The organism is Bacillus gaemokensis (genome assembly GCF_001590835.1).
GTDB classification, from domain to species: domain Bacteria; phylum Bacillota; class Bacilli; order Bacillales; family Bacillaceae_G; genus Bacillus_A; species Bacillus_A gaemokensis.
Genome location: NZ_LTAQ01000070.1, coordinates 153,674 through 199,562 on the forward strand (window position 1 = coordinate 153,674; position 45,889 = coordinate 199,562).

Sequence of the window (45,889 nt, forward strand, 5' to 3'; positions counted from 1 at the left end):
GAAGCTGGAAAAGCAGAACAATGGCTACCAAAATGGGTTAAAGAAGGCTGGCATCCAGATGTAATCGTTGTTGATCCACCACGCACAGGTTGTGATGATAAGTTACTTGAAACGATTTTAAAAGTAAAGCCGAAACAAGTCGTTTACGTTTCTTGCAATCCTTCATCATTAGCACGTGATGTGAAAACATTAATGAGGAGTTACGAAGTAGAGTATGTACAACCAGTTGATATGTTCCCGCATACGGCGCATGTGGAGAATGTAGTTAAGCTTGTGAGAAAGTAGACTAGCTGGACTTAAGTAATAATAAGATACGTTTCCCTCATGCAAAAAGAGTTGTGTGAGGGATTGTATTTTATTGAGATACTTAAAAATAAGGAGAAGAAAATGAACAATTATAAATTGATAATTCAATATGATGGGGCACGCTATAAGGGCTGGCAGCGTCTTGGTAATAACGATAATACTATTCAAGGAAAAATCGAAAGTATATTATCAGAAATGGTCGGAAAAGAAATCGAAATTATCGGTTGCAGCAGAACAGATGCTGGTGTACACGCTCTTAACCAGGTAGCTAATTTTAAAGTTGATGAGAAATTATCTGAACCAAAAGTTAAAAAGTATTTAAATCAATACCTACCAAACGATATTAGTATTACTGATGTGGAACTAGTTCCAGATCGTTTTCATGCCCGCTATAACTCAAAAGCGAAAACGTATTTATATAAGATTTGGAATGAGGAACATATAAATCCATTCATGCGCAAATACAGCATGCATGTTGGAAAAAAGTTAAATATTGAAAGCATGAAAAAAGCAGCTCAATATTTAATCGGTTCACATGATTTTACTGCTTTTTCAAATGCTAAATCTAAGAAAAAGTCTATGGTTCGTGAAGTATATATGCTCGATATCGTGGAAAACGAAGGTTTCATCCAAATTAGAGTAAGCGGAAACGGATTTCTTCACAATATGGTAAGAAAGATTGTTGGAGCGTTAATCGAAGTTGGATTAGGTCAGTTAGATGCTGAAGCAGTGCCGCAAATTTTAGAGGAAAAACAACGAAACCAAATCAATTGCCTTGCGGATGCAAGTGGATTGTATTTGGAGAAGGTTGATTTTTAGACAAACAGATGTAATGTATTTTGTAAATTTACTAGTACCCCATATGTTCTTACATACACTTTAGACATGTGGAGATTGTTGTGTAGTTGATATAGGTAGAATGTAAATCAAAAAAGAAAGAGTTATTCACTCTTTCTTTTTTGATTGTATTTATAGAAACTGCAAAGAAATTAAGAGGATGTATAGGGCTTTTTAGCTATTTAAATTATATTTTTTTAGTCGATATTGTAGGTTTTGCCTACTCAATCCTAAAAATTTTGCAGCTTGTGAAATATTACCTTTATTTTCTTTAAGAATTTGATTAATGTATTCTTTTTCTATTTCTTTTATTGTATGCTTTAAAGTTTTAGGCGTATCGTTTGCATTTTGATGAGTTAGTGTTGGATGGATGTCGAATTCTCTTTTTGTTAGTTCATAAAAGCGTGTTGGCATATGGAACGTTGTAATGATTTCCTCGTTTTCTATTAAGTTCATAGAGCCTTCAATCATATGTTCCAATTCTCTTACATTACCTGGCCAATCGTAGTCATAAAAAAAGTTTCTTACGTTAGAATCCACCCCTTTTACTTTTAAGCCAAATTGGATATTATATTTTTCGATAAAATGATGAAGGAGAATTAAGATATCTTCTTTTCTCTCTCTTAAAGGTGGAAGAAATAAAGTGACCACGCTTAATCGATAATATAGGTCTTTCCTTAATCGATTGTGTGTTATAGCTTCAATAGGATCTTCATTAATGGTTGCTATGATTCGGACATCTACTTCTTTTTCTTGTAAGCCTCCGACTCTTCGTATTGTTTTATCTTGTATAGCACGCAGTAATTTAGCTTGAAGAGCTGGGCTTAATGAGTTAATTTCATCTAATAATAAAGTTCCTCCATTAGCTTCTTCAAATAAACCTGGTTTATCTATTGCACCTGTAAAAGCGCCTTTGTTCGTTCCAAATAATAGGCTCTCCATTAGGGTTTCTGGTATAGCAGCGCAGTTTTGTGAGATAAAAGGCTTTGCTGAACGATGACTTTCATTATGAATGCTTTGTGCAAACAGTTCTTTCCCAGTTCCCGTTTCTCCTACGATAAGTATGGAGGAGGATGTGCGTGTTACTTTTTTTGCTTCTGTGATGATAGATTGAGTTGCCATAGAATTACCTATTATATGATTAAAGGTAAACTTAGTATTTTGTTTTCGAGGAAGACTTGTCTTAATCGTTTGCTTTAATTGGGTAATGTCTTTTGAAACCTCAATAGCGCCTTTGATTTTTCCATTTTCTATTATGGGGAAAGTATCATTAATTGTTGTAATCTCTTTTCCTTTATTATTAAAATAGGTTTGTTTTATGTTTCTTTTTGTTTTTCCGAGTCTTAGTGCTTCTATGAGTGTACTACTTTGGTTTTCCTCAAATACGAATACCTCTAAAGGATTTTTATGTAATACATCTTTACGATCCATTGATTCAATTTCCATCATTTTGCGATTATAGATTATCGTTTTACTGTCCTCATTGATAATGTGAATTCCAATATCAAGTTCATTCAGCAAAGTTTCATATAGCGTATTCATCTCAATTAACTTTTTAAAATTGATTTCTTCTGTATGCATGTATCATCTTCTCCTCGTTATACCCTATGAAGACTGACTTTTTTTAATTTTATTAAAATTCTTGTAAAATCGCAAAATTTTTTTGCGATTTATGATTGGAAATTTTTAAATAATAGAAAAATTTTGCACTTATTAAGATTTTTTTTCGCACGGAATCCTAATTTCAGACAGGAATTGAGGTTGGTATGTATCTTGCATGAATAGTAGTTGAATTCTCTACATTTCAAGATTAGGGATAAGTTGAAACTTTTATCTCGCTATATGTGGGCAGCAATATCCCTATCTTTAGATTCTAAGGAAATCAAAGAAGATAGGTAGGGGATAAACTACCCGTAAATGCCCAGTTGGTGAGGGCAAATGCTCAGTAGAGGGTGAAGAAAGCCCCTACGGAGCAAAGTTTCATGTTATAAGGTATGTAACTTTTCAGCAGTACTTAATAAGAAAAAGGAGGTTGAAAAATGAAGGCGGTTATAGAAAACGTGTACAGTCCTTGTTATGGAAAAGTAGAGAAATTATTTATTACTGAAAGTTCATATGTATATGAATGGGAAAAATTAGCGTTAATTGAAACGATAGATAAACAGAAAGTAGAAATTAAAGTAGGAATCAGTGGCTATATCGAATTGCTAGAAGTGGAAGAGGGACAAACTATCACGAATAAAACACGATTAATAACAGTAAGGGATGACATGTTAATAACAGGTAGTGATTAATAGAAACTGTATGGATTATGTACTGTTTTCTAGTGCTCTTTTAAATAATTACTTTCACTTATTCTAATACCGAGTGAATCATAAGAAAGTTTAAGGATTGATTATTACGTTACGGTTTGTTTTTTTGATAGGGGGATTTGCTTTCAAAAAATCCCTCTCCTATTGTGAATCCGTAATAAAAATGTACACCATTATCTTTTTTATGTTTTAACTTTCTTTTTTTAGATTATTTTTTTAAAGCGTTTACATTCATAGTGTTTGCAAAACTAAAAGGGGGATTTATATGGCAAATCAAAACCAGGAATTAAAACGGGAGTTGAAAAGTCGACATTTATTTATGATCGCACTGGGAGGGGTTATTGGCACCGGACTTTTCTTAGGATCCGGTTATACAATCCATGAAGCTGGGCCTGGAGGAGCAATTGTAGCCTATCTTGTCGGGGGATTTGTTATGTATTTAACGATGCTCTGCCTTGGGGAATTGGCAGTTGCTCTGCCTGATGCAGGGTCTTATCAAACGTATGCTACAAAACATATTTCGCCTGCAGTAGGTTATGTAGTGGGATGGATGTCGTGGTTAAACTGGTCCGCTACGATAGGCATTGAACTGATTGCAGTTAGTATTTTAATGAAACGTTGGTTTCCGGATGTATCATCGTGGATTTGGTGCGTAGTGTTTGCAGTTCTGCTTTTTACTATTAATGCATTATCCTCAAGAAGTTTTGCAGAGGTTGAGTTCTGGTTTGCAAGTATTAAAGTAATTACAATTATCGCGTTTATTATTTTAGGCGGGGCAGCTATGTTTGGTTTCCTAGATATGAAAGGAAATGAACCAGCACCAATGCTTTCTAGTTTTACTGATTACGGGGGACTGTTTCCAAATGGATTAACAGCTATTTTAATTACAATGATTGCAGTCAACTTTTCCTTTCAAGGAACAGAACTAGTTGGTATTGCGGCTGGAGAGAGCGAAAACCCGGAGAAAACAATACCAAAAGCAATTAATAATACAGTTTGGCGTATACTAGTTTTCTTTGTACTTTCTATTTTTATCCTTGCTGGATTATTTCCTTGGCAGCAAGCAGGAGTGATAGAAAGTCCATTCGTAGTTGTATTTGATAAAATTGGTATTCCTTATGCGGCAGATATTATAAATTTCGTTATTATTACAGCGGTACTATCCGTGGCGAACTCAGGGTTATATGCAACTTCTCGTATGCTATGGTCTATGTCTAATCAAGGGATGATTAATCCGATTTTTGGTAAGTTATCTAAAAATGGTGTTCCAATTTATGCATTGGTTGTAAGTACTGTTGTAGGTTGTCTCTCGTTACTATCAGGTATTTATGCGGAGGGTACAGTTTATTTATGGCTTCTTTCTATTGCTGGATTCGGTGCAATATTAGTCTGGGCGTCTATCGCTTTATCTAACCTTTTGGCTAGAAGAACATACTTAAAGCAAGGAGGAGATATTAAGGACTTGAAATTTAAAACCCCATTGTATCCGCTTGTTCCAATTCTTGCTTTAGTATTAAATTTAACGGTAATCATTAGTATGGCTTTTATTCCGGAACAACGAATGGCATTGTACTGTGGTATTCCATTTGTGATTGTTTGTTTACTGCTTTACCTTGTTACAAGAAATAAGAAAAACAAAATGACGCATATTGAAAAGACGAATACAACAGAAGCGCAAAGTCTATGATAAGATTTTAGATGTGATTTTCATGCAGTCGAGGAATAGTCGTTATACAAAATCAACTGTAGAAATGGAAATGAAAATCAAAAAGAAAAACGAGCTAATCTACTAGATAGCTCGTTTTTTTCTATACAATACATCCAAACTAAGAGGATTACCCTCTTTTTATTTTTAGTTTAGCAGTCCAAAACGCAGCAAGCATAATCGCTGCGATACAACCGCTAATTGTCCCAATTAGCTTTGCATAAGGAAGGCTATTCATGTCGTTATTGAGAAAAAACATCATGCATAGGATTGCAGGGAAAAGGTATAGATAATATAGGCGCTTTAGTCGTTTATCTTTTATCATATGATTAGTCCCTTTCTATTATTTTATAAATTTATTATATCACAAAAAAATCCAATTAATTGTAAAATATTGGTTCGTATAGGAGTGAGAAGAGGGTATGGATCATTAGAGGCTATAAAATTGTATACAGTCTCTTTTTTTGTGAAAATAAAACTGGAAACATACTATGTATGCAAAGGGGAATTAGTCATGAATCAGATCATTTCACAGCTAGTAAAACAAATTGATTTGAGAAAAGAGGAACTACTAGAGCTTACCAAAACATTAATCCGTTTTGAAACACCAGCACCGCCAGCGCGGAATACAAATGAAGCACAGCAATTTGTTGCTGATTTTTTGAAAAAACGTGATTTTACAATCGATAAATGGGATGTATATCCGAATGATCCAAATGTTGTTGGGGTGAAAAAAGGGACAGCGGGTAATTCTCATAAAAGTCTTATCATTAATGGGCATATGGATGTAGCTGAAGTATCAGCAGATGAGGACTGGGAAACTGAGCCATTTAAACCATTTATAAAAGATGGATGGCTAGTTGGTCGCGGCGCAGCTGATATGAAGGGTGGATTAGCAGGAGCTTTGTTTGCAATTCAGCTGTTACAAGAAGCAGGAATTGAATTACCTGGGGATTTAATCTTTCAATCGGTGATTGGAGAAGAAGTGGGAGAAGCAGGAACACTTCAATGTTGTAAACGTGGCTACAATGCTGATGTTGCGGTAGTGGTTGATACAAGTAATTTACATATGCAAGGGCAAGGCGGCGTTATTACAGGGTGGATTACCGTAAAAAGTCTACAAACATTTCATGATGCGACGCGTAGACAGATGATTCATGCTGGTGGCCGTTTGTTTGGAGCGAGTGCGATTGAAAAGATGATGAAAATTGTCCAAGGTTTACAGGAACTAGAACGTCATTGGGCGGTAATGAAAACATATGAAGGCTATCCATCAGGAACAACGACAATTAACCCAGCTGTCATTGAAGGAGGGCGCCATGCAGCTTTTGTTGCAGACGAGTGCCGCTTATGGATTACGGTACATTTCTATCCGAATGAAACGCATGATCAGGTGGCAAAGGAAATTGAAGAGTATATTGGTAGAGTGGCAGCGGCTGATCCATGGCTTCGCGAAAATCCACCACAGTTTGAGTGGGGGGGAGAATCGATGATTGTTGACCGAGGTGAAATATTCCCCTCATTAGAAGTTGATGGTGAACATCCAGCTGTACAGAAACTTGGATCTGTACATGAATCCATATTAAAAAGAGAGGTAACTGTAGATATGTCAGCAACGGTAACAGATGGTGGATGGTTTAGTCATTTTAATATTCCAGCGGTCATTTACGGTCCAGGTACGTTAGAAGAAGCGCATTCTGTAAATGAAAAAGTCGAAGTCCAGCAGTTGATCGAGTTTACAAAAGTTATTACTGCTTTCATATATGAATGGTGTCATACGGAAAAATAAGGGGAATTTAAGGTGTTTCTAATAAAAATATAAGGTTTATTCTGTAATATGAGAGGTACCTGTCGTGGAATCGTACAAGCTTTGATGTTTGTACGATTTTTTTATTGATTTTAATGGAATAAGAAACAATTTCTTTATAGTATAATGGGAATGTTTTTTGCTTTAGTCTCCCTAATAAATTCATGAATGGTAAGATAATACCAAATGAAATAAAGGAGAATGTAAGTGAATATAAATCAAAAGGCAATTGAGTTACTCGAAAAAAATAAATATGAAGAGTCATTAAAACTTTTTAGAAGAGCCGTACAAGTATCAAGAGATGTTCAATCGTTAAACAATCTTGCTTGGATATATAACTATGAAGAAGATGATATTGAAAATGCCTTGATGCTTATTAGAGAAGTTATAGATATGAAGCCAGCGTCTTATTTTCCATATAATCTTTTAGGAGAAATTTATATAAAGAAAAAATTCTGGAAAGATGCTTCTAACATTTTGCTTCAGTCTATTGCAATCCAGCCATCTATTGAAGCATACAAAAATTTAGGTGTAGCTAAGTATCACCTTGGAGAATTAAAAGAGGCTGCAGAGTATTTTCTTATGGGTTCAAGTAACTCTGATAACTCTGATTATTATCTATATAGTTATGTCAAATGTTTGATTGAGCTTGGCAAAGCAACTGAAGAAAGAATAAATTAGATTCGTTTTCGGAGGAGGATAACGATTTTGTAGGAGCAATCGAAGTTGCAGAATTATATGTGGAACTCGGGTGTTTTAAAGAAGCTATAATGTGGTTTGAAAAAGGATGGAAAGATTACTGGAAAGAACCTGTTTGGATTAGTAGGTATATATATTCCCTATTTAAAATCAACTATATAACTCGTGCGGAAGAAATTATCAGTCAGGTAATTCAGCAAACCAATGAACAAATCCGAGATATATTAGATGAGGTGTGTGACGAAGGATGGACAGAAAATGATAAAGAAGAGTGTATCCAACAGTTAAGTAATTATAAGGAAGACTATGAACATATGGTGGAGAAGGTTGTATCTGGATACATTCCTAAAATGAAATTTAAAACATCGATATACACAGGCTGTTATCTGTTTGGATGTCAACGGCATCATCATCCAGAATACCAAGGGTAAACAGCTACGATAAACTCAGAAGAAAAAGAACTATTTCAAATACTAGTGAAACTAGAAATTTTGGAATAGTTCTTTTGTCTTCAATAAGGCCCCTAAGTTTTCTTCTTTATTTCAGCTAACTTCTCTTTTGCTAGTTCCACCGCAATAGCATCATCTAAATAGCCAATTGGAAATATATAATCTGGGATAATGTCTGTTGATAAAACAAAATACAATAAGGCGCTGCCAATGATAGCGCGCTCTTGAATTGAAATAGATTCCTTGCAAAATTGCTGATACATATCTGTTAATTGCTCAATAAAAGGGCCTGTGCTGTCAATCTGCTCGAGTTTTGGTGAGAAGCTTTCGTGAATACGTTTTTGTCCTTCGGTTGTTTGCGCATAGCTTTCGTAATTTTCGAGCTCCTGTTTAACACGAGTTGTTGTGTAATCGTAATCAAATAAGTTAGAGGATTGTAATGTTTGTTGAATAGCATCGATGGATGTGTACATATCCGTTCTGTCTTTTTTTTCATGAGGAGAATCAGTATACATTGCATCATATAGCACTTGTGGTGGAACTTGTAGACATTCTGCGAAATTTTGCAGATGTTTTTGTTTCGCTTGTTGCTTACCATTTATAATCCTTGAAATTGTTGAGGGATCAATGTTTGTAAGTGTTCCTAATTGACGCATAGATAAGGCACGTTCTTTTAATAATTTCTTTAATAGTGTACCAAGCTGAACATTTGGATTTTGAGTGGACATAGTTTAGGCACTCCTTCTCGTTTCTAAAGTGTTGAAAAAATGTTGAGCTTTTATTACAAGTATATGAAGCTGACAGGCACAGTTGCTCAACATTTGCATAAGATGCATGGGAAAGTGAAAAAAAGGAGTGACTGTTGATGAGTACGGCAGGTTTATTTTCAATTCTTCTAATTGGAATTGCTTCTAATTTAGATAATGCAGGTGTAGGAATTGCGTATGGGATTCGTCGAATTCAAATATCTTGGTTTAATAATTTTATCATTGCTTTTTTCGGTTTCCTCTTCACCTTATTGGCCGGATTTTTTGGTAATTGGATTTCATTGTTTATTTCAGATTTTATGGCTAATCTAATTGGCGCGATTGTTCTTGGGGTAATTGGAGTATTTGTTTTATGTCAGCCATTACTTAGCAAGTCGGAGGAGGTACTTGAGAAAAAGGGGAATATGGTTATGGGGATTTTGCATAATCCAGAAAACGCTGACTTCGATGGTTCTAAAACAATAAGCTTTTCTGAAGCACTTGTATTAGGTGTTGCACTATCCATTAATAATATTGCTGGGGGGTTTGATGCGGGGGTAACCAATTTAAATCTTTGGTGGACTGCAATTGTTTCTGGTGTATTTAGTTTTATTTGTATTAGTGGTTTTTCGTATATAGGGAAGAAGTTTTTAGCGGAATACTTAGGAAAGTGGGCAACAATTATTGCGGGTGTTTTACTGATTCTTATTGGAATCGATCAATTGATGTAATATGGGAAACAGCATCCGAGTATTTCCTTGGAAATATAACAAGGTATTGCATATATCGACGAACTTTTATTCATACTAACATTGATTTCTTTTAAAGAAAGGGGGATGAATATGGGGCGTGGTAAAGCGTTTGATCATAAGAAAAAAGGTCATGATCATCAGCCTCCTAAAGGAGCGCATGTTCATAAAGATGTAAATGAGCATACGTTAGAAGAGGAAGAACTACCTGTTAATATTGAAACGTATAAGAATAGTTTGAAAAAACATTAAAATTAAAGCACCTGCATAGGTGCTTTTCTAACGGATGTCTTCGATTAACTGTTGTGATTCTTCATACATGCCGTACTCACCTAAAACTTGAATACAGCGCCATTTTAGTTCCTCAATACTTGGTTCTAATTCTTCGGGGAGGACATGGTGAATATCTTCAAGCCCCATGCCAAAATGAATAAGTTCTAATACTTGATCATCAATGTTTCGATCCATTAATAATTCCAATACTTCTAAATTAAATATGTATCGATAAGCTTCATCGGGCGAAACTACTTTTAGTTTCAAGCTTTCCACAATACTAAGTATAAAAAGAAGAATAGTTTTTTCGAGGACGGGCTTTTCTGCCATTTGGAATATGAGCTTCATTTCTTTTACACCTCCACCATATAGCGTTAGGTTGTACTATATTATTCAGGAGGGTGGGACAAATATGCATAATAAAAAAAGTTATCCTGTCTGAATAGACGAGGATAACTTTTTACTTGTTAGAATTTGAAATCCTTATTTCTCTGCAATCCATACAGATAGCAGAGAAATAAGTAATGCAAATACAACATAATCAGGATTCTCAAAATTAGAGAAAATATTTTTCAAGGAGTTTGCACTGTTAATAAAGACACCAAAGAATAGTTGATAGAGTGTTAAATAAATGGTTTTCCATTGAATGAAATATTCAGCAACCTCAAATAAATCAGTTGATAGGTCTACGAAACGGTCGAATAGGTGAATGAAATAGAATTACAATAGCTGTTAGTAAAATTGCAATAAAGGAAAGGTAAACAACTGAATCAACTTCTATTTTACCGAAATTTAATTTGATAAAAAATGATAAGCCAATACCTATAATAAGGAGGAGTGGGGCTAAACAGAGAAAAAAGGGATATAATGTATGTTTTTGCTTTATGTAAATGTAGTTTGTTATAAGTGAGGTAACCGATTAATAAGAGTAAGATTCCAATAATGATTAAATAAAAGAAAGTATGCATATATGACTCCGTTCTAATTATTACGTGTAAGGAAGAAAAGCGCTTGTAAGTCGCTTTTCTTTAAAAAATACTCCAGCCTTCTTGAGCTGAAAGGAGTTCGAGAATTTTAAAACCAGCGATACTATTTCCGTTTGCATCTAAAGCAGGTCCAAAAATACCGATTCCCATTTCCCCTTTTACGCAGCCAAAAATCCCGCCAGCTACACCACTTTTTGCAGGAATGCCAACACGAATAGCAAATTCACCAGATTCGTTGTACATACCACAAGTTACCATGAATGTTTTACAAATCTTTGTAATATGCTTCGGAATGATTTGTTTTTTCTTATATGGGTCATAACCGTCCATTGCAAAAATTAAACCAATGCGTGCTAAATCAATGCAGTTTACTTCAATTGCACATTGGCGTGTATATAAATCCATTAGTTCCTCAATATTTCCATCTATGATTCCGTTTTGCTTCATGTAGTAGCAAAGTGAGCGATTTAAGTAAGCTGTTTCTAGTTCAGAGATCGCAACCTTGGACGAATAATTAATAGAAGGATTGTCTGTAATATCGCGCACGAAGCGGAGAATTCGTTCCATTTTCTCTTCATTACTATCTCCTGTGAGCATACTTGTAATAGCTAATGCACCGGCGTTAATCATTGGATTAAGCGGTTTAGAAGGGCTAGTAGTTTCTAACTTAATAATAGAATTAAACGGATCACCAGTTGGTTCCATCCCAACTTTAGAGAATACATATTCTTCACCACGGTCTAGAAGAGCAAGTGCAAGTGTAATCACTTTTGAAATACTTTGAAGGGTAAATAGTGTTTGTGAGTTACCAGCATGGATATATTCTGTTTCTTTATGGTAGATAGCAATTCCTAAATCGTCTGGATTTGCATTTCCTAGTTCGGGGATATAAGTAGCAAGTTTCCCTTTTTTTGTATAAGGTTTTACTTGTTCTAACAACTGTTGTAAGTTGTTTGTTTCGATGCACTGCATAGTACCAACGCTCCTATTTCTTTTTAACTAAGTTTACTGTTCCCAAGTACACTCGGAAATAAATAATAACATGAAAAAGTGGAATGATAAAATGAAACTTCTATATGAATACAAATTGACTAAAAGATATAAACCCTTTTTAAGGTGGGAGAGAGGATCCGGCCATGCATAGAAGCGGCCAGAGCCTTTTCCTGCCCCATACCAAGTAAAACAAAGAGGGCAAATGAATGAAGGTCACCTTTTGTTCTTCATAGCCGCGACTTATGTGCCAGCAGCAAATGAAAATGGAAATATAGACGTTTATATGAATACAAATTGATTAAAAGATATAAACCCTTTTTAAGGTGGAAGAGAGGATCCGGCCATGCATAGAAGCGGTCAGAGCCTTTTCCTGCCCCATACCAAGTAAAACAAAGAGGGCAAATGAATGAAGGTCACCTTTTGTTCTTCATAGCCGCGACTTATGTGCCAGCAAATGAAAAATGAAACTGGATGTATATATGTCCCATTATCCCGCTATTTGCGGGCAGTAAGACCCTCACCTCAAGATTCAGAGAGAAACAAGGAAGGTAGGTGGGGAATCAACTGCCCGTAAAAGCCCGATTGGTGAAGGAAGTTTCCCTTTATCTTGTTTTTAACTTTAGTCGCTAATAAAAGGAGAAATTTCCTTTTATATAACAGTTTGGAAATAGAAAAGATATCTATAAAAAGTTCATAAATTAAAACTACACATCTATACAACTATATGTTATCATGGTTATGTAATAGAAAGCGTTTTCTAAAGCGTACTTATAATGATAACGATTTCATAAATTTGAATAGGGGGAATTAAAATGTTGCAGTTTTTACAACGTATTGGTAAAGCATTAATGCTTCCAATCGCAGTGTTACCAGCAGCAGGATTATTGCTTCGTTTAGGTCAAGATGACGTATTTAATATTCCTGTTATGGCACAGGCCGGTGCAGCAATTTTTGATAATTTAGCACTTATTTTTGCAATTGGTGTTGCAATCGGTTTATCTGTTGATGGCAGTGGTGCAGCAGGTCTTGCAGGTGCAATTGGTTATCTGGTTCTACAAAATACAACGAATGCGCTAAGTAAAGCATATTCAGCAGCAGAGTTAAACGATAAATTAAAAAGTGTTCAAGACTTACTTGGCTCAGTAGATCCAAGTAAGTTATCTGATACAATGACAAAAGTTTCAAAAGCAGCAGCACTAACGCCGAAGATAAATATGGCCATACTTGGTGGGATTATTGCCGGGGTTGTTGCTGGATTACTATATAACAAATTCCATAAAATTAAATTACCAGAATGGTTAGGATTCTTTGCAGGAAAACGTTTTGTTCCAATCATTACTTCTATTGTAATGCTTCTTTTAGGATTAGTATTTGGACAAATTTGGCCAACAATTCAAAGTGGTATCGATACAGTAGCTCACGGTATTGTTAACTTAGGGTCAATTGGTTCCGGGATATTCGGTTTATTAAACCGTCTATTAATTCCAATCGGTTTACACCATGTAATGAACACATATTTCTGGTTTGTACTTGGTGACTTTACAAATGCAGCTGGTGATATTGTTCATGGTGATATCGCTCGTTTCTTTGCAAAAGATCCATCAGCAGGTATGTTTATGACTGGTTTCTTCCCAGTTATGATGTTCGGTTTACCAGCAGCATGTTTCGCAATGATTGCAGCTGCTAAGCCAGAAAAACGTAAAGCAATTGCAGGTATGTTAGGTGGACTTGCATTGACTTCATTCTTAACTGGTATTACAGAACCAATTGAATTTTCATTCATGTTCTTATCACCAGTACTATATGGTATCCATGCTGTGTTAACAGGTATTTCTTTATTTGTAACAACATCACTTGGCATTCACGATGGTTTCTCATTTAGTGCTGGGGCAATTGATTACTTCTTAAACTTTGGTATCGCAACAAAGCCTTTATTACTAGCGGGTATCGGTTTAATATACGCAGCAATTTACTTCTTCGTGTTCTATTTCTTAATTAAGAAATTCAACCTAAAAACTCCAGGTCGTGAAGATGACGATGAGTTAATCGAAGAAGGAGATGCACCGGTTGCAGGATCTATCGGTGAAACCTACGTAGCAGCATTAGGCGGAAAAGACAATTTAACAGTTATTGATAACTGTGCAACGCGCTTACGTTTACAAGTAAAAGATGCAAACTTAGTAAATGAGCCAGCATTAAAACGTGCTGGTGCAAAAGGTGTTATGAAATTAAGCAACACAAGTGTACAGGTTATTGTAGGTACAAATGTTGAATCTGTTGCCGATGATATGAAAAAGCATGTATAAATAATTAGATAAGAGGATATCTGGAAAGATTGATGAAATTGATCTTTTAGAGGATATCCTCTTTTTTTGTGAAAATTTCAATGGGAATCTTACTTTGGGAAATTTTCTTTTTCTTTTTTGTACGTATTGGTTGGTAATAAGTTCGTCACATGATAAAGTAAGGATGATATAAAATGGAATTTCCATTAGTTAGGAAAAATAGAGAGCATATTTTTTTATGAAGTGATTAAATTATTGGTAAATAAGGGGAAAAAAAGAACCATGAATGAAGAAAAGAATAGTGTCGGTATGAAAGCTCATCGAACGGCTATATACATAAAAAGAGCGGTTATTCTCATTGTACTATTTTCACTTGTATATTTTGGATATACAAAAATTACTTCCCATAATAAAAAAGAGAATACATTAAAAGCAGCAACAGAAATAAAAAAGAAGGAAGAAATTAACAAGAAATCAGAAGAAAAACAAACAGAGCAGCATCAAGAGCCAGTGCAACCCACTAAAGTAACAGAACCACCTGCTGAAGGACCACCGCAAGAAATTAATGAAAATGCTGAGTTAGATCAGTATTTGCAGAGTAAAAATTTTAGCGGAACAGCAGTTGTTGTGAAAAATGGAAAAGTACTTTTGAATAAAGGGTACGGTCTTGCAAATAGAGAGAAAAATATACAAAACAATTCGGCAACAACATTTTATATTGGATCGATTTCAAAGGCATTTGTAGCAACAGCAGTTATGCAATTAAAAGATCAAAATAAGATTCAAACAGAAGATACAATTGCGAAATATATTCCAGATTTCCCGCAAGGTGGTGGAATTAAGTTAGTGCATCTACTAACCCACACATCAGGAATTCCAGAATATGAAGCTGGATCAGATGATATTTCTCATGAGGAATTGTTGAAGCGAATTGGACAGCAAAAACGTTTATTTAATCCAGGTGAAAAATGGAAGTATTCAGATTCGAATTACTCAATACTTGGTTACATCGTTGAGAAAGTTAGTGGGCAACCGTTAGAAGAATATATTAAACAACATATTTTTGATGTTGTAGGCATGAAAAATTCAGGTTTTGGCACTGAATTAGAGAAAACAAAGTATCCTTCTACTGGTTACAAGATTGTAAATAATGATATGACAGTACCTGCTATTCCGAGTATGTCACAATTATATGGAAATGGAGATATATATACGAGTGCAAATGATTTATATCTATTTAATGAAGCGCTATTTTCTGGGAAGCTAATATCCAAAGAAAGCTACGATCAAATGTTTACGGCATTTAAAAAGGATTATGGATTCGGTTGGTATGTGAATCCAGGAAGTTATTCTAATCATGGTGTAATGCCAGGTTGGAATTGCTTGAACGGCTTCAGTAGAAGTGGAAATGTATACGTTGTTTTATTATCTAACATTCAAAATAACATTAAATCATTTGGTTCGGTAAATAATGATATTTATACAATGTTACAGCATATTGAGGTGTGAAAGACTATCTTTTGAGATAGTCTTTTTTCTATGTGTAAGTTGAGGAAGGGGATATTTATTGAGATAATGAAAAAAATGGAAACGGAGGATTGTTATGAGCATTCATAAGCATCATGTATGCAATGCAAAGCGGACATTATTTTTAGCTATTATTGTCTTGATTATTGTTACGATTGGATTTGCAGTGGAATATCGGAAAGGAACAGTTTTTAGTTCGGAAAAGGATATTTTAAAGTTAATAAGTATCATGTTACCGGCATGTATTCTATTGATTTATAGTTTAGTAGAAAGAAGCAGAGCTAAATGGATGGAACAGATAACTCAAGATAGAGAAATATCCGTATTGTTGGAACAGCGAAGATTCGTTGTTCGTAGAGAAATAGGTTTATTTAAGACAGTTACATACTTTGGATTAGATGGAAATACAATGGGTGCTCTCAAAGAAAACTATGATTCCCATATTCAAAAGATATGGAAAGGTATTCTATCCTTTTTATTCAAAGGAATGCATGAGCAACAATTGTATTTATACAATGAATTAGGAGAAGAGCTGCTAGCGGTCAAGAAGAAGTGGGGGAGACGGAAAGCGTATTTATTTTATGACGCAATGGGAGAGAAAATTGGTGAATTAAATCAATTGTTGAGTTTTACAAAATGGGAATGGCATTTTGTATTAGTGAACGGGCAGGAAATTGGGAAAGTTACAGGAGACTTATCGGCAACTATGCAAAAAGGAAACTGGCAAGATGGAACTTATATTGATGTAAAAGAAGATGGGATTCCATTAGAAGCGGTTCAATATTTCTCCGCAAGTGGTGGGTCACTGGTTACGATATCTGTATCTGAAAATGCAGAGCTACAAAAGGCAGTATATTATACAGTGGCTGCAATTATAACATTTAAGAATTAGAAAACACGCTAAGGGCTATCTCTTTTGTTGGAAAATAGAATGGATATTAAGAATAAAAAAAGTAGATGAGAAATCATCTGCTTTTTGCAACAATATGAAAAGAAGTGTACCGAACAGGTACACTTCTTTCTATTCTGTCATAAAAAATATATAACAGAATAGGAGGTAAGGGTATTACAGTTTAAAATGGGTATGACTCTTTATACCACAGAATAGGATTCGTTTATAAGGATACCAAAAAAATACAATTTAGGGAAGAGTTAATTTAAAGGAGTTTTAGGTGAAGTTAATACTATGGTTATAGTTGTTTGCTCAACGTTTCACAAATGTGTCACAACTATCACGTTCGCTTTTTAAAAAAAGTAGTATTCTAAATGTGTAAGCTGTTATATAAAAAATCTTAGTCCTGTACTAATCAAAAATGGAGGAGATTAGGATGACTCAAGTATTAGAAACCGTAAAAAACGCATGGACAAACTTTAAAGGTGAAAAGTGGAAAGCAGAAATTGATGTTCGCGATTTCATTTTAAATAATGTAAACGTTTACGAAGGTGATGAAACCTTCCTAGCTGGAGCAACAGAAGCAACGAAAAAACTTTGGGGTCAAGTAATGGAGTTAACAAAACAAGAACGTGATAATGGTGGTGTCCTTGATATGGATACAAGCATTGTTTCTTCTATTACATCTCATGGTCCTGGATATTTAAATAAAGATATTGAAAAAGTAGTTGGTTTCCAAACTGAAAAGCCGTTTAAACGTTCGTTGCAACCATATGGTGGTATTCGTATGGCAGAGCAAGCTTGTGAAGCTTATGGATACGAGATGGATAAAGAACTTAGTCGTATTTTCAGAGACTGGCGTAAAACGCATAATCAAGGGGTATTCGATGCTTATACTCCAGAAATGAGATTGGCTCGTAAATCAGGTGTTATTACTGGTCTTCCAGATGCATATGGCCGCGGACGTATTATTGGCGATTATCGCCGCGTGGCATTATACGGTGTAGATCGTTTAATCGAAGTGAAAAAAGAAGATTTAAATTTAACTGGCGGTGTAATGAGCGAAGATACAATGCGTTTACGTGAAGAATTATCTGAGCAAATGCGTGCACTTCAAGAATTAAAACAAATGGCAGCTTCTCACGACTTTGATATTTCAAAACCAGCAACAAATGCACAAGAAGCATTCCAATGGTTATACTTTGCTTATCTTGCAGCGATTAAAGAACAAAATGGGGCAGCGATGAGCCTTGGACGTACTTCTACATTCTTAGATATCTTCATTGAAAGAGATATTGAAAATGGTACATTAACAGAAGAAGCAGCACAAGAAATTGTAGATCACTTTATCATGAAATTACGTCTTGTGAAATTTGCAAGAACACCTGATTACAATGAATTATTCTCTGGTGATCCAACTTGGGTAACTGAATCTATTGGTGGTATGGCACTTGACGGTCGTCCATTAGTAACGAAAAACTCATTCCGTTTCTTGCATACATTAGATAACTTAGGGCCAGCACCAGAGCCAAATTTAACAGTTCTTTGGTCTAAACAACTACCACAGAAATTTAAAAACTACTGTGCGAAAATGTCTATTAATACATCTGCAATTCAATATGAAAATGATGATATTATGCGTCCGGAATATGGCGATGACTACGGTATTGCTTGTTGTGTATCTGCGATGAGAATTGGTAAACAAATGCAATTCTTCGGAGCGCGTGCAAACTTGGCAAAAGCATTATTATATGCAATTAACGGTGGTAAAGATGAAAAATCAAAAGCTCAGATTGGACCTGAATTTGCACCGATTACTGCTGAAGTATTAAATTACGAAGAGGTAATGCACAAATTCGATATGACAATGGAATGGTTAGCGGGTCTATACTTAAATACACTAAACGTAATTCACTATATGCACGACAAATATAGCTATGAACGCATTGAGATGGCACTTCATGATACAAATGTTCTTCGTACAATGGCAACTGGTATTGCTGGATTATCTGTAGTAGCTGATTCTTTAAGTGCAATTAAATATGCGAAAGTAAAACCAATTCGTGATGAGAATGGTATTGCAGTTGACTTCGAAATTGAAGGAGATTTCCCTAAATACGGTAACAATGATGATCGTGTAGATGAAATTGCAGTAAATCTTGTAAAAACATTTATGGGCAAGCTTCGTAAACATAAAACATATCGTAATTCTGTTCATACAATGTCAATCTTAACAATTACATCTAACGTAGTATACGGTAAGAAAACAGGTAATACTCCAGATGGTCGTCGTACTGGTGAGCCATTTGCACCAGGGGCAAACCCAATGCATGGACGTGATACAAAAGGAGCACTAGCATCACTATTATCTGTTGCGAAATTGCCATATGAAGATGCACAAGATGGTATTTCTAATACATTCTCTATTATTCCAAAAGCACTTGGTAAAGAAGATGATGTACAAGTACGTAACTTAGTATCTATGCTTGATGGATATGCAGTGAAAGAAGGTCATCACTTAAATATTAACGTATTTAACCGTGAAACATTAATGGATGCAATGGACCATCCTGAAAAATATCCACAATTAACAATTCGTGTATCTGGTTACGCTGTTAACTTCATTAAATTAACTCGCGAACAACAAATTGATGTAATTAACCGTACAATGCATGAAAGTATGTAAATAAAAAAGGTTCCCTCTGTTGTTTATAAGAAGCAGAGGGAGCTGTTTCGATAGAGGAGGAAGCAACATGGTAAAAGGAAGAATTCATTCTGTAGAGTCTTGTGGTACTGTTGATGGCCCAGGAATTCGCTATGTCATATTTACACAGGGGTGCTTATTACGCTGTCAATATTGTCATAATGCTGATACGTGGGAAATTGGTAAAGGAAAAGAAATAACAGTTGAAGAAGTGATGCAGGATGTTACATGTTACCTTCCCTTTATTGAAGCTTCTGGAGGCGGTATTACGGTGAGTGGTGGGGAACCATTACTACAGTTAGATTTTTTGATTGAGTTGTTTAAAAGGTGTAAGGAAATTGGTATTCATACGACAATTGATTCTTCGGGAGGATGCTATTCTGAAGAGCCAGAATTCCAAAGGAAATTAGAGGTTTTAATGGACTATACAGATTTAGTTTTATTGGATTTAAAACATATTGATTCCAAAAAGCATCGTAAATTAACTGGTAAATCGAACGAACACATTTTACAATTCGCTCGTTATTTATCAGATAAAAAGAAACCTATCTGGATAAGGCACGTATTAGTTCCTGGTGTTACAGATAGTGAAGAGGATCTACAAAGATTATCTAGCTTCATTCAAAGTCTATCTAACGTAAAGAAAGTGGAAGTCTTACCATACCACAAGCTTGGGGTATATAAATGGGAAGCACTTGGACATAAGTATCCACTTGAAGGAGTAGAGCCTCCAACAGAAAAAAATGTTCAAAATGCAAAGCATATTTTACAAGCAGTCTAATCCAAATATTTGGATTAGACTTTTTTTCTTTTAATAAAATCTAGAGTATGAGCGAGGAAAAGAGTATACTAAAAGGAGAATATCCATATTTTTGTAAAGAAATAAGTGGATAAATTTACATAATTGTAAAGGGAAAACTAAATAGTAACAAGAATTAAGAAGTAACAGGGCGAGTATCATGGAATATAGATCGATTGTAGGTTATTGCGAAAGCTCTTATAGGAAAGTATAATAGAAAGATATGAGCACAGATAGGATTAAGGGGTCAATCTTATATGCTTTGCATATCCACGACAGGTACATAGCTAACATGAAAGTGTTGGAATCCAAATATGTAACTTTTTTAAGGAAAATGTTTTTCCTATTGTCGTATATGCAATATGGAGAAGCGAAAAAGCTAGGAGTGGATTTGTTTGATAAAAAACCCCAAGGTTTTAATATTAACTGCACATTATGGTAACGGTCATGTGCAAGTAGCAAAAACATTAGAACAAACATTTCGTCAAAAAGGAATTGAAGATGTGATTGTTTGTGATCTATTTGGAGAGTCGCATCCGGTCATAACGGATATTACAAAATATTTGTATTTAAAAAGTTATACAATAGGAAAAGAGTTATATCGTTTGTTTTATTACGGTGTAGAAAAGATTTATGATAAGAAGATCGCATCGTGGTACGCAAACTTTGGGAGAAAACGTTTAAAAGCACTCTTACATGCGGAAAAACCAGATATTGTGATTAATACATTTCCGATTATTGCTGTACCAGAATTGAAAAAACAAACAGGTTTTTCAATTCCTGTTTATAATGTGCTAACAGATTTTTGTTTGCATAAAATATGGATTCATCGTGAAGTAGATCGTTATTTTGTTGCAACGGATCATGTGAAAAAAGTAATGGTTGAAATTGGTGTGCCTTCAGAACAAATTGTAGAAACAGGGATTCCAATTCGTAAAAACTTCGAGTTAACTATGAATCCAGAAATCATATATAATAAATATCAGTTATCTCGTGAGAAAAAGATTTTACTTATTGTAGCAGGGGCTCACGGTGTATTAGGAAATGTAAAGGAATTATGTCAATCATTTATGTCAGTTCCTAATCTACAAGTAGCTGTTGTATGCGGGAAAAATGATATTTTAAAACAGGAATTGTTAGGACTACAGGAGCAGAGTCCTGAGGCGTTAAAAGTATTTGGTTATGTAGAAAATATTGATGAGTTATTCCGCGTTACCTCTTGTATGATTACGAAGCCCGGAGGCATTACGTTAAGTGAAGCAGCAGCTTTACAAGTACCTGTCATTTTATACAAACCTGTACCAGGGCAAGAAAATGAAAATGCACTGTATTTTGAGAAAAAAGGAGCTGCGATTGTAGTTCGCGAAGATGCTGAGATTTTTGTGAAAACTGAAGGTCTATTACAGGATGACATGAAGCTTTTACAAATGAAAGAAGCAATGAGAAGTATTTATCGTCCAGAACCCGCCTGTCATATTGTGGATACAATTTTAGAAGAAAATTATGCACAGTCAAATCATATACCAATTAAGTCACCGGCTCTTGCTCAATCTTTTACGTAATGTGAAACCCTCTTTTCTATTTTGAAAGGGGGGTTTTGTTATTTATCCACAAGAGAATTAGCTTTCAATAGAGAGTAAAATCAGAATATTAACAATGATATCCACACTATCCACAATTTTCAGAAAAAATATCCACAAATCAAATATTCTATATGTGATTAAATCCATAATTATCCTCAATAACGGTTGAATTTATACACAATTCTATTAATTCTGTGGATAAAGTTTTCCACAGAAAAAGATCCCTTCTCAAGTAGGGATCTTTTCATATAATTATACGCCTTTTGGATGATAACCAGCTGCACGGTCCGCTTTTTTAAATTCTTTTTGATAGAGAACTTCTTGTGTACTAGATAATGTGTTTCTTGCTTTTTCACGCTTCCTTTTATCCATTATCATTCACCTCGTATTATAAAGTCACTATCTATCGTTTCCAATGGTATGAGGTGATATACATAATAAAATCGTATTGTTAATTTTCTATAGTTAGTTCAAGTGAATCATTCTATCAATGATTTTGGATGAATCAGGAGAAATGTATAATGCCAAAAATCAAACTTTATTTCACATGAACTTACGCTTCTTTTAAGTGATGTGTATCTTGGAATGTAGTGTCACGCATTGTTGCAAGTGTATATTGATCTTTTGAAATTTCATATAAATTATATACTTCCTCGTTTGCATTAATTTGATCATAAACAACTTTTCTTGTTTCATTTGCTAGGTTTACATATTGAATCTTTTCAGCAGCTTTAATAGAGCGAATGTTTACTTTACGAATGCGCATAAAGATTGTTTCAATATCTAATTCATAGAAAAGTTCACTGAAAAAAGCATCTTTGGCTAATTTATTATAACCCTGGCCATGATATGGTTTGCCAAGCCATGTACCAAGAAACCCAGCCTTTTCTTGCACATCAAATAAAGTAATCGTGCCGATGGGGTTTCCCCATTCATCTAAAATTGTACGTGAAATCAATTCACCACGCTCTTCGGCTTCAATTGTTTGTTTTGTTAGAAATAAAAATTCTTCGTATGAATAAGCCTTTTGACGCACAAAAGGGAAGACAGCTGGATCCACCATTAAATCGTATAGAACGTGGCTGTCGTGTAAGTCGCGTTTTTTTAACATACTAACTCCTCCTCACATGAGGGTAGCATGACGAAAAAACACCCACCCTCGAAATTTTTATATCAATCTTTAAAAAATTTCGGGGTGGGAATCGAACCCACTAGAACCAGTCTATAACGCTGGTGGCGCACCATTTGCCTTCCCCATTAATCAATTTGAAAGGAACAATCACGACACAAATTGATTATGGTTTCATTCAGTTTATAATCGTATAATACTGTATCTAGTCAAAAAAATAAACTAGTTTTTTTTATTTTTTTTGTAAATTATTTTTCCATCAATCATAGTTAGTACGGGCTTGGATAAGTAATGAAATGGATGATGAGTCCATAAAACAAGATCAGCATCTTTTCCTGCTTCAATACTACCAATTCTTTTCTCTAAACGTAAATTTCGAGCTGGGAGAATTGTAATACCTTCTAGTGCAATTTTCTCATCTAATCCTTCCCTGACAGCGATGGCTGCACAAACATTTAAATATTGGATTGGCGTATAAGGATGGTCTGTTGTGATCGAAACTTCTATCCCATGTTTTGATAAATTATGGTATGTAACCCATGACTTATTTTTTAATTCGATTTTTGAACGACGTGTAAGGGTTGGACCAACAGAGACCTTTAAGTTGTGCTTGGCGAGCTCGTTTACAATGAAGTGTCCTTCTGTACAATGTTCAATACGTAAATCAAGATTGAATTCTTTTGCAAAGCGAAGGGCCGAACTAATGTCATCAGCGCGATGTGCATGAATACGTACAGGGATTTCACGGCGCAGTGCTTTTAGAATAGGAAGCATTCGAAAATCAGCATCGTTTCCATAGTGTTGTGCTTCATAGAAAGATTCGCGAAGTAAACCCATAATGCCCATACGAGTAATGGATTCTTTTGTGCCATTACTGTGAACACGTTTTGGATTTTCTCCAAAGGCAATTTTTAAGCCGGCGGGTTCTTGAATAATCATATGATCGATACAAGTTCCAGCAGTTTTAACTACACATGTGGTACCACCGATAATATTTTGACTTCCTGGCATAACATGGACAGTTGTAATCCCGTTTTGAACAGCATCTTGAAAAGCGATATCAAAAGGATGGATGCCGTCTAAAGAGCGGATATGTGGTGTTAATACTTCAGATGTTTCATTAGCATCATTTCCTGCCCATCCAGTCCCTTCATCATATAGTCCAAGGTGAGTATGCACATCGATAAATCCCGGTAGAAGGTGAAGAGCTTTTGCGTTAATAACGGTCATATCTTGAGTCGGCTCAATATGTGGTTGTACAGCAGTAATTTTTTCTTGTGTAACTAATACATCTCCTTGAAACTTTGGAGAGGTAATAGGATATACAATGGCTTGCTTGAGTAGTATTTTCATAAATACCTCATTTCCATTGGCTGATAATATTTTAAATTAATAAAGAGAATAATGTAAAAGATTTATCCTGATATTCAAGGGTAGTAGTGTCTTCATCTTCATGATTTAGAAAAGGCAAGATGTTAGGTGGAGAATAATCTACCTATAAAATCCTGATTAGAGTTTCACTTTATGTTAGAAGTACTACAGTGTATGCGATACAATATTTTGTAATGCATGCTTTAATGTGGGAAAAGAATATTGGTATCCATGTTGTATTGCTTTTTCGGGTAATACATGTTGTCCTTGTAACACAAGCATACTCATTTCTCCCAGTAAAGCATGTAGTGCGAATGCTGGAACGGGAAGCCAATGTGGGCGATGTGTGATATTTGAAAGTGTTTTTCCGAAATCTTTCATTATTATAGGTTCTGGAGCAGTAATATTAAGAGGGCCTTCTATTTCTTTCGTTTGTATAGCAAAGTCGATCATACGAATAGCATCATCTAGATGAATCCAAGAGAGCCATTGATTACCAGAACCAATTCTTCCACCAATATATAATTGATAGGGAAGTAACATTTTAGGAAAGGCGCCTCCTTCTTTTCCTAAAACGACTCCAAAGCGTGTATAGACGGTTCTAATTCCAAGAAAATTAGCATGAGCAGCTTCTGCTTCCCATAAACTTACTGTGGTTGCTAAGAAATCACTCCCATGTTCTCTATTCTGTTCAGTGAAAATTTTTTCTCTAGATGTCCCATAATAGCCAATAGCACTAGCGTTAATAAAAGTGTGGGGTTTTGTTTGTAATGTCTGTAATTGTCTAATTAGCCCTTTGGTGGTGTGAAGGCGGCTTGTTACAATACTATCTTTTTGCGCTTTGGTCCATCGACCGTTATTAATAGATTCCCCAGCTAGATTCACAACGACATCAATAGAATTGAGCGGAAATGTATGTGAATTGGCATCCCATTGTACGTGTTGGATGTTAGAATCAGGGGCATTTTTGTTTATTTGCCGGGTAAGAATATAAATTGTATGTCCTTTTAGGCTTAAAAATTTAGCTAATTGTTTACCAATAAAACCAGTCCCTCCAGAAATCGCGATTTTCAAAGGAAATCCCCCTTCATTATATATATTCATGAAAAGTAAAATTGTCACGTAACTATGTTAAAATAGTAGCGAGGTGAAGAATATGGCTGTCATTACAAAAGTAGAAGTGCAAAAACGAACGAAAGAACGATTTAATATTTATATTGATAGAGGACAAGGTGAAGAATACGGGTTTAGTGTGAATCAAGTAGTCTTAATCAAGTACGGGTTGCAGAAGGGTTTAGAAATTGATGAAGTAGAGTTAGGCAATATTTTGTACAATGAAGAAGTACAAAAAGCATATTTGCAAGCAATTTCCTATTTATCTTATCAAATGAGGACGAAACAGGAAGTGGCAGAATATTTGCAAAAAAAAGAAACCGGACAAGCCATCATCTCTGAAGTTGTTTCAAAATTATTACATGATCGCTATATTAATGATAAAGAGTATGCAATTTCGTACGTGCGAACTCATAGTAACGTGAATCAAAAGGGACCGACTGTTATTAGGCGGGAACTTCTCGGTAAAGGTGTTCAAGAGGTAATTATTACTCATAGTTTACAAGAGTATTCGAAAGAAAAGCAAATCGAAAATGCCTTTGCAATTGTAGAGAAAAAGAAAAAGTCCTATCAAAAGCATTCTTTTTTACAAATGAAGCAAAAATTAGAAGAGATGCTAGTTCGTAAAGGATATCTTCGGGATGTAATTCAAATTTGTTTAGAAGAATTGAAAGATGAAAAGGATCATTCGCAGCAGTTGGAAGCTTTGATACATCATGGGAATAAATATCATGAGAAGTATAAAAAGCATGATGGATGGATGTATGAAAATAAGATGAAACAAGCATTATACCGAAAAGGGTTTTCTATTGATGAAATAGAGACCTTCCTACAAATGAAATGTGAAGAGGGATGAGGAAATATGATGAATATGCCAAAGCGCTATAGTGAGATGACACCGCATGAGCTTAGGGAGGAAATTGGCATTTTAAAAGAACAGGCTGTGAAGGCAGAACAGCTTGGTATTGTGAATGAATTTGATGTATTAATGAGAAAAATGGCAATGGCTCGTGCTTATATGATCGATATAAATAAATTTCAGATCGGTGAAACGTATGAACTTATAGAAGAACCTGGTGTATTATTTACGATTACGTATTTCAATGGGGTATTTGCTTGGGGGCATAAGATAAATAATGATGAAGAAATAGGAATTCCAATCTCATTGTTGCAAGAAAAATGAAAACCAGAGAGTGAATTTCTCTGGTTTTCACCTTTGGTAGGCGTTAAAGGAGATAGGAGATACTAAATTTGGCGTTTTCTCATTTCATTCGCCAATATAATGAGAGACTGGGTTTGTTGCGTTTGTCCATTTACTTGTGCTTTCGCATGTTTCGGACGTGCCCACGTAGGATTAAATAATTCAGAACGACGGTCTAAATGATTACGATAGCTCATCTTTATCACCTCGTGTAGGAAGTTAATTGAAATAACCTGTATAAATGGACTACTTGTGTTACTCTTCCTGCTGATTTGCAGCACGCATACGTTCCTGTGGGTGCGTGTTAATCGTGCCGTTAGGTCTTTTCGAAGCAAAACGAGATTTTGCTTTCGGTTGACCTTCGATTTTGCTGTTGTTTTTTGACTCAGACCAAAATTCGGCTTGTCTACCCAAGAAGAACGCCCCCCTCATTATAAAGTGATACTTGTTAAGAAGTATCACTTATAGAATGTGTAATGTAGAAGAAAATATCCTTTGAAAATAAAATAAAGAAGTGAATAAAAGGAGAAATAAATGATGAATGATAGGTATGAAACATTAACAAAAGAATTACTTGAAAAAAATAGCTTTCTTTCTTATTCCCAGGCACGTGCATGGATTGAGTTATTGTGGGAAGATTTCCAGACGACATACGCAAAGTCTGGGCGTTATCAAGGTGAAGAAATGACGGAACAAATAGTCAGAACATGGATTCATAATCATGGTGAACGTCTTCATGAAATTCGAACAAGCAATCCTAAATATAGTCATTTGATTAATCAAGATGATCATTTAAAGCATTAAAAAAGCGACCTCTTTTGGTCGCTTTTTTAATGTGGAACCAATTCCAACTTTTTACGCAGTTTTTCTTCACTAAAAATCCAACCCGTATAAGAACTAATAATATTTAAATTTTGATCTAGCTGGACGATTGCGACGAAAGGATAATAATCTTTACTACGATAGCGTAAATCAATGAAACGGACTTCATAGTAGTTGTCATAATCGAAAATATCCCAGCGATATACGGGCGAAAAAGATAAAAAGGCTGAAATATTTTCATCTTGCTGTGCTGCTTGCATAATTTCATTATTCGGAAGTGGAATGCGGTTAAATTTGTCATACACCATAATGTGTCCACGATGCCAGCGAGCGACATAGTAATGTTCTTTTGTAACAATTGCTAAATGGTAGTGATAAAATCGATAAGAAGGAGAAATAATGATTTTTTCTACATTTTTAAACCGTTTATATACTACGCTTTTAACATTTTGTCGCATTATGATACGACCGATATAGTAGACAAACATTAATATATACGCAGCTAAGGCAGTATATCCTTTATGAGAACCGACAAGCATGCATGCAATAGCAAGTATATGGATAAAGAAGATAACGGCGTCAAAAGTATTAATGACACCGAGTGCTACCCATTTTCTTGTAAAGGGACGCAATGCTTGTGTACCATAGGCATTGAAAATATCAACAAACACATGAAGAAAGACGGCAATAAATGACCAAAGTAGTAGATGAAGATATGGAGCTTCGGAAAAGAAGGCAAAAGCAATTCCACTTATAAGAAATGACCAAAGAATAACGGCAGGAATGGAATGAGTAATTCCGCGATGATTTCGTATATATTTTGCATTATTACGTAATTTTAAGACAGTATCAATATCAGGAATATTGGAGCCAGCAATCGTTGCAAGCATAACTGCTTGTGGTCCGAAATCACTTTGACTAATGGCTGGATCTAAAGTTGCTAAACCACCTAATGTGACCCCCATAACAAGGTGAGTGGCTGTGTCCATGAAAATACACCTCCGCTTTTTTATTAATGTAACTCTTTTTATTCGATACCTCAAGGCATTTGCCTTCTATTTCCTACATCATCTTACTTAAATTTTTTCCTAAAATCTTTATAATAGTACGTATATGCAAAATAATGAGGGGGACCAAGTTTGACACTTGAAGTATTAGATGATTTTAATATAGAGCAGTTTCAAGAAGATTTAATCGGTTGGTTTAAAAAAGAACAACGTGATTTACCATGGCGTAAAAATAAAGATCCATATCGCGTTTGGGTTTCAGAGATTATGCTGCAGCAAACACGAGTGGAAGCTGTAAAACCATATTACGCAAATTTTATGGGAAAGTTCCCAACGCTAGAAGCATTGGCTGATGCCGATGATGAGGAAGTATTAAAAGCATGGGAGGGCCTTGGTTACTATTCTAGGGCACGAAACTTACATGCAGCAGTAAAAGAGGTAAAAGAAGTATACGGCGGGACAGTACCGAATAATGTGAAACAAATTGAAAAATTAAAAGGTGTTGGTCCATATACAAAAGGTGCGATTTTAAGTATTGCATATGGAATACCAGAACCGGCTGTAGACGGAAATGTTATGCGTGTGTTATCACGTATCTTATCAGTTTGGGATGATATTGCAAAACCGAAGACACGAAAAATATTTGAAGATATTGTACGTGAAATCATTTCGACAGAAAATCCATCGTATTTTAATCAGGGATTAATGGAATTAGGGGCACTTATTTGCATTCCCAAAAACCCAGCTTGCTTACTTTGTCCTGTTCGGGATCATTGCCGCGGCCATGCAGAAGGTGTGCAAAAGGAATTACCGGTTAAAAGTAAAGCAAAAGCTCCTAAAATGGTACCCCTTGTTGCGGGGGTACTACAAACAGAGGATGGAAATTATGTAATCAACAAAAGACCGAGTACGGGTTTACTTGCGAATATGTGGGAATTTCCTAATGTTGAAATTGGCGAGGGAATTCGTAATCATAAACAGCAACTTACCGACTATATGAAAGAAAATTTTTCTCTTTCCGTTTCAATTGATGAATATGCAATGAATGTTCAACATACATTTACACATCGTATGTGGGATGTATTTGTATTTTATGGAAAAGTAACAGGGGATATTGTAGAGACAGATACATTAAAATTTGTATCGAAAGAAGGATTTGAAAGATTGCCTTTTTCAAAATCACATCGTACAATTTATGAAGAATGTGTTAAAAAACTCCAGCCGTAATGGTTGGCGATAGAACGTGTTCCCGAATTCGGGAACACGTTTTTTAATCATAAGAAATTTTAGTACCGTGAGTCCAATCAGCTTCGGCCCTTTGCAAGCCACCACGTGATTCAATCTCTTTAATAATTTCTTTATAGATTGTTTGGCCTTCTGCATTTAAGTAAGGCATGATTTGCTGCAACGAATGATGAAAATAAGCTAATTCGTCTTCTTTCCATTTGTTCTTTGAAATCATAGTAAGTTCTGTCATATCGCGTCCAATGTACATATTCACACCTCCATCATATGTAGTTTGAATGAGAGCCGAGAGATATATTCGCTAATTTAAGAATGAATTTACGGATATCTTCTTCTGGGATTGGTTATATTATTGATTGTGGAGGTGAGAAAAATGAGTAAACAACAAGGTTACAATAAAGCAACTTCTGGTGCTAGTATTCAAAGTACAAATGCTAGCTATGGTACAGAATTTGCTACTGAAACAAATGTACAAGCGGTGAAACAAAAAAATGCACAATCAGAGGCAAAGAAAGCACAAGCATCTGGTGCTCAAGGTGCAAATGCTAGCTACGGTACAGAATTTGCCACTGAAACAGATGTACATGCAGTGAAAAAACAAAACGCACAATCAGCAGCGAAAAAATCACAATCTTCTAGTACAAATCAGTAACTAAGGGAAAAACACTTCTCGATTCAAGAGAAGTGTTTTCTTTGTGTGTATACGATGAGACATAATGACATTTGTAATTTTACTTTGAAAGCCGACATAACTTCTAATAAGTCAACAAATGTAGTCAAAGGAAAAATAAGCTGAATATTAGAAGTTATTCAGTAGAAATGTATCCAAGGTAATTAATGATTAGTAAGAGTGTATAAAAAAGGGGGCAAGTAATGAATTTATTTGATAAGTTGGTAGGAGAGCAATTGCAAACAATGGATGAGCTGTTAAAGCTACAAGCACATTTGGAAAAATACCAGCAGATTGAACTTAGTGAGCAAGAAAAGTGTGATAAAAAAGAGTTACATTTTATTCGGCAAGAAATATATAAAACAGAGTTGGCATTAAAGTTGCTACATGAAAAATTTGAGCAGCAAACAAATGAAGTAATTCATTCTTTTGAAACTGAAAAAATCATATCTAGATAAAGGAATAACATTCCTTTATTTGTTATTTGAAAAAGCCTTTTCTTACTAATTGAAGAAGGGCTTTTTCCTCATAGTAAGATACAGCTTGGAATTAAAATAGAATTCATCAGTGCTCATGAAAGTTGAATTCTATTGCTTTAGTTTTAAAATTTCGACAAAAAAGTTATAATAGAAAAAAAGTGAATGCGGTTCAATTCGTTTTTAAAAGGAACGACACGAGTTAAGGAAACTTTAGAAGGGCATTCGCAGTGAAAGAAGGGAGCATGTATGGGATTTCCCAAAGAAGGAGAAAAAGTACAAATACATAGTTATAAACATAATGGCTCCATTCATAGAATGTGGGAAGAGACTACAATTTTGAAAGGGACCCAAAGTCTTGTAATTGGCGCGAACGATCGGACTGTAGTAACGGAATCAGATGGTCGGACATGGATTACGCGTGAACCTGCAATCTGCTATTTTCATTCAAATTATTGGTTTAATGTTATCGGTATGTTAAGAGAAGGGGGCGTATACTACTATTGTAATTTAAGCTCTCCGTTCGCATATGATTTTGAAGCGTTAAAGTATATTGATTATGATTTGGATATTAAAGTATATCCGGATATGACGTATACTCTTTTAGATGAAGATGAGTATGAGAAGCATAGTCAGATGATGAATTACCCTCCAGTGATTGATACGATTCTAAAAAGAAATGTAGAGTATTTAACGCAGTGGATCCATCAAAGAAAAGGTCCATTTGCACCTGATTTTGTAGACATGTGGTATGAGCGATATTTAATGTATAGAGATTAGAACAAACCTGCAGGGAAAATTCCCAGCAGGTTTGTCCTGTTAAGGGGGGGGGGATTGTATGGGAGCGATCAATCGATACTTACAATTTGTGAAACCATATCGTTGGCTTATTACGATTACAATTGTGATTGGTTTAATTAAATTTGGAATTCCACTTATTATGCCTTGGTTATTAAAGTATATAATTGATGATGTGATTCAAGGAACTGGTTCGCTTCAAGAAAAAACTTCACAATTAATAACAGTAATTGGGATTGCTTTTTTTATTTTTGCTGTACTAAGACCGCCAGTTGAATATTATCGTCAATATTTTGCACAGCGTATTGGAAATACGGTGCTTTATGATTTGAGAAAACATATTTTTGGGCATCTGCAGAAGCTAAGTTTACGCTATTATTCGAATACAAAAACAGGTGAAATTATTTCACGTGTGATTCATGATGTAGAGCAGACAAAGGATTTTGTTATTACAGGGCTTATGAATGTTTGGCTCGATACAGCGACGATATTTATTGCAATTGTAGTGATGTTTTCTATGAATATAAAATTAACGCTTGTAGCTTTGCTAATCTTGCCAATTTATGCAGTTGCAGTGAAATACTTCTTCGGGCGTCTGCGTAAATTAACGAGAGATCGTTCACAAGCGTTAGCGACGATGCAAGGATATTTACATGAGCGCATTCAAGGGATGCAAGTGACACGAAGTTTTGCGTTAGAAGAGTATGAAAAAGAGCAATTTGAAAAGCGAAATAATGAGTTTTTAACGAAAGCACTGAAACATACGAGCTGGACAGCAAGGACGTTTTCTACCGTAAATACGTTAACGGATCTGGGGCCACTGCTTGTTATTGCTTTTGCAGCATATGAAGTAATTCAAGGTTCATTAACGCTCGGTACAATGGTAGCTTTTGTTGGCTATATGGATAGTTTATATAGCCCACTTCGCCGCCTTGTTAATTCTTCTACGACATTAACGCAGTCTTTTGCTTCAATGGATCGTGTTTTTGAATTGTTGGATGAAAAATATGATGTTGTGAATGTACCCAATGCAATACAGCAACAAAAATTAAAAGGTGAAATTGTATTTAATCAGGTATCATTTCGGTACAATAAGGATGAAAAAGATGTATTACATCAACTTTCGTTTAAGATCAGGCAAGGAGAGAAAGTTGCACTGGTTGGAGCAAGTGGGGGCGGGAAGTCATCCCTTGCGAGTTTAATTCCACGTTTTTATGATGTTTCCAGCGGTACAATTTATATGGATGGCGTGAATGTAAGAGATTATAATGTGAGGAATTTACGTAGTCATATTGGTATTGTATTGCAAGATAATTTATTATTTAGTGATACGATTCAATCGAATATTTTATATGGAAACCCAAAAGCTACGAGGGAAGAAGTAATTGCTGCTGCAAAAGCAGCACAAATTCATACTTTTATTATGAATTTACCAGACGGTTACGAAACGATTGTTGGGGAAAGAGGAGTAAAGTTATCTGGTGGACAAAGACAGCGTGTAGCAATTGCACGTGTCTTTTTGAAAAATCCATCGTTACTTATATTAGACGAAGCGACATCAGCCTTAGATTTGGAAAATGAACGGAACATTCAAGATGCCCTTCAAACATTAGCTGCGGATCGAACAACGATTATTATAGCTCACAGATTAGCGACCATTACACATGTAGATACAATTATTTATATAGAAGATGGTGAAATTAAAGAAAAAGGTTCTCATGAGCAACTTATGCAAAAGAGAGGGTATTATTATAATCTATATCAAATTCAACATATAACAGAAACAGCTCCTTTAGCATAAAAGGAGCTGTTTTTCTATTCATCTTCTTTTTTTTCATCAATTTGTAGTTCGTCTTCTGGTTTATGGTACGTGTAAAAACTATCTACAAGTAAATCTAAATGTTCAACTTCTTCACTGTAATTAATGATGGAAGAAATAAGAGGGAAGAGATGTAACCATATGTTATATGATTCCTCATCATCTTTATTTTGATAATCCATAAAGATATCAATTAGCTCTTGTTTCCCTGTTTCAACTTCATCCAGCATTTCAACTGACTGTTGTTTTTTTGCTTTACCAATGAACTTTAATAAAACTTGCTCATGGTAGTGTGTTAAGGAATCCAGTTCGTTTTGAATGGATTCTTGAAATGCCTCTGGCATATATCGTAATTCATTTTCAGTACGATGTAATGCCTTTAATGTACTTAGAGCGCGGCTCGTCGTTGCTAACATTTGTCTAAATAAGACGAGTTTACGAATTTTAGCAAATTGTACTTTTTTTGTATAACTTCTTTCTTCTTTATAAAGTAAGTAGTAGTGATTTAATTTAATCATTTTTTCTTTCATACGATCAATATCTGTTTTAAGTGTTGTAAAGTCAGAAGCTTGCCTGCTGTTCATACGAATCCATTTCACAATTTCTTCTGTATTATCAACGATTCGATGATATAGTTTTGTTTCGTATTTTGGCGGCATAAATACTAAGTTTACAATTGAAGCCGCAATAATTCCGGTCATAATAGTCGCAAATCGAAGTAGTGCGAAATCAAAGAAATTTGTTCCTTGATATTCCATAATGGCTATGACCGTTACTAAAGCAATTGATATTGTGTTTTCTAAACGTAATCGTAGTGTTAGAGCGATAACTAATATACAAGTTAATCCAATAATAAAAGGATTGTTTCCAAAAGCAAATGCAAATGCGATAGCGAATACTGCACCGATTACGTTTGCTTGAATTTGCTCTAGTGCTGTCAAATACGAGCGGTATACAGACGGTTGTACAGCAAAAATTGCTGAAATCCCCGCAAATACTGGACTCGGTAGTTGGAGTATAGTACAAGCAAATAAAGCTAAAGTAATGGCAATACCCGTTTTTAAAATGCGAGCACCAAGTTTCATACCCTTATTAATATCCTTTCTCTCTTGTCATAATGAATGTACAACATGATACTATACATTCATTACAATATGTTAGCAAGTGATATTTTAGTGATGTTCAAAAAGTTCTGTAAAGATAGCTACCGCATTTCTTCGCCAGTCCGGTACTCATGTAGTATAAGCTACACTCCGTATCCTCCTGGCTTCTGCGCCTCGAACTGCTCGGCTCTCTTTATCCTCTTTATTGAACACGTATTTTTAGTGGAAAAAACTGCTGAATTTCAGCAGTTTTTCAAATTGTTACTATAGATTACTATGTGGTGCTCGCTTCGTCAATTGTAAGTGAAAGTAAATTGCTGCTAGATCATTCAGTTGAAACAGATGGATCTGCTTGTTCTTTTTTCGGGATAATTTCATAAAAGTGAAGTTGAATATCGTCTAATAATGGTGTTAAAAGAGCAACTTCTTCGTATTGCTCGTGCTCATTTAATACACGAATGTAGTCTAATAATAATTCTGTGATGTCTGATATTCCATTTTTGCTAATTGGTTGTAATGTGACATTGGCTCCTTTTGCAACTCGTCTTTTTAAGGCTGATTCTGTTAAGCCGAGTTCCGGGTGATGGCGTAAATATACGACCCCACCGGTCATACCAGCGCAAATCCATGGTCCAGGATCACCTAAAACAAGAGCGCGACCATTTGTCATATACTCGAAAGCAAAGCCTTTAATATTCGAATGAATACCGAGGTTACCATGTTCTTTTTCGCGAAGAGCTTTTGTAACCCTACCTCCAATAATCATATCAGCTCCGGATAGACGAATACCAGCACGGGCATCGGCATTTCCTTGCACATATAAAGCCCCTTTTTGTGCACCATATCCGAATCCTTTTCCGACAGAACCGTTATAGTATGCACCATCTTTTCCTTTTGCCTTTGTAATGTAGATACCGCCGCCAAATGAAGTTTTCCCGATGCCGTCTTGCGCACCACCATTTACGTGAATAAATAACTTTTCACTGTTGTAGGCACCTAATCCGTTTCCGGGAACAGAACCATTTGTATACTTTAATGTAAGTGGTTCAAGATTATTGTTTTCATACAATTTACTGCGAACGCGGTAGCATGATTCAAGTCCCCCCATTACTCTTTGATCCACACCGACACCAACTAATTCCTTTGATTTGGAATAATCGGTAGTTGTATACTGGTTTTGTTCAACTGCTATTACAGAAGAGGAGGAGCTGTCTAAAGTTTGTAATAAATTGTATAAGTCTAATAATTCAGTTCCGCGAGTTTGTTCTAGTAAATCAGATCGTCCGACAATTTCTTGTAAATTCGTATAACCGAGCCCGCCTGTTAAACGTTTCAGTTCTGTGCCGAAAGTAGTGAATAAATGTAATAAACCTTCTACAGCATTTTCAAATTGGCGTGGAACAAAGCGGCGTAGTCCATGTTCTTTTGCTTGAGCTTCTGATTCAATTTGTGTTGCAATCCCAACGTGACAAGTATCTAAATGACATCCCCGGCAAGTTGTACAACCAATTGCAATCATGGATAGGGTACCAAAGCCAATCCGATTTGCACCGAGTAGCATAATTTTAAGAGCATCATTTACACTACGAATACCACCGTCTGCCCAAATCTCTACATCATGCCTCATATTGGCTTCTAATAAGGCGTTATGAGCTGCTTTTACCCCAATTTCAACTGGAAGACCAACGTGCTGTAAGGCATGAATCCGTGCAGCTCCTGTTCCACCATCGAATCCACTGATATTAATAAAATCAGCACCTGCTTTTGCAATTCCTACAGCGATTGTTCCAATATTAGGAACAACTGGAACTTTGACAGCGACCTTTGCAAGTTGGTTCGCTGTTTTAATTTCTGTAATGATTTGAGCTAGGTCTTCAATCGAATAGATATCATGGTTATTAGATGGAGAAATTAAATCGGAACCAATTGTTGCATTACGTGCTTCGGCAATTTTAGAAGTCACTTTTGATCCAGGTAAATGTCCACCTTCACCAGGCTTTGCGCCTTGCCCAATTTTTATTTCAATTAAATTTGATGAGTTGAGTAGTTCAGCGTTTACTCCAAAGCGACCTGAAGCGATTTGCTGACCACGTGTATGCGGATATTTCCCGATCATATCTTTAATTTCTCCGCCTTCACCATTTAAACTAATCATATTAAGACGATTAGCTGCCTCTGCATAAGCACGAAAAGCAATTTCATTTTGAGAACCGAAAGACATGGAACTAATAATAAATGGTAAATCATGTTGCTTAATCTTAATTGAAACACGCTCAGTTGGAACAATCTGTTCTGTTTCTTTGGTTTGGACAAGGTGTCGAATTGTAATAGGCGTTTTTTCTTCTAATTCAGCTAATTTCTCGCGATATTCATCATAACCATTACCTTTTGCCACATCACCAATTGCTTTCCAAATTCGCGGGAATATATGAAATGTTTTTCGCATTCGGATTTTTGGGTTGCTATAATCAAGCGCCCGAGCTTTCGCATCAGTTGTAAGTGATTCAAGTGAAAAGGCTAATGTATTCGATCCTAAGAAATTTGTGATTTGTAATGTATTTGCGATTTCTTCATGTAAGCCAATGGAAGAGAAGAGACGGCCGTAACCACGTAATTCATGAATGCCAATTGTTGAAATTACTTTTTCAATCCCTTTGTTTAAGGCTTGATATAAGTTAATAATAGGTGTTGTAGTACCATCATTTACAGTTGCGAACATTAAGTATGGATTAATAACATCAGCACCTAAACCATATAGTGTAACAATATCGTGCAAAGAACGAAGTGCACCAGATCTTATAACGAGAGAACATTTTCGGCGTAATTTATATTCGGTTAATACTTGGTGTACTTTTGATGTAACTAAATGTGGATCGATCCATAATTGTCCATTGTGATGAGCCTTTGCATCATCTAATAATAAAAGTGTAGCTCCTTTTTTAATGGCTATTATAGCCTCAGAACTAATTCGATTTAACGCCTCATGTAAATTTTCTGATGGTGTAAAGGTAGCGGATATTGTGTAAACAGTGCTATGAGTGACGAATAGTTGAATAAGTTGTTCATATGTGAGTGTTTCAAAATCTTCAGCTATGGATTGTGCTAAATTTCCCTCTAATATAATTGGTGATAAAAGTTCAGTGACAAAAGGGTGCTTGTTTTCTTTAAATAAACTAGGACGCTCTCCTAGCACTGTACGTATAGAAAAGTGTTCGATTTCTCTATCTCGATCAATCGCTGGGTTTGTAACGACAGCCACGCTTTCTTTTATAAAATCAGCGATGTTTCGTCTATCTGTATCGAGAGCTGCAAGGGGTGCGTCATGTCCAAGTGAACGAATTGGTTCAACACCTTTTGTTGCCATTTGTTCAAGGAGTTGAATGTGCTCACGATCCCATCCAAAAGCTACGTATTGCTGTGTTTCAACTTGTGAGGAATCTGATAGCCCTTCAATTTTTTCTACAACTGGAGTTGATAAATTGAAGCGATAGTCAGTAAAATCAATACGCTGTTTTAAGCGATTGTATACTTCTTCTTGGTATATTTCATATTCATAGAGAATGAGTTCACCTTGTTCATTCCACTTTAAACCTACCTTTTCTCCAGGAGCGAGTGATTTCGGTTCTGCTACATATTCAGTTGGTGATACAACACCAGGTTCAGAAGAAAAGATATAAGAATTTTCTGTTTCTATTTTCCAAACTGGTCGTAAGCCGAGTGAATCGACACTAAAAACAGCTTCATCCTTATAACGTGAAATAATGCCAGCTGGACCTTGAGCAAAGTGTCCCCAGGACTCCCGAATATACGTGTATAAATCTTGTAAGTGTGGCTCGTATAATTTAATCTCATTAATAATTGGCGGAAATAATATATCCATTGCTTCGAACAAGCTATAGTTGTAGTGAACAAGGAGAGTTTCTAAGGTGCGATTTAAATCTTGAGAATCACTACCTCCAGCAGTAAGTGCTACATCAATCATTTCAGCTTGATCACGTAATTTGGCGATTGTGTTAATTTCCCCATTATGTCCGAGGACGCTAAATGGTTGTACGCGAAAAAAGTTAGATAATGTATTTGTGGAATAGCGATTGTGTCCAAGTGTCATTGTAGACGCGATAAGTGGGTGATGTAAGTCATCATAATAAGCAACGAGTGTATCACCTGCACCAAGTACTTTATAGACAACATGATCGTGGCTTAATGAAGCAACATGAACTGCTTCGTTTTTTTCAATTGCAATTGTTAAAGAGAATAGTGTTTGATTAATGTTTGCATTCTCTCTTTCTGCAATAAGGGCAACTTGCCAAAATAAAGGTTCCTCTTGTTTTCCAAGAGGTCCAAGTGCATCAGAATTTATAACGGTATCACTCTCGAAAATAATTGTAAAATCTTCGCTATTTAATTTTGTACGTATACTATCTTTTAAATGAGCTAGATTTTCTTTTTTGTTTAGAAAAAAATGTCCAACGATAAAGTGGGGATGATCCACAATCGCTGGATTATATCCGCTGCTGTTTAGCTTTTCTTTCCAAAGGGCCTTTGGTACATCGATATGAACACCGATGCCATCACCTTCACCATTAATGAAGCCAGCACGGTGATTCATTTTTACAAGTGATTGGATACAAAGATCGATGTTTTCTTTTGTAGGAATATTTTGTTTTTCCATAACGGAAACGATTCCACACGCATCATGTTCTGCATTTGCATAATTTCGAAATAAAGACGGTGTCCATGTATTTGTTTTATTGAGCATCCGTCAATCCCCCCTCTGAGATATAAAATTTTGAATAATCTTACTATTTAAGGTGTGAATTACCTTGTATACAAAGTTAATGAACGATATAACACGGAAATAAAACGGATAATTATGAATAATTATACTATTAATATGAGATTTATGAAATAGAAAAAAGAAAAAAGTAGAGGATGGCCTCTACTTTTTTCTTTTTTCTACGCCTTTTATTGTAATTTTGCTAAGGCAGCAAATGCTCTGCCGACAGCCTTGATTGTATATTCAATGTCTTCTTTTGTATGTTCTGTTGTTAAGAACCATGCTTCATATTTAGATGGCGCTAAGTTAATTCCTTCGTGAAGCATAAGTTTGAAGAACTTACCGAACATTTCCCCATCTGTATTCTGAGCTGCATCATAATCTTCAATTGTATCCGTCGTAAAGTATACTGTTAATGCACCCTTTAGACGATTCACTGTAATATCAATGCTATGTTTTGCAGCTTGTTCTAAAATACCTTTTTCAAGCGTTGCTCCAAGTTCATCTAATTTTTCGTAGAGGCCTTCTTGTTTCAATACTTCTAAGCACGCGATACCAGCTGCCATAGAAGCTGGGTTTCCAGCCATTGTACCAGCTTGGTAAGCTGGGCCAAGCGGAGCAACTTGTTCCATAATTTCTTTTTTACCACCATATGCACCAATTGGAAGACCGCCACCAATAACTTTACCAAGTGCTGTTAAGTCTGGTGTTACACCAAGTAAATCTTGAGCACCCCCGTACATAAAGCGGAAAGCTGTAATTACTTCATCATAAATAACCAATGCGCCAGCTGCGTGGACAAGTTCATTTACTTTTTCAAGGAAACCAGGTTTAGGCTCTACAATCCCGAAGTTCCCAACGATTGGTTCGACAAGAATAGCGGCTACTTCATGTCCCCATTTATCTAGCGCTTCTTTTAATGTTTCTACATTATTAAAAGGAACTGTAATCACTTCTTGTGCAATACTTTGAGGAACACCAGCAGAATCAGGAGTACCAAGAGTAGAAGGACCAGAACCAGCTGCTACAAGCACTAAATCTGAATGACCATGGTAGCAACCAGCAAACTTCATAATTTTTGTGCGACCTGTGTAAGCGCGAGCTACACGAATTGTTGTCATAACAGATTCTGTACCAGAGTTTACAAAACGAACTTTATCTAAAGCGGGCATTGCTTCTTTTAACATTTTTGCAAATTTTACTTCTAGTGCTGTTGGTGTTCCATATAGTACACCATTTTCAGCAGCTGTTTTAATTGCTTCTGTTATGTGCGGATGTGCATGTCCTGTAATAATCGGGCCATATGCAGCTAAATAGTCGATATATTTATTACCATCTACATCCCAAAAATAAGCACCTTTCCCGCGTTCCATTGCAATAGGTGAACCGCCACCAACAGCTTTGAAAGAACGAGAAGGACTATTAACTCCACCAACGATATGTTCTAATGCTTCTTTATGTAATGCTTCTGATTTTGTGAAATTCACTACAATTCATCTCCTTACGAAAATCTATGTATTATTCTAACATGTTTTTCAAAAAGACGTATTATTTGTGATAGGAATGGCAGTTGGGTAAACTATTCGTTGTGATATTTAGGAAGGGGGCCCGATTATGAAATCGGTAATTGAGGTACAAGGGTTACGTAAAGAATTTACAGCATACTCAAGTCGTCCTGGCTTAAAGGGTGCATTTCGCGATTTGTTAAATCGAAACTATAAAATAGTACCGGCAGTGAATGATGTATCATTTACTGTAAAACAAGGTGAAATGGTTGGTTATATTGGTGAAAATGGTGCAGGTAAATCAACAACCATTAAAATGTTAACGGGGATTTTAACACCAACATCTGGACAAATTACGGTAAATGGTATGAATCCACATAAGCAGAGAGAAGAATTTGTAAGAACAATTGGTGTTGTATTCGGTCAACGTTCACAGCTTTGGTGGGATATCGCAGTGCAAGAATCATTTCGATTATTAAAGAAAGTATACGGTGTATCTGATAAGCAGTACAAGGAACATATGGAGCATGTTATTGAAACATTAGATATTGGTCCATTGCTAGATAAACCTGTGCGGAAATTATCACTTGGTCAACGAATGCGTTGTGAATTAGCGGCAGCGTTAATTCATAATCCACCATTATTATTTTTAGATGAGCCAACAATTGGATTAGATGTTCTTGTAAAATTGAAAATCCGCGAATTTTTAAAAGAGATGAATGAACGTTATAAAACAACGATTCTTTTAACAACGCATGATATTACGGATATTGAAGCATTATGTGAGCGTGTCATTATGCTTGATGAAGGAAATATTATGTATGATGGATCGTTAGAAAAACTACGTTCGCAGTGGGGAGCAGAAAAAGAAATTCATTTTCAATTTATTTCGCCGGTTTCGTATCAACAGTTATCAATGATCATGCCGGATAGTCATGTAGTTTGGTCGGAGGCGAAGGAAGAACATACATGGATTGCAAAAATCCCGAATGAAGAAGTTATCATTTCTATGTTAATTTCAAAAGTGGTGCAAGCTTTTCAAATTAAAGATTTAAAAATTAATGAAGTATCTACAGAAGAAATCATTCGTAACATTTATGAAGAGGGTATGATTCATGGGTAAGTATATTGAGATGATCCGCATTCGTTTTTTAATGATGCTTGCTTACCGAACAAACTATTATAGTGGGATTTTAATTTATACGATTAACATCGGAGCATATTACTTCTTATGGCAAGCGATTTACAGTGGGAAAGAGAATATTGAAAGTTTATCCATTTCCCAAATGACAACTTATATTGCTATTGCGTGGATGGCCCGAGCTTTTTATTTTAATAATATCGATAGAGAAATTGCGATGGAAATTCAAGAGGGACGCGTAGCTGTTGAATTAATTCGGCCCTATAACTATCTAGGTATGAAAGTCATGCAAGGACTTGGAGAGGGAATATTCCGTTTCGCGTTCTTCTCTATCCCAGGTATGATTATCGTTACGCTATTATTCTCATTGCAAATTACAACGAATTTTCAAACGTGGTTATATTTTTTCCTATCGTTAATCTTCAGTTTTATCATTAATACACAAATTAACTTAATGACTGGAATGTTGACCTTCTTCCTATTTAATAATAGTGGAATTATGTATGCAAAACGTGTTGTTATTGATTTGTTTTCAGGATTATTATTACCAATTAGCTTTTACCCTCTGTGGGCACAAAAAGCAATGGTGTTTTTACCATTTCAAGCAATCAGTTATATTCCAAGTATGATTTTTTCTGAAGGAATACAAGGAAGTAAGGTGTATCAAGCTTTATTATTCCAAATGATTTGGGCGATAGTTCTTATTATTCCAATTGTATTGATGTGGAAGACGGCAAGAAAACGCCTAATTGTACAAGGGGGATGATGAGATGATATATATGAAACTGTTTTTACAATATGCAAGTCAATATATCAAGACGAAACTCGAGTATCGCGGAGATTTTATCGTTGGATTATTATCTGATTTATTATTACAAGCTGTTAATTTAATTTTTATTCTTGTTGTTTTTGGACATACACAAGCATTAAAGGGATGGAGCCGGGAAGAAGTGATTTTTATTTATGGTTTTTTCTTAGTCCCGTTTGCTATTTTCTCTTCTTTCTTTAATATATGGGACTTTAATGACAGATACATTATAAAAGGAGAAATGGACCGTGTTTTAACAAGGCCAATTCATAGTTTATTTCAAATTATATTAGAGCGAATGGAATTAGAGTCTTTAATTGGAGCTATAACAGGAATGATTGTGATGGGATATGCGGCATTGCAGCTTCAGTTATCTTTTTATTGGTACGACTTCTTTCTTTTCTTATTAATGGTAGGGGGAGGAGCACTTGTGTATGGCGGGATATTTGTGACACTAGCGAGTATCGGTTTTTGGTCAGATGCGAAAAGTTCTATTATGCCATTAATGTATAACATAGGAAATTACGGACGTTATCCTGTAAATATTTATAATCGTGTCATCCGGTTCATTTTAACATTTGTATTGCCGTTCGCATTTGTGGGTGTGTACCCAGCTGCATACTTTCTGAGAAAGACAGAATGGAACAGTTATGCATTTGCGACACCGATTGTTGGTGTAATTTGTTTTGTAATCGCAATTACACTTTGGAATTTAGGGGTGAAGAAATATCGTGGTGCAGGTAATTAAAGGTGTGCAAATCTCGGCTCTGAACTTTCTAGCTACTGTGGGATAAATTGTTCTTTATCTTCATACATATAGGTTGAGGTGGAGGACATGTTATGGGGTTTTATTTTATTAATTGCAGCGATCACTATTTTAAGAAGTATTCAATTATTATGGAGCTCGTATTCGGAGTCGAAGCATTTCTTTTCCTTGTATAACTTAACTTCATTATTTCTTATTTATACAACAGTGCTCATTGCATTTGGATTAAGCTATGTTGTATTAGAAGAAAGTGGATTTGCAGTTTTAAGGGAGGATGGAGAGGGACTAACTTACCATTCTTTTCAACTCGTAGAAGTATGTTTATATTTTAGTGCGGTTACTTTATTGTCAGTAGGATATGGTGATGTAACTCCGATTGGGATAGGACGCTGGATTGCGATTATTGAAGCATTAATTGGTTATACATTGCCGTTCGCATTTGTTGTTCGGACTGTCATAGAAAATGAAAAATAAGATAACATTTGTTATAGTAGAAGGAAAAGCAAGGAGTGATGGGAATGGTTGCAGTAGGAGAATTAGCACCAGACTTTACTTTAGAAGGAAGTAACGGAGAACAGATTAAGTTATCAGATTTTCAAGGGAAGAATGTAGTACTATATTTTTATCCGAAAGACATGACACCGGGGTGTACAACCGAAGCTTGTGATTTTCGTGATGCGTATGGATTATTTCAAGAGAAGAATACTGTTATTTTAGGTGTAAGTCCAGATCCAGCAAATAGACATATGAAATTCATCGAGAAGCACGACTTACCATTTGTATTGTTAGTCGATGAAGAGCATAAAGTAGCAGAACAATACGGTGTTTGGAAATTGAAGAAAAACTTTGGAAAAGAATATATGGGAATCGAGCGTTCTACTTTCCTTATTAACAAAGAAGGTGAACTTATAAAAGAATGGCGTAAAGTAAAGGTCAAAGGTCATATTGAAGAGATCCTTTCACAGTTAGGATAATGTTTTATATAAATAGGGAGTAAAGAAAGTTAGTAATTATATAATCCTTAGGGGACATATGTCTATACACTACTTATGATATTTCATACATTGGAAGGGTAGGGCATAAATCCTCAAGACGATAGTATTCCAAGTGCGATTATTTCGCACTTTTTTTCTATGTAAATGTATAAAGGGTGGACAAATATACATAAGAATAAGACTGGGTGAAAAATAAACCACATAGTTATAGTAGAAATATTGACGATTGACAAGAAAAGGAGTACACTCTTTATAAGAATTATAAAATAATAATCCGTATAGAATCGGGGTGCATGACGGTGGTCAAAGAAGAATTAAAAGAAGCGCTAGAAATGCTGAAAAATACGGGTGTACGCATTACTCCACAGCGTCATGCTATTTTAGAGTACCTTGTGGAATCTATGACGCACCCAACAGCGGATGAAATTTATAAAGCGTTAGAAGGTAAGTTTCCGAATATGAGCGTTGCGACTGTCTATAATAACTTGCGTGTATTTAAAGAAGTTGGGCTTGTAAAGGAGTTAACTTACGGAGACGCTTCGAGTAGATTTGATTATGTTACAAGTCAGCATTACCATGTAATTTGTGAAAAATGTGGTAAGATTGTTGATTTTCCTTATGGTGGTTTGGAAAAACTTGAAGATGAAGCTGCGAAAACAACCGGCTTTGTTATTAAAAGTCATCGTTTAGAGATTTATGGCGTATGTCCAGAATGTCATAAGGCATAATATATAATTAAAGAAAGAGGCTGACGATATCGTCAGCCTCTTTCTTTAATTATAAGGAAATGACATAAGTTCTATTTCATGCTTTATAGCTTTTTTTATTGTATTTTTCATCAAACTCTTTTCCTTCTAAATTCCGATCAAGCGTTAAGGGTTGATTGCAATGCATACATGCATCTACACGGCCAAGCATTTTTGTCGGCTTACTACAGCTTGGACAAATAATTTGCACTGTCTTTGTAGACAACATGCCAATCCAAAAGTAAACGACTGTACTAGCGATAACAGCTAAAAAACCAATCATCATAAAAGAGGTCATGATAATAATGTTTTCACGGAAAAATACACCTAAGTATGCAATGAAGAGCCCGATAAATACTAAACTTAATGCAAAGGTCCGAATTTTATTGATTTTGTTCGAATACTTAATCCCCATTCCCATCACACTCCTATAGCAACAATATAACATAAAATTTAGAATTGTTTATCGAAAAGGAGTGGAGTTGATTAAATTCTTTAGATAAGAAAGTGGAAAACGGGATATGAATTTTTTTATGAAAAGTATTGACCATATATATCAAGCATGATATATTAATAACCGTCGCCGATGCGAAACAGCAGAAAGCGAAAAAAGAAATTAAAAAACTTAGTTGACATTGAATAACTGAGATGTTAACATAAGGAAGTCGCAAATGAGCGGCAAACGAGTTCTCTGAAAACTGAACGAAACAAACAACGTGCAACGTCAATTTTTATTTTTATGATG

General features: G+C 35.4%; 45 protein-coding genes and 1 pseudogene (1 of these 46 only partly in view). 28 read left to right on the forward strand and 18 right to left on the reverse strand.

The annotated features are described in order from the left end of the window. Window positions 1-285 carry the end of a 23S rRNA (uracil(1939)-C(5))-methyltransferase RlmD gene (rlmD, locus tag AZF08_RS27935; RefSeq protein ID WP_033677732.1) on the forward strand. Its footprint begins 1,095 nt before the window's first position, so 285 of the gene's 1,380 nt are visible here — the last part of the coding sequence; its start codon lies off the left edge, out of view; the stop codon is at window positions 283-285. 102 nt (window positions 286-387) lie between these two features. Beyond that, complete coding sequence (gene truA, locus AZF08_RS27940; protein ID WP_033677734.1) at window positions 388-1,125, forward strand: tRNA pseudouridine(38-40) synthase TruA; 738 nt, start codon at window positions 388-390, stop codon at window positions 1,123-1,125. A 192-nt stretch (window positions 1,126-1,317) separates the two neighbouring features. Here the strand turns inward: truA and AZF08_RS27945 are convergent, their stop codons facing one another. Next, window positions 1,318-2,724, reverse strand: coding sequence for a sigma-54 interaction domain-containing protein (locus tag AZF08_RS27945; RefSeq protein WP_033677736.1), 1,407 nt, complete (start codon window positions 2,722-2,724; stop codon window positions 1,318-1,320). Window positions 2,725-3,182: 458 nt separating this feature from the next. Between AZF08_RS27945 and AZF08_RS27950 the strand changes: the two genes are divergently transcribed. Both AZF08_RS27950 and AZF08_RS27955 read left to right on the forward strand, forming a co-directional pair. Beyond that, complete coding sequence (locus AZF08_RS27950) at window positions 3,183-3,437, forward strand: biotin/lipoyl-containing protein (protein WP_033677738.1); 255 nt, start codon at window positions 3,183-3,185, stop codon at window positions 3,435-3,437. A gap of 283 nt (window positions 3,438-3,720) precedes the next feature. Continuing rightward, the gene (locus AZF08_RS27955; RefSeq protein ID WP_033677740.1) at window positions 3,721-5,142 is read left to right on the forward strand and encodes an amino acid permease; all 1,422 of its coding nucleotides are present in this window, start codon (window positions 3,721-3,723) and stop codon (window positions 5,140-5,142) included. A 148-nt stretch (window positions 5,143-5,290) separates the two neighbouring features. On the opposite strand, the gene AZF08_RS31005 is transcribed toward AZF08_RS27955, so the two are convergent. Then, the gene (locus tag AZF08_RS31005) at window positions 5,291-5,485 is read right to left on the reverse strand and encodes a hypothetical protein (protein WP_033677745.1); all 195 of its coding nucleotides are present in this window, start codon (window positions 5,483-5,485) and stop codon (window positions 5,291-5,293) included. A 141-nt stretch (window positions 5,486-5,626) separates the two neighbouring features. On the opposite strand from AZF08_RS31005, the gene AZF08_RS27965 reads away from it, so the two are divergent. Both AZF08_RS27965 and AZF08_RS27970 read left to right on the forward strand, forming a co-directional pair. Further along, a complete protein-coding gene (locus tag AZF08_RS27965) occupies window positions 5,627-6,949 on the forward strand; it encodes an acetylornithine deacetylase (RefSeq protein ID WP_082246189.1) in 1,323 nt (440 codons plus the stop codon). 225 nt (window positions 6,950-7,174) lie between these two features. Continuing rightward, window positions 7,175-8,097 (forward strand): annotated as a pseudogene (locus tag AZF08_RS27970) (tetratricopeptide repeat protein). A gap of 92 nt (window positions 8,098-8,189) precedes the next feature. On the opposite strand, the gene AZF08_RS27975 reads toward AZF08_RS27970, so the two are convergent. After that, window positions 8,190-8,843, reverse strand: a complete 654-nt coding sequence (locus AZF08_RS27975; RefSeq protein ID WP_033677750.1) for a DUF1232 domain-containing protein — start codon at window positions 8,841-8,843, stop codon at window positions 8,190-8,192. A 137-nt stretch (window positions 8,844-8,980) separates the two neighbouring features. On the opposite strand from AZF08_RS27975, the gene ytaF reads away from it, so the two are divergent. Together ytaF and AZF08_RS31010 are read left to right on the forward strand one after the other, a co-directional pair. Next, window positions 8,981-9,592: a sporulation membrane protein YtaF gene (ytaF, locus tag AZF08_RS27980; protein ID WP_033677752.1), complete on the forward strand. Its 612-nt coding sequence runs from the start codon at window positions 8,981-8,983 to the stop codon at window positions 9,590-9,592. A 111-nt stretch (window positions 9,593-9,703) separates the two neighbouring features. Continuing rightward, window positions 9,704-9,862, forward strand: coding sequence for a hypothetical protein (locus AZF08_RS31010; protein WP_167332933.1), 159 nt, complete (start codon window positions 9,704-9,706; stop codon window positions 9,860-9,862). A gap of 27 nt (window positions 9,863-9,889) precedes the next feature. Here AZF08_RS31010 and AZF08_RS27985 read toward each other — a convergent pair whose 3' ends face one another. The 3 genes from AZF08_RS27985 to glsA all read right to left on the reverse strand — a co-directional run bounded on the left by AZF08_RS27985 (window position 9,890) and on the right by glsA (window position 11,841). Further along, window positions 9,890-10,231, reverse strand: a complete 342-nt coding sequence (locus AZF08_RS27985; RefSeq protein WP_033677756.1) for a DUF3969 family protein — start codon at window positions 10,229-10,231, stop codon at window positions 9,890-9,892. Between the two features lie 135 nt (window positions 10,232-10,366). Next, window positions 10,367-10,594 carry an SA1002 family membrane protein gene (locus tag AZF08_RS32425; RefSeq protein WP_438823431.1) on the reverse strand — a complete coding sequence of 76 codons (228 nt, stop codon included), beginning with the start codon at window positions 10,592-10,594 and terminating at the stop codon, window positions 10,367-10,369. A 317-nt stretch (window positions 10,595-10,911) separates the two neighbouring features. Beyond that, complete coding sequence (gene glsA, locus AZF08_RS27990; RefSeq protein ID WP_033677758.1) at window positions 10,912-11,841, reverse strand: glutaminase A; 930 nt, start codon at window positions 11,839-11,841, stop codon at window positions 10,912-10,914. A gap of 833 nt (window positions 11,842-12,674) precedes the next feature. Here glsA and nagE point away from each other — a divergent pair. The 6 genes from nagE to AZF08_RS28020 all read left to right on the forward strand — a co-directional run bounded on the left by nagE (window position 12,675) and on the right by AZF08_RS28020 (window position 21,631). Further along, window positions 12,675-14,168, forward strand: a complete 1,494-nt coding sequence (gene nagE, locus AZF08_RS27995) for an N-acetylglucosamine-specific PTS transporter subunit IIBC (RefSeq protein WP_033677761.1) — start codon at window positions 12,675-12,677, stop codon at window positions 14,166-14,168. Between the two features lie 261 nt (window positions 14,169-14,429). Beyond that, window positions 14,430-15,656: a serine hydrolase domain-containing protein gene (locus AZF08_RS28000; RefSeq protein ID WP_033677764.1), complete on the forward strand. Its 1,227-nt coding sequence runs from the start codon at window positions 14,430-14,432 to the stop codon at window positions 15,654-15,656. 94 nt (window positions 15,657-15,750) lie between these two features. Beyond that, window positions 15,751-16,566, forward strand: coding sequence for a hypothetical protein (locus AZF08_RS28005; protein ID WP_033677767.1), 816 nt, complete (start codon window positions 15,751-15,753; stop codon window positions 16,564-16,566). A gap of 436 nt (window positions 16,567-17,002) precedes the next feature. Beyond that, window positions 17,003-19,252 carry a formate C-acetyltransferase gene (gene pflB / locus AZF08_RS28010; RefSeq protein ID WP_033677770.1) on the forward strand — a complete coding sequence of 750 codons (2,250 nt, stop codon included), beginning with the start codon at window positions 17,003-17,005 and terminating at the stop codon, window positions 19,250-19,252. Between the two features lie 67 nt (window positions 19,253-19,319). Continuing rightward, on the forward strand, window positions 19,320-20,051 hold the full coding sequence (pflA, locus tag AZF08_RS28015; protein ID WP_033677772.1) for a pyruvate formate-lyase-activating protein: 732 nt from the start codon (window positions 19,320-19,322) through the stop codon (window positions 20,049-20,051). A gap of 413 nt (window positions 20,052-20,464) precedes the next feature. Next, window positions 20,465-21,631 carry a diglucosyl diacylglycerol synthase gene (locus tag AZF08_RS28020; protein ID WP_033677777.1) on the forward strand — a complete coding sequence of 389 codons (1,167 nt, stop codon included), beginning with the start codon at window positions 20,465-20,467 and terminating at the stop codon, window positions 21,629-21,631. Window positions 21,632-21,904: 273 nt separating this feature from the next. Here the strand turns inward: AZF08_RS28020 and AZF08_RS28025 are convergent, their stop codons facing one another. From AZF08_RS28025 to AZF08_RS28040, 4 genes are all read right to left on the reverse strand, one after another. After that, the gene (locus tag AZF08_RS28025) at window positions 21,905-22,024 is read right to left on the reverse strand and encodes a YfhE family protein (RefSeq protein WP_063177414.1); all 120 of its coding nucleotides are present in this window, start codon (window positions 22,022-22,024) and stop codon (window positions 21,905-21,907) included. A gap of 181 nt (window positions 22,025-22,205) precedes the next feature. Beyond that, window positions 22,206-22,763, reverse strand: a complete 558-nt coding sequence (locus AZF08_RS28030) for a GNAT family N-acetyltransferase (RefSeq protein ID WP_033677779.1) — start codon at window positions 22,761-22,763, stop codon at window positions 22,206-22,208. A gap of 240 nt (window positions 22,764-23,003) precedes the next feature. After that, the gene (locus tag AZF08_RS28035) at window positions 23,004-24,134 is read right to left on the reverse strand and encodes an amidohydrolase (RefSeq protein WP_033677781.1); all 1,131 of its coding nucleotides are present in this window, start codon (window positions 24,132-24,134) and stop codon (window positions 23,004-23,006) included. Between the two features lie 183 nt (window positions 24,135-24,317). Next, a complete protein-coding gene (locus AZF08_RS28040) occupies window positions 24,318-25,256 on the reverse strand; it encodes a TIGR01777 family oxidoreductase (protein ID WP_200875236.1) in 939 nt (312 codons plus the stop codon). Window positions 25,257-25,308: 52 nt separating this feature from the next. On the opposite strand from AZF08_RS28040, the gene recX reads away from it, so the two are divergent. Beyond that, a complete protein-coding gene (gene recX, locus AZF08_RS28045) occupies window positions 25,309-26,121 on the forward strand; it encodes a recombination regulator RecX (protein ID WP_033677785.1) in 813 nt (270 codons plus the stop codon). Between the two features lie 9 nt (window positions 26,122-26,130). Beyond that, window positions 26,131-26,448: a YfhH family protein gene (locus AZF08_RS28050; RefSeq protein ID WP_033677814.1), complete on the forward strand. Its 318-nt coding sequence runs from the start codon at window positions 26,131-26,133 to the stop codon at window positions 26,446-26,448. A gap of 62 nt (window positions 26,449-26,510) precedes the next feature. Here AZF08_RS28050 and AZF08_RS28055 read toward each other — a convergent pair whose 3' ends face one another. Next, complete coding sequence (locus tag AZF08_RS28055; RefSeq protein WP_000122139.1) at window positions 26,511-26,663, reverse strand: YpzG family protein; 153 nt, start codon at window positions 26,661-26,663, stop codon at window positions 26,511-26,513. 58 nt (window positions 26,664-26,721) lie between these two features. Beyond that, window positions 26,722-26,880, reverse strand: coding sequence for a small, acid-soluble spore protein K (locus tag AZF08_RS28060; protein ID WP_002113845.1), 159 nt, complete (start codon window positions 26,878-26,880; stop codon window positions 26,722-26,724). Window positions 26,881-27,003: 123 nt separating this feature from the next. Between AZF08_RS28060 and AZF08_RS28065 the strand changes: the two genes are divergently transcribed. Then, window positions 27,004-27,270: a YfhJ family protein gene (locus AZF08_RS28065; RefSeq protein WP_033677793.1), complete on the forward strand. Its 267-nt coding sequence runs from the start codon at window positions 27,004-27,006 to the stop codon at window positions 27,268-27,270. Window positions 27,271-27,296: 26 nt separating this feature from the next. On the opposite strand, the gene AZF08_RS28070 is transcribed toward AZF08_RS28065, so the two are convergent. Beyond that, window positions 27,297-28,277, reverse strand: coding sequence for a metal-dependent hydrolase (locus AZF08_RS28070; RefSeq protein ID WP_033677795.1), 981 nt, complete (start codon window positions 28,275-28,277; stop codon window positions 27,297-27,299). A gap of 150 nt (window positions 28,278-28,427) precedes the next feature. Between AZF08_RS28070 and mutY the strand changes: the two genes are divergently transcribed. Further along, complete coding sequence (mutY, locus tag AZF08_RS28075) at window positions 28,428-29,522, forward strand: A/G-specific adenine glycosylase (protein ID WP_033677797.1); 1,095 nt, start codon at window positions 28,428-28,430, stop codon at window positions 29,520-29,522. Between the two features lie 43 nt (window positions 29,523-29,565). Here mutY and AZF08_RS28080 read toward each other — a convergent pair whose 3' ends face one another. Next, window positions 29,566-29,790, reverse strand: coding sequence for a hypothetical protein (locus tag AZF08_RS28080; protein ID WP_033677800.1), 225 nt, complete (start codon window positions 29,788-29,790; stop codon window positions 29,566-29,568). Between the two features lie 123 nt (window positions 29,791-29,913). On the opposite strand from AZF08_RS28080, the gene AZF08_RS28085 reads away from it, so the two are divergent. The 4 genes from AZF08_RS28085 (at window position 29,914) to AZF08_RS28100 (ending at window position 33,285) form a co-directional block, all read left to right on the forward strand. Beyond that, complete coding sequence (locus AZF08_RS28085) at window positions 29,914-30,192, forward strand: gamma-type small acid-soluble spore protein (RefSeq protein WP_033677804.1); 279 nt, start codon at window positions 29,914-29,916, stop codon at window positions 30,190-30,192. Between the two features lie 221 nt (window positions 30,193-30,413). Next, window positions 30,414-30,668, forward strand: coding sequence for a YgaB family protein (locus AZF08_RS28090; RefSeq protein ID WP_033677806.1), 255 nt, complete (start codon window positions 30,414-30,416; stop codon window positions 30,666-30,668). A gap of 267 nt (window positions 30,669-30,935) precedes the next feature. Next, window positions 30,936-31,466: a nucleoside tri-diphosphate phosphatase gene (ntdP, locus tag AZF08_RS28095; RefSeq protein WP_033677808.1), complete on the forward strand. Its 531-nt coding sequence runs from the start codon at window positions 30,936-30,938 to the stop codon at window positions 31,464-31,466. Between the two features lie 58 nt (window positions 31,467-31,524). After that, window positions 31,525-33,285, forward strand: a complete 1,761-nt coding sequence (locus AZF08_RS28100; protein WP_033677810.1) for an ABC transporter ATP-binding protein — start codon at window positions 31,525-31,527, stop codon at window positions 33,283-33,285. Window positions 33,286-33,299: 14 nt separating this feature from the next. Here AZF08_RS28100 and AZF08_RS28105 read toward each other — a convergent pair whose 3' ends face one another. From AZF08_RS28105 to hemL, 3 genes are all read right to left on the reverse strand, one after another. Continuing rightward, window positions 33,300-34,388, reverse strand: coding sequence for an aromatic acid exporter family protein (locus AZF08_RS28105; protein ID WP_033677812.1), 1,089 nt, complete (start codon window positions 34,386-34,388; stop codon window positions 33,300-33,302). A 343-nt stretch (window positions 34,389-34,731) separates the two neighbouring features. After that, window positions 34,732-39,165 (reverse strand): glutamate synthase-related protein, encoded by a 4,434-nt coding sequence (locus AZF08_RS28110; protein ID WP_033678957.1) that lies wholly within the window; start codon window positions 39,163-39,165, stop codon window positions 34,732-34,734. 206 nt (window positions 39,166-39,371) lie between these two features. Next, window positions 39,372-40,676, reverse strand: coding sequence for a glutamate-1-semialdehyde-2,1-aminomutase (gene hemL / locus AZF08_RS28115; protein ID WP_200875243.1), 1,305 nt, complete (start codon window positions 40,674-40,676; stop codon window positions 39,372-39,374). Between the two features lie 121 nt (window positions 40,677-40,797). On the opposite strand from hemL, the gene AZF08_RS28120 reads away from it, so the two are divergent. The 6 genes from AZF08_RS28120 to perR all read left to right on the forward strand — a co-directional run bounded on the left by AZF08_RS28120 (window position 40,798) and on the right by perR (window position 45,126). Next, a complete protein-coding gene (locus tag AZF08_RS28120) occupies window positions 40,798-41,811 on the forward strand; it encodes an ABC transporter ATP-binding protein (RefSeq protein WP_033678959.1) in 1,014 nt (337 codons plus the stop codon). Beyond that, window positions 41,804-42,595: an ABC transporter permease gene (locus AZF08_RS28125; protein ID WP_033678960.1), complete on the forward strand. Its 792-nt coding sequence runs from the start codon at window positions 41,804-41,806 to the stop codon at window positions 42,593-42,595. The genes AZF08_RS28120 and AZF08_RS28125 overlap by 8 nt, the downstream gene beginning before the upstream one ends. A 4-nt stretch (window positions 42,596-42,599) precedes the next feature. After that, window positions 42,600-43,385 (forward strand): ABC transporter permease, encoded by a 786-nt coding sequence (locus tag AZF08_RS28130; protein WP_033678961.1) that lies wholly within the window; start codon window positions 42,600-42,602, stop codon window positions 43,383-43,385. A gap of 87 nt (window positions 43,386-43,472) precedes the next feature. Then, window positions 43,473-43,877 carry a potassium channel family protein gene (locus AZF08_RS28135; protein WP_033678962.1) on the forward strand — a complete coding sequence of 135 codons (405 nt, stop codon included), beginning with the start codon at window positions 43,473-43,475 and terminating at the stop codon, window positions 43,875-43,877. 44 nt (window positions 43,878-43,921) lie between these two features. After that, a complete protein-coding gene (gene bcp / locus AZF08_RS28140) occupies window positions 43,922-44,377 on the forward strand; it encodes a thioredoxin-dependent thiol peroxidase (protein ID WP_033678963.1) in 456 nt (151 codons plus the stop codon). 320 nt (window positions 44,378-44,697) lie between these two features. Next, the gene (perR, locus tag AZF08_RS28145; protein WP_200875242.1) at window positions 44,698-45,126 is read left to right on the forward strand and encodes a peroxide-responsive transcriptional repressor PerR; all 429 of its coding nucleotides are present in this window, start codon (window positions 44,698-44,700) and stop codon (window positions 45,124-45,126) included. A gap of 76 nt (window positions 45,127-45,202) precedes the next feature. Here the strand turns inward: perR and AZF08_RS28150 are convergent, their stop codons facing one another. Further along, window positions 45,203-45,559 (reverse strand): YgzB family protein, encoded by a 357-nt coding sequence (locus AZF08_RS28150; protein WP_033679288.1) that lies wholly within the window; start codon window positions 45,557-45,559, stop codon window positions 45,203-45,205. Window positions 45,560-45,889 lie beyond the last annotated feature (330 nt).

Excerpts from the sequence above, each read along its gene's own strand:
- truA (WP_033677734.1), top strand. The coding sequence starts at position 388 with ATGAACAATTATAAATTGATAATTCAATATGATGGGGCACGCTATAAG.
- AZF08_RS27945 (WP_033677736.1), bottom strand. The coding sequence starts at position 2,724 with ATGCATACAGAAGAAATCAATTTTAAAAAGTTAATTGAGATGAATACG.
- AZF08_RS27950 (WP_033677738.1), top strand. The coding sequence starts at position 3,183 with ATGAAGGCGGTTATAGAAAACGTGTACAGTCCTTGTTATGGAAAAGTA.
- AZF08_RS27955 (WP_033677740.1), top strand. The coding sequence starts at position 3,721 with ATGGCAAATCAAAACCAGGAATTAAAACGGGAGTTGAAAAGTCGACAT.
- AZF08_RS31005 (WP_033677745.1), bottom strand. The coding sequence starts at position 5,485 with ATGATAAAAGATAAACGACTAAAGCGCCTATATTATCTATACCTTTTC.
- AZF08_RS27975 (WP_033677750.1), bottom strand. The coding sequence starts at position 8,843 with ATGTCCACTCAAAATCCAAATGTTCAGCTTGGTACACTATTAAAGAAA.
- ytaF (WP_033677752.1), top strand. The coding sequence starts at position 8,981 with ATGAGTACGGCAGGTTTATTTTCAATTCTTCTAATTGGAATTGCTTCT.
- AZF08_RS31010 (WP_167332933.1), top strand. The coding sequence starts at position 9,704 with ATGGGGCGTGGTAAAGCGTTTGATCATAAGAAAAAAGGTCATGATCAT.
- AZF08_RS27985 (WP_033677756.1), bottom strand. The coding sequence starts at position 10,231 with ATGAAGCTCATATTCCAAATGGCAGAAAAGCCCGTCCTCGAAAAAACT.
- glsA (WP_033677758.1), bottom strand. The coding sequence starts at position 11,841 with ATGCAGTGCATCGAAACAAACAACTTACAACAGTTGTTAGAACAAGTA.
- nagE (WP_033677761.1), top strand. The coding sequence starts at position 12,675 with ATGTTGCAGTTTTTACAACGTATTGGTAAAGCATTAATGCTTCCAATC.
- AZF08_RS28000 (WP_033677764.1), top strand. The coding sequence starts at position 14,430 with ATGAATGAAGAAAAGAATAGTGTCGGTATGAAAGCTCATCGAACGGCT.
- AZF08_RS28005 (WP_033677767.1), top strand. The coding sequence starts at position 15,751 with ATGAGCATTCATAAGCATCATGTATGCAATGCAAAGCGGACATTATTT.
- pflB (WP_033677770.1), top strand. The coding sequence starts at position 17,003 with ATGACTCAAGTATTAGAAACCGTAAAAAACGCATGGACAAACTTTAAA.
- pflA (WP_033677772.1), top strand. The coding sequence starts at position 19,320 with ATGGTAAAAGGAAGAATTCATTCTGTAGAGTCTTGTGGTACTGTTGAT.
- AZF08_RS28025 (WP_063177414.1), bottom strand. The coding sequence starts at position 22,024 with ATGGATAAAAGGAAGCGTGAAAAAGCAAGAAACACATTATCTAGTACA.
- AZF08_RS28030 (WP_033677779.1), bottom strand. The coding sequence starts at position 22,763 with ATGTTAAAAAAACGCGACTTACACGACAGCCACGTTCTATACGATTTA.
- AZF08_RS28035 (WP_033677781.1), bottom strand. The coding sequence starts at position 24,134 with ATGAAAATACTACTCAAGCAAGCCATTGTATATCCTATTACCTCTCCA.
- AZF08_RS28040 (WP_200875236.1), bottom strand. The coding sequence starts at position 25,256 with ATGAATATATATAATGAAGGGGGATTTCCTTTGAAAATCGCGATTTCT.
- recX (WP_033677785.1), top strand. The coding sequence starts at position 25,309 with ATGGCTGTCATTACAAAAGTAGAAGTGCAAAAACGAACGAAAGAACGA.
- AZF08_RS28050 (WP_033677814.1), top strand. The coding sequence starts at position 26,131 with ATGAATATGCCAAAGCGCTATAGTGAGATGACACCGCATGAGCTTAGG.
- AZF08_RS28055 (WP_000122139.1), bottom strand. The coding sequence starts at position 26,663 with ATGAGCTATCGTAATCATTTAGACCGTCGTTCTGAATTATTTAATCCT.
- AZF08_RS28065 (WP_033677793.1), top strand. The coding sequence starts at position 27,004 with ATGAATGATAGGTATGAAACATTAACAAAAGAATTACTTGAAAAAAAT.
- AZF08_RS28070 (WP_033677795.1), bottom strand. The coding sequence starts at position 28,277 with ATGGACACAGCCACTCACCTTGTTATGGGGGTCACATTAGGTGGTTTA.
- AZF08_RS28080 (WP_033677800.1), bottom strand. The coding sequence starts at position 29,790 with ATGTACATTGGACGCGATATGACAGAACTTACTATGATTTCAAAGAAC.
- AZF08_RS28085 (WP_033677804.1), top strand. The coding sequence starts at position 29,914 with ATGAGTAAACAACAAGGTTACAATAAAGCAACTTCTGGTGCTAGTATT.
- AZF08_RS28090 (WP_033677806.1), top strand. The coding sequence starts at position 30,414 with ATGAATTTATTTGATAAGTTGGTAGGAGAGCAATTGCAAACAATGGAT.
- ntdP (WP_033677808.1), top strand. The coding sequence starts at position 30,936 with ATGGGATTTCCCAAAGAAGGAGAAAAAGTACAAATACATAGTTATAAA.
- AZF08_RS28100 (WP_033677810.1), top strand. The coding sequence starts at position 31,525 with ATGGGAGCGATCAATCGATACTTACAATTTGTGAAACCATATCGTTGG.
- AZF08_RS28105 (WP_033677812.1), bottom strand. The coding sequence starts at position 34,388 with ATGAAACTTGGTGCTCGCATTTTAAAAACGGGTATTGCCATTACTTTA.
- AZF08_RS28110 (WP_033678957.1), bottom strand. The coding sequence starts at position 39,165 with ATGCTCAATAAAACAAATACATGGACACCGTCTTTATTTCGAAATTAT.
- AZF08_RS28120 (WP_033678959.1), top strand. The coding sequence starts at position 40,798 with ATGAAATCGGTAATTGAGGTACAAGGGTTACGTAAAGAATTTACAGCA.
- AZF08_RS28125 (WP_033678960.1), top strand. The coding sequence starts at position 41,804 with ATGGGTAAGTATATTGAGATGATCCGCATTCGTTTTTTAATGATGCTT.
- AZF08_RS28130 (WP_033678961.1), top strand. The coding sequence starts at position 42,600 with ATGATATATATGAAACTGTTTTTACAATATGCAAGTCAATATATCAAG.
- AZF08_RS28135 (WP_033678962.1), top strand. The coding sequence starts at position 43,473 with ATGTTATGGGGTTTTATTTTATTAATTGCAGCGATCACTATTTTAAGA.
- bcp (WP_033678963.1), top strand. The coding sequence starts at position 43,922 with ATGGTTGCAGTAGGAGAATTAGCACCAGACTTTACTTTAGAAGGAAGT.
- AZF08_RS28150 (WP_033679288.1), bottom strand. The coding sequence starts at position 45,559 with ATGGGGATTAAGTATTCGAACAAAATCAATAAAATTCGGACCTTTGCA.